This is a genomic window from Streptomyces sp. NPDC057623 (assembly GCF_042800355.1).
In the GTDB taxonomy this organism is placed as follows: domain Bacteria; phylum Actinomycetota; class Actinomycetes; order Streptomycetales; family Streptomycetaceae; genus Streptomyces.
This window is the reverse complement of the sequence record NZ_JBHVGZ010000085.1, coordinates 1-41,436: the sequence shown is the minus strand read 5'-3', so window position 1 is coordinate 41,436 and position 41,436 is coordinate 1. Positions and strand designations below refer to the sequence as shown.

Here is a 41,436-nt window from a genome sequence, read left to right as displayed (position 1 = left end):
CGCCAACGGCTCTCGCCGGACGTCGTGATGCAGCAGACTCATCTTCACGGCCTTCGTGCTGAATGTGTGTGTTCCTTGGTCGGAGCACATATTCAGCCGAAGGCCGCATTCGTGTACGGCAGTTACCGAACCGAGTGATCAAGTTCGACGGACCATTCGACGCCGGACGTTAAAGATCAAGTTAGGGCAGCTCGGAGTCGTCCTCCCCCGCCTCCAGCAGGCCCGCGGCCGCGCCGATGATCCGGGGGTCGGGGGCGCCGACGACCTCCTCGTCCTTGTCGGAGTAGTCGAAGCGGGCCAGCACACTGCGCATGGCCTCGACGCGGGCCCGCTTCTTGTCGTTGCTCTTCACCACCGTCCAGGGCGCGTGCTCGGTGTCCGTCTCGCGGAACATGGCGACCTTGGCGGCGGTGTAGTCCTCCCAGCGGTCCAGCGACGCCAGGTCCATGGGGCTGAGCTTCCACTGCCGTACGGGGTCGACCTGGCGGATGGTGAACCGGGTGCGCTGCTCGCCCTGGGACACCGAGAACCAGAACTTGACCAGGTCGACCCCGTCGTCCACCAGCATCCGTTCGAAGGCCGGGGCCTGCCGCATGAAACGCCGGTACTCGTCGTCCGTGCAGAAGCCCATCACGCGCTCCACGCCGGCCCGGTTGTACCAGGACCGGTCGAACATCACGATCTCCCCGGCGGTCGGCAGATGCTCGACGTACCGCTGGAAGTACCACTGCCCGCGCTCACGTTCGGTCGGCTTCTCCAGTGCCACCACCCGGGCGCCGCGCGGGTTGAGGTGCTCGGTGAAGCGCTTGATCGTGCCGCCTTTGCCGGCCGCGTCCCGCCCCTCGAAGACGACGACGAGACGGCGGCCGGTCTCCTTGATCCAGCTCTGGAGCTTCAGCAGTTCGATCTGCTGGAGCCGCTTGTGCCACTCGTACTCCGGGCGCTCCATGCGCTGCTCGTACGGGTAGTTCTCCCGCCAGGTGTCCACGGGGCTGCCGTCCGGCCGGATCAGTACGGGGTCGTCCTGGTCGGTGTAGTCGACGCGCAGCCCTGACAGCAGTTCGGTGTCCATACACACGCATGGAAGCGAGCGCTTTCGTACGCGCGGCGAACCCCAGGCAAAGATCACGTAATGCACGGCGTCAGGGGTAGGTGATGTCGGACACGCGGTAGCGGCAGTGCGTGCCGTCCGGCCCGCTGCCGGTCGCGCTCGGCTCGTCCCCGCTGTCGTCGCCCACGAAGCGGGCGCAGACGTCGATGCCCCGGCCGCTGTCGCCGGTGATCGTCACGCCCGAAAGCGTCGCGGTGTCGCCGTAGTTGGCGTTGACGCCGGCGATGGCCGTGCCCGGCCCGATCACCCGGAGGTCGCTGATGACGACGTAGCCCCTTTGCCGTCAGTCGCCGCGGAACCCTCCGAGGTTGCCGAACCCGGCCCGACCGTTTCCCCGACGGGGTCGGCGCGGCACCGGGGTCACCGTGCCGCGGCCTCGACGAGCCGGGCGAGGTTGGCCAGCGCCATGCGCGTGCCCGTCTCGTTGTCCGCGGCGGGCACGACGTCGGGGATCCCCTCGTGCACGACCAGCACGTCCGTGCCGCCGTCGGACTCGGTGAGCGTCGTGGTCATCGTCATCGTGCCGCGCAGGGCGGGATCGTCGGTCTCGAACTCGACCTCCTCCACGACCTGCTCGTCCGGCACGAGCTTCACGAAGTGACCGTGGTAGGTGTCGGTGTGCGCGTCCGACTTCCCGGTGCCGGTCGGCACGTCGTAGGTGAGCGAGACCCGGAACGCCCCGCCCTCCCGTCCCTCGAACTCGTGCACCCGCCCGGTCATGCCGTCCGGCACCCGCCACTTCCCGACGGCGTCCGCGTCCAGCAGGGCCCGGTAGACGGCCGCGCGTGAGGCGTTCACATGCCGGGAGACCCGCGTCGCGTACATGGCCCCACGATAGGGGCCGGGGCGCGGCACGGCCGCCGGCTCAGCGCACGAGGCAGGGCCGCTTCGGATCGAAGGTCCAGCCGTCGACCAGGTACCGCATGCCGAGGGCGTCGTCCCGGCCCGACAGCGCCTTGTCCCGGTACAGCTCGTGCGCGGCGAGGATTCGGTCCATGTCCGGGCGGACTCCCAGTCCGGGGGCCTGCGGTACGGCGACCTCGCCGCCCATGATCCTGGGCGGTTCGACGGTGAGCCGCTCCCGGCCCTCCTGCCAGATCCAGTGCGTGTCCAGGGCGTTGTACTCACCGGGGGCGGCCGCTCCGCAGTGGGCCATCATCGCCAGGGAGATGTCGAAGTGGTTGTTGGAGTGGCAGCCCCAGGTCAGCCCCATCGCGTGGCACAGCTGGGCTACGCGCACCGAGCCCCGCATGGTCCAGAAGTGCGGGTCGGCGAGCGGGATGGACACCGACTGCAGGGCCAGGGCGTGGGTCAGCTGGCGCCAGTCGGTGGCGATCATGTTGGTCGCCGTGGGCAGCCCGGTGGCCCGGCGGAACTCCGCGAGGATCTCCCGGCCCGAGTAGCCCCCTTCCGCCCCGCAGGGGTCCTCGGCGTAGGCGAGCGTGCCGACGAGGGGGCGGCACAGCTCCACGGCCTCGCGCAGGGACCAGGCGCCGTTGGGGTCGAGGGTGACGCGCGCCTCGGGGAAGCGGTCCTTGAGCGCCCGCACGGCCTCGACCTCCTCCGCGCCCGGCAGGACTCCGCCCTTGAGCTTGAAGTCGCGGAAGCCGTAGTGGTCGTAGGCGGCCTCGGCCTGTCGGACGATCGCCTCGGGGGTCAGTGCCTCCTCGTGCCGGATGCGGTACCACTCGACGGCGGGGTCGGGGTCGCGGACGTAGTCCAGGTCGGTGCGGTCCGGGTCGCCGACGTAGAACAGGTAGCCGAGCACCCGTACGGCGTCGCGCTGTTGGCCGTCGCCGAGCAGGGCGGCGACCGGGACTTCGAGGTGCTGACCGAGCAGGTCGAGGAGCGCGGACTCGACGGCGGTGATCGCGTGCACCGTCGTGCGCTGGTCGAAGGTCTGGGCGCCGCGACCGCCCGGGTCGCGGTCGGCGAAGGTCGCCTCGATCGTGCGCAGGACTCGGTTGTGGTCGCCGACGCGGGCGCCGACGACGAGGTGTTCGGCGTCGCGCAGGGTCTGGGTGATCTTCTCCCCGCCGGGCACCTCGCCCAGGCCGGTGCGGCCCTCGGAGTCCTCCAGGACGACGACGTTGCGGGTGAAGTACGGGGCGTGGGCTCCGGAGAGGTTGAGGAGCATCGAGTCGCGGCCGGCGACCGGATAGACGGAGAAGCGGGTGACGACGGGCTGGCTCATGTCTGGCGGGTGCCGTTTCTCGTGGAGGGGGCGGGTGGTCGAGCGGGGTCAGACGCCGAGGGCGTCCAGTACCTGTTCCAGGACGAGTACACCGCCCAGGCCCAGGATCGCGAGGACCGTCGTGTAGGTCGTACGGGCCTTGATGGCGTCCAGGACCGAGAGGTTGAAGTACTCCTTGAACATCCAGAAGCCCGGGTCGTTGACGTGGGAGAAGGCGATCGAGCCGCAGGAGACGGCGAGCACCATCACCTCGGGGTGGACGCCGCTGCCCGCGAGCAGGGGCAGCGCCACGCCGGAGGCGGTGACGACGGCGACGGTCGCGGATCCCAGGGCGACGCGGAGGATGACGGCGATCAGCCAGGCCAGGACGATCGGGGAGATCGACCAGCCGTCGGTGACGTCCTTGATGTAGTCGGATATGCCGCCCTCGACGAGGACGTTCTTGAAGGCACCGCCCGCGCCGATGACGAGCAGGATCATCGCCATCGCCTGGGCGGCCTCCTTGCACGAGGCGCCGACCTCGGCCAGGCTGCGGCCGACGCGCGGGCCGAACGCCCAGATCGCCACGAGCAGGGTGAGCAGCAGGGCGATCGGCGCGGAGCCGATGAAGGCGATGAAGTGCAGGGGGCCGTTGTCGCCGGAAGCGGCCAGATCCGTCACCGCGGCGCCGGCGATCAGCACCACGGGCAGCAGGGCGACGGACAGCGACCAGCCGAGGCCCGGCATCTCCTCGTCCTCGAAGACCCGTTCGCTCACCAGGCCCTTGGGGATGGCGGGGTTCATCGCCCGGACGAAGGGGAGGCGCGGCCACAGCAGGGCGATGAACGCGCCTACGGGGACGGCGATGAACAGGCCGTAGAACAGGGTGAGTCCGACGGACGCGTGGAAGGTGGCGGCCACCGCGGTGGGGCCGGGGTGCGGCGGCAGGAAGCTGTGCATGGTGGACAGGGCGATCGACATGGGCAGCCCCACCCACAGCAGGTTCGCCCGGGTGACCCGGACGAGGGTGAAGGCGATCGGCACGATGATGACGAAGGCCACCTCGTAGAACATCGTCACGCCGATGAGCATGGCCGTGAGCACCATGGCCACCTGCACCCAGCGCGGCCCGCACACATCGAGGAGGCGGCCGGCTATCCGCTGGGCGGCGCCGGAGTCCCCCATCACCCGGCCGACCATGGCGCCGAGCCCGATGGTGAGCATGGTGTCGCCGATCTGGTCGCCGATGCCCTCGGCGAGTACGTCCGGGATCTTCTCCAGCCCGATCCCCTGAACCAGGCCGACGCCCACCGCCACCAGGAGCAGGGCGGCGAAGCCGTTCAGCCGGAGCTTGGTCATCAGGACGAGCAGGACCAGAACACTGATCCCGACCACCACGAGCGGCATATGTCAGTTCTCCTTTGAACGCCGGCCGCTATGTTCACCCCGCTGAACGGAGTCCTCAGATGAAGACGTCATCTACATATGAGGACGGAGATTATGTTCATGGATGGTCAAGGTCAATGGGTGTGCGCGGCTCGTTCGACGGCCGCGGTGCGTCGTCCCCGGTCGCGGGTACCCGTGTCCGTGTAGCACCCTGCTGGAGAGACGACTCGGAAGCGGATCAGGTGGTGCCGATGGTCGGTGACACGGACGACGACATCCAGACCCGGCGGCGTGGCGGAAGCGGCCACCGGGCGGTGCCGCACACGGCCGACGTGCGGATCGAGGCGTGGGGCGTGAGCCGGGAACGCTGCCTGGTGGAGGCCGCGCTGGGCATGGTCGAGTGCTTCGCCGACGTCACGGCGGTGCGGCCCACCTCGATGGAGCGGATACGGCTCGCCGAGCACAGCGACGAGGACCTGCTGACCGCCCTCCTCGACGAGGTCGTCTTCCGCCTCGACGTGGACGGCCGGGTGCCGGTGGACCTGGAGGCCGACACCACGGACGGCGACCTCGACGTCCGGCTCGCGCTCGCCGAGCTGGGGGACGTGGAGGTCACCGGCGCCACACCGAAGGGCGTCTCCTGGCACGGGCTGCACATCGGGCCGGATCCGTACGGGTGGTCGTGCGCGGTGACGGTGGACGTGTGAGAAGGGGTGAGGTGAAGGGGTCGAGCCGGAGGGACCAGGCGAGACCCCTCAGCCCTTGACCACCCCCAACGGCACCAGCCGGGCCACCGTCCGGCACAGTCCCGCGCCCTCGCTCGCGGCCACCACCTCGCTCACGTCCTTGTACGCCTCGGGCATCTCCTCGGACAGACCGCGCAGCGAACGCGGGCGTACCGCGATGCCCGCCGCCTCCAGCCGGGCCCGTACCTCCCGGCCGCCCACCGCACGGGCGGCCCGGTGGCGGCTGAGGAGGCGGCCCGCGCCGTGGCAGGTGGAGAAGAACGCGCCCCCGCCCGCCACCCCGACCAGGACGTACGAGGCGGTGCCCATCGTCCCGGGGATCAGCACCGGCTGGCCGACCTCGCGCAGATCGTCGGGCAGCTCAGGATGGCCGGGCGGGAAGGCGCGGGTCGCGCCCTTGCGGTGGACGCACAGAGTGCGGCGGGCGCCGGCCACCGGGTGGGGCTCGATCTTGGCGAGGTTGTGGGAGACGTCGTACACCAGGGACAGCCGGGTTCCCGCGGCACGGCGGAAGACGCCGCGGGCCGCGTCGGAGAGCAACTGGCGGTTGGCGCGGCCGTAGTTGGCGGCGGCCGCCATCGCGCCGAGATACCGCTGTCCCTCGGGTGAGTCGACCGGCGTGCAGGCCAGTTGGCGGTCGGGGACCTTGATGCCGTAGCGGGCCATCGCACGGTCCATCAGCCGGACGTGATCGGTGCAGATCTGGTGGCCGAGCCCGCGGGAGCCGCAGTGGATCATCACGCACACCTGGCCGACGGTGAGCCCGAACGCGGCGGCGGCTCTCTCGTCGTACACCTCGTCGACGCGCTGCACCTCCAGGAAGTGGTTGGCCGACCCGAGGCTCCCGACCTGCCCGAGCCCACGCTCCCTCGCCCGGGCGCTCACCTGGTCCACGTCGGCGTCGGCGACCGCCCCGCCGTCCTCGCAGCGGATCAGGTCGCGCTCCTCGCCGTGGCCCTCCGCGACCGCGTACCGGGAGCCGCCCCGCAGGATCCGCTCCAGCTGCGCGGTGCCGGTCAGGTGCCACACCCCGCCAGGGCCGGCGCCGCGCGGGATCGCCCGGTCCAGGCCGTCCATCACGGCGGACAGCGCCGGCTCCAGCCCCTCGCGGTCGGTGTCGGCGGTGAGCAGCCGTACGCCGCAGGAGATGTCGAACCCGACCCCGCCGGGCGAGACGACCCCGCCGCCGGCCACGTCGGTCGCGGCGACCCCGCCGATGGGGAAGCCGTAGCCCCAGTGGATGTCGGGCATGGCGTACGAGGCGCCGACGATGCCCGGCAGCGTGGCCACGTTGACCACCTGCTCCAGCGACTTCTCGGCGTCCCGCAGGAGCCCCCGCGACGCGAACACCACGCCCGGCACCCGCATCGGCCCGTGCGGATCGATACGGAAGCGGTGGGGGGCTTCCTCGACCAGTTCCATGACGGCCTCCCGCACCTCGGCCGGGCACGGGTCCGGCGCCCGGCGTCGCAGATGCGGGGTACCCGCGCGGGGCGGGCCGTATCGCGGCAGCCATCCCCCCGCACAGCCCGTGACACCCCGTACCGTTGAGACATGAGCGGCGGCACGGTCACGCTGTTCGTCTGCGGTGACGTGATGCTCGGACGCGGCGTCGACCAGATCCTGGCCCGGCCCGGCGACCCGGTGCTGCGGGAGGGGTACGTCACGGACGCCCGCTCCTACGTGAGCATGGCGGAGTCGGTGAACGGTCCGATCCCGGCCCCCGTCGACCCGTCCTGGCCGTGGGGTGAGGCGCTGGCGGTGCTGGAGGCGCGTGCCCCGGACGTCCGGATCGTCAATCTGGAGACGTCCATCACGCGCAGTGCGGCGTTCGAGCCCGGCAAGGCGGTCCACTACCGCATGCATCCGGCCAATCTGCCCGCCCTCGGGGTGGCCCGGCCCGATGTCTGCGTCCTGGCCAACAACCATGTCCGGGACTTCGGCCGCGCCGGTTTGGAGGAGACGCTCGACGTCCTGCACGGCGCGGGTCTGCGGACGGCGGGCGCGGGGCACGGCGCCGCGGAGGCGTACGCCCCCGTGGCACTCCCGCTTCCCCACGGCGGTCGGGTGCTGGTCTTCGCCCTCGGCGCCCGTACCAGCGGCGTCCCCGCGGGCTGGGCGGCGACGGCGGACCTCTCCGGTGTCGCCTACGTGCCCGAACTGACGGCCGCCACGGCCGCCGCCGCGGTCCGGCGCATACGGCGGGTGAAGCGGTCCGGCGACCTCGTGGTCGTGTCCGTGCACTGGGGATCCAACTGGGGCTACCTCGTCCCCCGGGACCAACGCCGCTTCGCGCACGCCCTGGTGGACGGCGGCGCCGACGTCGTCCACGGCCACTCCTCGCACCATCCCCGCCCCGTCGAGGTCCACCGCGGCCGGCTGGTCCTGCACGGCTGCGGCGACTTCATCGACGACTACGAGGGCATTCCCGGCTACGAGCAGTACCGCGACGACCTCCGCATCGCCTACTTCGTGACACTGGCGGCCGACACCGGCGAGCTCACCGACCTGCGCATGGTGCCCCTCATCGCCCGCCGCATGCGCCTGGAGAGCGCCCCGCCCGAGGACCGCGCCTGGCTGCACACGACCCTCGACCGCATCAGCCACGGCGCCCACCTCACCCTGGGCACGGACGGGGCGCTCGCCCTGCGCGGGCCCGCCGCGGCGACCCCTTGAACCACCGGCCGCCCGGCTCCCTCAGCGTGACTCTCCCCCACCGCTCAACGCCGCCAGCACATCGGCGTCGGTCAGCTGGCCGAAGTCCTCGTACCACTCCCCGACCGAGCTGAACAGCCGCGGCTGGTGCAGACAGACGAAATCGTCGACCAGCCGCCGCAGTTCCTCGGCCGTCTCCGGTGCGCACACCGGCACGGCCAGGACCAGACGCCCGGGGTCCTGGCCGCGTACGGCACGCAGGGCGACGCGTGCGGTCGAGCCGGTGGCGACGCCGTCGTCGACGACGACGGCCGTACGGTCGCGCAGGCGTGGCGGCGGCCGCCCCTGTCGGTAGCGCTCCTCGCGGCGCCGCAGCTCCTTGCGCTCCCGCTCCACCACCGCCGCCAGGTCGGCCTCGCTCAACCCCAGCCGGAACAACGTCTGTTCGTCGAACAGCGGAGGGGCGTCGCCCGCGAGCGCACCCACCCCGAACTCCTCGTGGAACGGGGCCCCGATCTTGCGCACGACGAGCACGTCCAGCGGGGCCCGCAACGTCGCGGCGATCTCCCGGGCCACCGCCACGCCGCCCCGGGGCAGCGCGAGGACCACGGGATGCGGAAGGGTGCCCTTGTCCCGCCGGATGCGCAGCTGCTCCGCCAGCTCCCGCCCGGCCTCCTCACGGTCACGGAACCGCATGGGCTTCCCCTTCCGTCGATCGCCGCGTACCCCACCCACCGGTACCGGACACACCACGGGACTCGTCTGCCCGACACGTCGCAGGGGTCTGGCCTTCTCGGCCGGGCCTGGCCTAGGGTGCCCGATGGCAAGCGCTTTCTAGCCTGCCCATGCCAATGATGGCCCGCACGCCACGCTCAGGTAGTCCCGTCGCCCCACCCCCGTCGGTCATGCACTCCCGTCATGCGCGGAAAGGAAGCGTCACGTGCCGCACCAGGACACCCCCCGCCCCCGCCCCCTCCCGTCCCAGCCGTGGAGCCGCAAGTCCTTCCTGCGCGGCATGGCCGCCGTCGGAGCCGCCCCGCTGCTGCCCGCCGTCCTGCCCGCACGCGCGCGGGCCGCGTCGGACCGGCCCGACTTCCCGCTGGCCCGGGGCGGCACCGCCGTCGAGCTGTACGTCGACGCGGCGGACGACGCCGCCGTGATCCGCGCGGCCGGTGACCTCCAGGCGGACGTCGAACGGGTCAGCGGGGTCCGGCCGGTGCTGCGGCACACACTGCCGGAGACGGCGGCGGGCCTGGTCCTCGTGGGCACGCTGGGCGCCAGCCCGGTCGTCGACCGGCTGGTCGCCCAGGGGCGCCTGGACGTCTCGCGTGTCGAGGGGCGCTGGGAGGCGTCCGTGACGCAGGTCGTGGAGCGGCCGCTGCCCGGGGTCGAGCGGGCTCTGGTGATCGCGGGCAGCGACCGGCGCGGCACGGTCTACGGCATCTACGACACCTCGGAGCGCATCGGCGTCTCCCCCTGGTACTGGTGGGCCGACGTCCCCGTGCCCCGACGGGACACCGTGACGGTGCCCGCGGGCCCGCTCAAGCGGTACGAGCCGTCGGTGCGTTACCGGGGCGTCTTCATCAACGACGAGCAGAACCTGACCACCTGGTCGCACCGTACCCAGGAGCCGGACAAGAACATCGGCCCCGAGACCTACAAGCGCGTCTTCGAGCTGCTGCTCCGCCTCAAGGCCAACTACCTCTGGCCGGCCATGCATCCGTACTCCGACTTCTTCAACAAGCACCGCGAGAACCCCGAACTGGCCGAGCGCTACGGCATCGTCGTCGGCTCCAGCCACCCCGAAGCCCTGCTGCGCAACGGCGTGCACGAGTGGGAGCCGTGGGCCAAGGAGCACCCCGGCCCCGACGGCACCCTGCCCGTGTACGACTACACCGTGAACCCGGCCGTCATCTCCGACTACTGGAGGGCCCGGGCGAAGCAGAACGCGTCGTACGAGAGCAGCTGGACGATCGGGATGCGCGGGCTGCACGACAGCGCGCTGGAGACGAAGTACGCCACCACCGTCCCGGAGAAGGTCGTGGTGATGAACGACATCATCGCCGACCAGCGCCGGATCCTGGCCGAGGAGGTCGGTACGGCCGCCGAGCCGCAGATCTTCATCCCGTACAAGGAGGTCCTGGAGCTGTACAACGCGGGCGTCCGGGTCCCCGACGACGTCACGCTGATCTGGCCGGACGACAACCACGGCAACATGCGCCAGCTGCCGAACGACGCCGAGCGGGGCCGGGCCGGCGGCAACGGCATCTACTACCACCTGTCCTACTGGGGCCGCCCGAAGAGCTATCTGTGGCTGGACACCACACAACTCGCCAAGGTCTGGCAGGAGTTGCGGCGGGTGTACGAGCACGGTGCCGACCGGATGTGGATCTTCAACGTCGGCGACGTCAAGTCGATCGAGACCGGTCTGTCCTTCTCCCTCGACATGGCCTGGGACGTGGACCGGTGGGACGCCGACGACGTGGGCGACTTCCTGGCCGAGTGGTCGGGGCGGCAGTTCGGCCGGCGGTACGGCCGGGAGATCGCCGCCATCCGCACCGAGTACTACCGGCTCGCGGCGGAGCGGCGCCCGGAGTTCATCGACCCCGGGGTGTTCTCCGTGATCCACCACGGCGACGAGGCGGGCCGCCGGATGGACGCGTACGAGCGGCTCCTGGCGCGGGCGCGCGCGGTGGGCGCCAAGGTGCCCGAGCAGTACCGGGACGCCTTCTTCGAACTGGTCGAATACCCGGTGCACGGCGCGTACCTGATGAACCTGAAGTACTACTGGGCCGACCGTAACGCGCTCGCGGTCCGGCAGGGACGCGGGGCCGGGACCAACCGCTTCGCCGACCTGGCCGAGGCGGCCCACGCCGAGGAGGCGGCGCTCACCAAGCGGTACAACACCGAGGTGGCGGGCGGGAAATGGGACGGGATCGTCAACCCGTACCCCTCCCAGATCCCGAAGGCCCCGGGCCGCCCGGCCGTCACCCGGATCGCCCGGCAGGAGACCTCGGGACTGGGCGTGGCGGCCGAGGGGAACGCCACCGGGACGGACCGCCCGCTTTCCTTCTCCTCCTACACCCGGGACAGACGCTTCCTCGACGTCTTCAACACCGGCTTCCTGCCGCTCGACTGGACGGCCGAGGCGAGCCGCCCATGGGTGCTGCTGAGCTCGGCGGAAGGCTCGCTCACCGACCAGACGCGGCTGTGGGTGGAGATCGACTGGGCACGGCTGCCCGAGGGGACGTACGACGACGCCACGGTCGCCGTCAGCGGGGCCGGTCAGCGGATCGAGGTGCCGTTGCGGGTGGTCCACGAGGGTGCGCGGGCGCGGCGCCGGGCACGCGGGTTCGTGCCGGCCCACGGGTACGTCTCGATCGACGCCGTGCACACCGAGCGCCGGGTGGCCCGCGGCGGGGCGCACTGGCGTGAGGTGCGCGGACTGGGCCGCCGTACGGGAGCCCTGGAGGCGGTGCCGTCGACGGCCGCACCGGTCACCGCCGACTTCGCCCGCCTGGCGCCGGAGCTGAGGTACCGGGTGCGCTTCGACAGCGCCGGCACCTTCCCGGTCACCGTCTTCCGGTTGCCGTCCCTCGACGAGCGCGGCCACCGCCGGCTGGCGGTCGCACTCGACGAACAGCCGGCCACGGTCCTCGCGGGCCAGGCCGTCGCCACCGGCAACCGGGGCGACGCCTGGGCCCGCAACGTCGAGGACGGCGTCGAGAAGCTGACCGCCCGGGTGACGGTGGACGAGCCGGGTGAGCATGTTCTGCGGATCTTCATGGTCGACCCGGGCATCGCCGTGGACCAGATCGTCATCGACACCGGCGGGCTGCCCGTCAGCTATCTGGCGCCGCCGGAGAGCTACCACGCGGAGTTCAACCCCGACCCGGAGCGGGCGGCGGGTCCGCGGCCGTACTGAGCCCCGGCGTGACGGGTCCCCGGCCCTGCTGGACGGTCCAGCGCCGCCGACGCCCGAGCTGCGGACCGGGCGGACACCGGAGGACTGGCTCGTGAGGTCGGTGGCGCCCGGATGGTTCACCCGTTCGGCGTATCCGGCGGTTCCGGGGCGGTCCAGTCGTACGGTCCGCCGCCGCGCCACTCGATCAGCTCGGGGTCGTCGACGGCCCGGTCCTCGCCGGGCAGGCCCGCGCGGTGCACCAGGTCCAGCACGTCGAACAGGCTGTACGCGGTGCCGGTCGGCTCGCCGCCGATCGTCACCTGACGCCCGCCGTCCGACGCCGGCGGGAGCACCACCACGGGGGGACGCGTGCTCATGACACCACCATGCGCTCTGCGCGGCCGGTACGCAGCCCGGCGTACCGGCCGGATCGGCCCGACCGGCCAAGGAGCGCGCTCAGCGTCGGTACAGCCCGACTAGGGTTCCGCTGGCCAGTTGCCGTTCGTCCAGCACGCGGTGGGCCTCTACCGCCGTGGGCGCTTCCGGGATGGAGACGGGGCCCGCAAGGGCGTACAGCCGGAAGTAGTACCGGTGCGCGTCGTCGCCGACCGGCGGGAGCGGGCCGCCCCACCCCGACTCCCCGTAGCCGTTGGTGTGCGGGTGGCTGCCCGGGGTCGTCCGCCCGGCCGGGAGCCCCTCCGCGTGCGGATCGATGCCGGTGACCAGCCAGTGCACGAAGGTGCCCGACGGCGCGTCCGGGTCCTCGCACAGCAGGGCCAGCTCCGCCGCCCCGTCCGGCACTCCGGACCAGGCCAGCGGCGGGGAGAGGTTCTCGCCCTCCAGGGCGTGGCGACGCGGGATCATCTCATGATCGTGGAACGCGGAGCTCCTGAGTTCGATGTCGCTCATGGGCGCCGCAGTACCCACCCGGGGGCGGGCCACACGCGGTGCCGGACACGGGGTGCGGGAGCCGGGCCGGTGGCGGCCGAGCCCCGTTTCGCCCCGCGCCCGCCGGGAACTCGGCGCCTGCGTCGATCTTCACGGAAGGGACGCGGGAGGGAGGAGCGCCATGGCATTCCGCGACCGCACCCACGCCGGACAAGAACTCGCCCCGCGGCTGGTCGAGTGGGCCGACTCCGTTGACGTGACCGATCTGCTGGTGCTGGCCCTGCCGCCCGGTGGCGTGCCCGTCGCCGCGGAGGCGGCCCGCGCCCTGCACGCCCCGCTGGACGTGCTGCTGGCCCGTGAGATCAGCACTCCGATCCGGCCTGAGACGCCGATCGGAGCGATCGTCGCCGACGATCCGCCGCTGTACGACCGGCAGAGCCTCGCCATGATGCACCTGTCCGAGGACCGGCTCGGCGACGTCGTCGCCCGCGAACGCAACGAGCTGCACCGCCACGAGTACGTCTACCGCGGCCGCCGCCCCCTGCCGTCCCTCCACGGCCGCACGATCGTGGTCGTCGACGACGGCCTGACCACGGGCCTGACCGCCACCGCGGCCCTGCGCTTCCTGCGCCGCCACGGCCCGGCGCGACTGGTCCTGGCCGTACCCGTCGGCAGCCCGCGCACGACGGCCGCGATCCGCCCCGAGTGCGACGACCTCCTGTGCCTGGCACAGCCGCCGTCCCTCCACACGGTCGGTGAGTGGTACGAGGACTTCGGCCGGCTCTCCGAGACGCGGGCCGCCGAGACACTGCACGCGTTCTACGCCACGGCGTGACCGGCCCGGGGAACCGGCCTTTCGCGTAGTCACTCCGGAGCGCGTCGTCACTCCGGATCGATCAGCGCGAGACCGAGGTCGGGGCGGTGGATCTTCGCCAGGACCGCGGGGCTGTCCCGCACGATCACCTCCAGCGTCGGCCACACCCGCCCCTCCAGCAGATGCCCTCCGCGCGTCGTCCCGTCCGACAGTCCCAGCACGGCGTGCAGGTGCGCGGTCGGTCCGTCCCCGCCGATGGCGATGTCCCCGAGGAGGGACAGGACCTCGCACTGCTCGTCGACGCCGATGCGGCGATAGTCCTTGGCCTCGCGGTCGAACCACCCCACCACAGCCCGGGAGAAGGCGCCCACGGCGGTCACCTGGGACGCGCCCAGGGCCTGTTCCCGTGCGAAGCCGGTGATCTCGGCGAGGGCGTCCTCACCGGGCGCGAGCACCAGGACGTACACCGACTCCGGGGAATCCTGCACCTGTTGCCACTTCATGCCCGCCCGGGTACCCGCACCGCCTCCGGCGACACGACCAGGGCCGTCGTCGCGGCGACGCCCGGCGCCCGTCCGTACGCCATGACATGGTGGTGCCATGGCCATAGAAGTCCGTCCCGCCTCGGTCTTCGAGGACGTCCGTGCGCTGGTCGGCCCGAAGTCACCCGGGGCGAACGTCTGTTGGTGCCTGAGCCATCGGATCCCGTCCAAGCTGAACAACGAACTGCGGGGGCCGGCCCGCGGCGAGTACGTCGCCGGACTGTGCCGCGCCGATCCTCCTCCGGGAGTGATCGCCTACGACAGTGACGAGCCGGTCGGCTGGGCGGCCGTGGCACCGCGCTCGGCCACGTCCTTCGCGCGCAACCGCAAGATCCCGCACGTCGACGACCTGCCGGTGTGGTCCCTGTGGTGCATCCGCGTCCGCCCCGGCCATCGCAAGCAGGGGATCACGCACGCCCTCATCGCCGGAGCGGTCGAGTTCGCGCGGGAGAGCGGTGCACCGGTGATCGAGGCCTACCCCCTCGACAACGGTGACGCCCGGGTCGACCAGACGATGGCGTACGCCGGGCTGCGGAAGAACTTCGAACGGGCCGGCTTCGTCCACGCCGCCGACACGACCTCCGTACTGGCCGGTCATCCCCGGATCCTGATGCGGCTCGATCTGCGCTGACCTGTGCGCCCGCGCCGGGCTCAGTGCACCGAGAAGCCGCCGTCCACGAAGATCGACTGCCCGGTGACGTACGCGGAGGCGCGGCTCGCGAGGAAGACCGCCGCGCCGGCGAAGTCCTCGGCCAGGCCGTTGCGCCCGACCATCGTGCGGGCGGCGAGTGCCGCCACCTTCTCGGGGTCTGACGACAGACGGGAGTTGAGAGGCGTCATGACGAAGCCCGGCACGAGCGTGTTGCAGGTGACGCCGTACGGCGAGAATGCCTCGGCCTGTGAGCGGGCCAGCGACTCCAGTGCGCCCTTGGAGACGCCGTAGGCGCCGCTCTGGACGAACGCCCGGTGCGCCTGCTGGGAGGTGATGTGGATGATCCGTCCGAAGCCTCGCTCGGCCATGCCGGGCCCGAACCGCTGCCCCAGCAGATGGGGCGCTTCGAGGTTCACGGCCATCGTGGTGTCCCAGACGTCCTCGCCCAGCTCGCCGAGCGGCGGGCGCAGATTGATCCCGGCGCAGTTGACGAGGATGTCGGGCTCGCCGAATGCCTCGACCGCGCCCTCGGCCGCCGCCCGCACGCCGTCGCGCGTGCCGAGGTCGGCGCTGACCCAGGCCGCCCGGCAGCCCCGCGCCTGAAGGTCGCCGGCCGTCGCGGCCAGCTCCGCCTCCCCGCGGGCCACGACCACGACGCCCGCACCCGCGCGGGCGAGCGCCTCGGCGATGGCGCGACCGATGCCGGAACTGCCACCGGTCACCACGGCGACCCGGCCTTCCAGCGAGAACAGTTCGGAGAGGTATGCCTGCGAGACCATGCCGGCAGCCTAGGCGGCACGCCCCCGGCGAGAGCGCTCGGGTCGCGTCGCCTCGGACCGGTACGGGCGCTCACTGCCCGCCCGTCCTGTCCGCCGCCCTTCGTGTGAGCCCGTCACGCGCGGGCACTCGGAGCCCGCGGTGGGTCCGTCCGGGCCGCCGCCCGTTCTGGAGGTGGAGACCATGGGCCATGGTGGGAACGTCATCGACGAGCTGGTGACCGATCACCGCGAGGTGGAGGAGATGTTCGGCCGGATCGAGGCGCTTCCGCACGGCGACAAGGATCGCAAGCTGGTCGCCGACCAGGTCACGATGGAGCTGGTGCGGCACTCGGTCGCCGAGGAGATGTACCTGTACCCGGCCGTGCGGGAGCATGTGGCGGGCGGGGACGCCATCGCCGACAGGGAGATCGACGATCATTCCAAGGCCGAGCGCATCATGAAGGACCTGGAGGGGTGCGACGCCGGCGATCCCGAGTTCGACCGGCTCATCGGGATGCTGATGACGGAGGTCCGCTCGCACATCGCCGACGAGGAGCAGAACCTCTTCCCGAATCTGCGCGCGGGCTGTCCCCCGGAGGCGCTCGACACCCTGGGCGACAAGGTGCGTCAGGCCAAGAAGCTGGCTCCGACCCGCCCCCACCCGTACGCCCCGGACAAGCCACCGGCCAACAAGCTGCTGGCACCGGGCGCCGGCCTGGTCGACCGCCTGCGCGACGCGCTGACGGGACGCGGCAAGAAGGACTGACCGGCGTACGTCCTTCGGGGGCCGGGGCTTGGTGCCCGGCCGGCGCTGGGGCTGAGTGCGAGGGCCGGGTGCCAGGAGTGAGCGCTTGGGCTGGGTGCCGCCGCTCCGGTGATGCCTGCCCGGCTCCGGGGCCCCGGTCGGTGAGTGCGGCCCCGGAGCCTCAGGCGATGAGTGCCCGGCCCGGGTCCAGGCGCTCGTGGAGGGTGGGGCGGTGCAGGGCGGCCACCGGGGCGAGCAGGTCCGGGTGGCGCAGGAGGGCCGCTGCCTGGCGGTCCCGGGTGTCGGGGGACACCAGCCGGCGGAACTCGACCGGCAGGCCGGTGCCGTGGCCGCCCTCGGCGATCGCCCCGACCGCCAGCCGGGCCAGTTCGTCGTCGGTGAGCAGACAGGCGGCCCAGCTCGCCACGACCTCGTCCACCCAGGTGCGCCAGGCGGAGTCGTCCGTCTCGTCGGACGCGGTCGTGTCCGCGCCGGTGACCCAGTCCAGTGCGACCGAGCCGCCGGGGCCGGCCATACCGACCAGGGCCGCGTCGGTCGGTGTCGGGTAGCGCAGCCACGCGGCGACCGTGACGGCCTGCCGGGCCTGCACCTCGCCCAGGGCAGCGGCGAGCGCGCCGCCGCATGCGGGGTAGGAGCGGGTCAGCCACTGGGTGGTCGCCGCGATGAGCGGGGAGAGGTCTGCGAGCACTGCCGGGCCGTCCGAGGTACTGGCGGGAAACGGGAATCAAGGTGAATCCCTCAAACGGTAGCCCGCCGCCCCGGGCGGCCGACATGCCTGCGGCCTCGTGAACGGCGTGGCCTCGCCCACACCTCACCCCGGACGGCACCGAAGCAGCGCGGTCAGCTACCCAGGTGGTAGATGTGGAACGCCCGGCCGATCACCGGCTGGGCGACGTTGCGGACCTTCACGCCCCCACTGGTCATGCCGTGCTCCGTGCCGAGGTGCGCGTGACCGTGCACCGCGAGGTCGGCTCCCGCCGTGTCGATCGCCTCGGCCAGCAGATAGCTGCCGAGGAAGGGGTAGATCTCGGGAGGTTCGCCGGCCAGGGTGTCCGGCACCGGGGAGAAGTGGGTGAGGGCGACGCGTACGTCGCAGTCCTGCTCCTGAAGTTCCGCCAGCGCCGCCCGCAGGGTGTCGGCCCGGTGCCGCGAGTACCGGACGAACTCCCTCATGATCGGCTCCCCGAACTCGCCGGCGCACCGGCCCACGAACCCGCCGCCGAAGCCCTTCGTACCGGCCACGCCGATGCGCGCCCGGCCGTTGTCCACCACGGTGGCCTGTCCTTCCAGGACCCGCGCGCCCGCGTCCTGGAGCACGGCGGTGACCTCCTCCGCGCAGTCGGAGTGATGGTCGTGGTTGCCCAGGACCGCGACCACGGGGACCGCGAGGTCCTTGATCTCCCGCGCGACGACCTGGGCCTCCTCGAGGGTGCCGTGACGGGTGAGGTCCCCGGCGAGCAGCAGGACGTCGGCGCTCTCGTGCAGCGTCTCGAACGAGGGACGGAGCACGCCCTGGCTCTCGGGGCCCATGTGGATGTCCCCGACGGCCGCGATCCGGATCATTCGACCTCCTCGGCGTGGTCGGGCGCGGCGTTGTCCGCGACCACGATGTCGCAGTGGACCGGGTGTCCCGGCAGCTGGGCGCGAGCGGTGCGCAGGACGTCGTCGCGGCACTGGGCGGACGGGACGGTGCCGGTCAGCAGGACGGCCTCGCCGCGCATCTCGATGCGCACCCCCAGCTCGCCGAGGGGCCCGGCGGCCAGGTGGTCGGTGAGATGGGCCACGAGGTAGTCCAGGTTCGGCGCGCCGCCCACGCCCGGGGCGGGCCGGGGGCCGGGGCCGCTCATCGGTACTCCTCCCGTGCGGCGATCACGCGCAGGCGCTCCAGGAGGAAGAAGAACGCGGCGGGCATCGGCTCGTCCCCGCAGGAGCCGCGTACGTCCTCCCAGTCGACCTTCTCACGCAGGGCGCGGGCCGCGGCGAGGGCCGGCCCGAAGTCGCAGTAGTGCTCCGAGAACGCCTGGATCAGCCCTCGCACCAGATCGGTCGGCGCGAGCACCGGCATGAGCACCGAGTCGACCGGGATCTCCTGCGCCCGGGCCAGGAGGTCCGTCGTGACCGGGCGGTGGGCCATCTCGAAGAGGAGGTCGACCTCCTGGCCGAGGCATGTCGTCTTCATCAGCCAGTCCTCCGGCGGCGTACGGACCGTGAGGCCCGCTTCGGTCAGGGTGTCCGCCACCGCCTCGGCGTCGGAGCGGCGCACGCAGAAGTCGGCGTCGTGCTGGAGGTGACCGCTCCCGCCGTGGGCGTACACGGCCACGCTTCCGGCCAGCGCGAACGTGTGCCCCTGGCGTTTCAGCAGCGCGCCGACCTGCTTGGCGGCCTCAAGGATCGCCTGACTGCGGTCCCGGGGCAGTTCCTGGCTGTTCAGCGGGCGCGGTTCCCGCGAGGCGGGCCCGACCGGGCGCAGCTCGGGGAACCCGGGTCGCCCGGCGGGCGTCGCGCTCTCCCGGTTCTGGGTCATCACGACTCCGTTCGCCGCACGGAGATCCGGTGCGAGCCCGGGGCGGGCTCGGCAGAGGCACCGAGTACCCAGCGCTCCGGTTTCGATACGGCGGGCTCACGCCGCGGTGTAGCCGAGCTGGCGCCTCATGTAGGGGGTCATGAGCGTCTTGGCCTTGGCCAGGGTGGTGGTGCGGCCGCCGAGGACCGCCGTCTCGCCGCCCGGTACCGGCAGCATCGTCACGCCGTCGGCCGGGCCGAAGGGAACGATGAGCGGGGTGCGGTGGATCGGCCGGTAGAAGCGGGGCTCCTTGCGGTGCTTGCCGGCGCTGTTCAGGTAGGCGCGGATGTTGTGGACGGCCAGGTCGGCCTGGGCGAGCGCGGCCGGGGTGATCTTGACCTCGGTGGCGTCGTTGACGTCGCCGACCGCGAACACGTCCAGCCATCCCTGGACCCGCAGGGCCTGGTCGACCTTCACGTGTCCGGTCGGGTTCAGCCAGTCCCCGTGCCCGGCCAGCCGAAGCCAGAGCGTGTTGGGCGTGGTGCCGGTCGCCCAGAAGGAGCGGTCGGCCTCGATGAGGTTGCCGTGGGCGTCGCGAAAGGTGCCGAAGTCGTTGCCGGGGGACATGAAGGCGTCCAGCCACACGTCCACGCCGTGCGACTCCAGCCAGATCCGCGCTTTGCGCCCGGCCCGCGCGCTGCCCGTGGCGTGCAGCAGTTCGGGCCCGGAGTGGGCGAGGGTGACCTTGGCTTCCGGCCGGGCGAGGCGGATCTCGGCGCTGAGCTCGACGCCGGAGGGGCCGCCGCCGACGACGAGGACGTGCTCGGCGGCGGCGATCTGCTGCTGGTGCGCGGCGAAGGACTTCGCCGCCTCCTCGACGGTGGTGCCGGCGAAGCGGGCCGGTTCCGGGTAGTCGGCACCGGTGGCGATCACCAGGACGTCGTAGGGGAGCCGTTCTCCCGTCGCGAGCGTCACCTGCCGCTCGGTGGTGTCGATGCGGACGGCCTTGCCGACGGCCACCCGCCCGTTGGTCAGCAGCCGGTCGTAGGGGATGAACGGGCTGTGCGACCACTCCGGACGTACGCCGGCGCGCAGGGCGGCGATGCGGTGGAAGAAGACCTCCTTGCGGTCCACCAGCGTGACCCGTGCCGTCGCGTCCAGCCGCTTCGCCAGACGAACGCCGGCGTAGCCGCCGCCGATCACCACTACGTCGCCGTCAAACACGCCGAGTCTCCTGTGCTGGTGGGGGGAAGGAGGAGCGAGTGGCGCGACGGGTGGGCCGCCGTTGGCCACTCCCCTGTCGGCGAGCCTATCGATTGAAACTTAAAGAATTGACGGGACTCGGTGTGCGTTCTGTGAAGGGTGCGCCGTCCGGGGCACCGCCATGCAGACGAAAACGTCCAGGCCGACCCGTGCGGGCCGGCCTGGACGTCTGGCTGGGTACGGATCAGACGAGGTCGAACCGGTCCAGGTCCATGACCTTGGCCCACGCCGCGACGAAGTCGTTCACGAACTTCGCCTTGGCGTCGTCGGACGCGTAGACCTCCGCGAGGGCGCGCAGCTCGGAGTTCGAGCCGAAGACCAGGTCGGCACGGGTGCCGGTCCACTTGACCTCGCCCGAGGCGTCACGGCCCTCGAACGTGGTCTGGTCCGCGGACGTCGACTTCCACGTCGTGCCCAGGTCGAGCAGGTTGACGAAGAAGTCGTTGGTCAGCTTGCCCGGGGTCTCGGTGAGGACACCGTGCGACGAGCCGCCCTGGTTGGCGCCGAGGACGCGCAGACCGCCGACGAGGACGGTCAGCTCGGGGGCGCTCAGGGTGAGCAGGTTGGCGCGGTCGAGCAGCAGGTACTCGGCCGGCAGCCGGTTGCCCTTGCCGAGGTAGTTGCGGAAGCCGTCCGAGGTCGGCTCCAGCGCGGCGAAGGACTCCGGGTCGGTGTGCTCCTCGGTCGCGTCCACACGGCCCGGCGTGAAGGGAACCGCCACGTCGAAGCCGGCGTCCTTGGCGGCCTTCTCGACCGCGGCGGCACCGCCGAGGACGATCAGGTCGGCCAGGGAGACCTTCTTGGCACCGGAGTTGAACTCGGCCTGGACGCCCTCCAGGACACGCAGGACCTGGGCGAGCTCGTCGGGGTTGTTGACCTCCCAGCCGCGCTGCGGCTCCAGGCGGATACGGGCGCCGTTGGCGCCGCCGCGCTTGTCGCTGCCGCGGAACGTCGAGGCCGACGCCCAGGCGGTGGAGACCAGCTGCGAGACCGTGAGGCCCGAGTCGAGGAGCTTGGCCTTGAGGGCCGTCGCGTCGGCGGCGTCGATGGCCGCGCCCTCGGCCTGCGGCAGCGGGTCCTGCCACAGCAGCGTCTCCGCCGGGACCTCCGCGCCGAGGTACAGGGACTTCGGGCCCAGGTCACGGTGCGTCAGCTTGTACCAGGCGCGGGCGAAGGCGTCCGCGAACTCGGCCGGGTTCTCGTGGAAGCGCTTGGAGATCGGCCCGTAGATCGGGTCGAAGCGCAGCGAGAGGTCGGTGGTGAGCATCGTGGGCAGCTTCTTGGAGTCGCTGTGGGCGTCGGGGATGATCGCCTCGGCGTCCTTGGCCACCCACTGGTTGGCACCGGCGGGGCTCTGGGTGAGCTCCCACTCGTAGCCGAAGAGGATGTCGAAGAAGTCGTTGCTCCACTGGGTGGGCTTGGTGGTCCAGGTGACCTCGAGCCCGGAGGTGATGGCGTCGCCGGCCTTGCCGGAGCCGTAGGTGGACTTCCAGCCCAGGCCCTGCTCCTCCATGGTGGCGGCCTCGGGGTCGTTGCCGACCGCGTCGGCCGGGCCGGCGCCGTGGGTCTTGCCGAAGGTGTGACCACCGGCGATGAGGGCGACGGTCTCCTCGTCGTTCATCGCCATGCGGCGGAAGGTCTCGCGGATGTCGCGGGCCGCGGCGATCGGGTCCGGGTTGCCGTTCGGGCCCTCCGGGTTGACGTAGATCAGGCCCATCTGGACGGCGCCGAGCGGGTTCTCCAGCTCACGGTCGCCGGTGTAGCGCTGGTCGTCGAGCCAGGTGGTCTCGGGACCCCAGTACACGTCCTCGTCGGCCTCCCAGACGTCGGCGCGGCCGCCGCCGAAGCCGAAGGTCTCGAAGCCCATCGACTCCAGCGCGACGTTGCCCGTGAGGATCATGAGGTCGGCCCAGGAGATGGCCTGGCCGTACTTCTTCTTGACCGGCCACAGCAGTCGGCGGGCCTTGTCGAGGTTGCCGTTGTCCGGCCAGCTGTTCAGCGGCGCGAAGCGCTGCTGACCGCGGCCGCCACCGCCGCGGCCGTCGCTGATGCGGTAGGTGCCGGCGCTGTGCCAGGCCATCCGGACCATCAGCGGGCCGTAGTTGCCGAAGTCGGCGGGCCACCAGTCCTGCGAGGTGGTCAGCACCTCGGCGATGTCCCGTTTGACGGCTGCCAGGTCGAGACCCTGGAACGCCTCGGCGTAGTCGAAGTCCGCACCGAGCGGGTTGGCGACCACGGGGTCCTTGGCGAGGATCTTCAGGTTGAGGCGCTCCGGCCACCACTGACGGTTGCCACCGCCCTGCGTGGGGTGCGCGGCGCGACCGTGCGCGACGGGGCAGCCACCGGTGCCCTCCGTCTTCGCGTCGGTGACGATCGCATCGGGGTTCTCAGCCATGGGAAACCTTCCGAACTAGGTGGATCACAGTGCTCGGGGGGCACTGTTGGCGGTGGAACAGTCGGGGCACAGGCCCCAGTAGATGACCTCGGCCTCGTCGATGGAGAAGCCGTGGTCGTCGGACGCGGTCAGACAGGGCGCCTCGCCGACCTCGCAGTCGACGTCGGCTACCACCCCGCACGAGCGGCACACGACGTGGTGGTGGTTGTCGCCGACCCGTCCCTCGAACCGGGCCGGACTGCCGGCCGGCTCGATGCGACGTATGAGTCCCGCAGCGGTGAGTGCGTGGAGGCCCTCGTACACGGCTTGCAGGGAGACATGACCCACGCGATCACGGACCCCGGAGGCGATGGCCTCGACACCGAGGTGGTCACCGGCCCGGACAGCGTCCAGCAGCGCGACACGCGCGGCCGTCACCCGCAGGCCGGCACCGCGGAGCTCCTCGGCGGGGGTCGGAGTCTGGGATGCGGTCATGGGAGACAACCTACCTCGCTAAACACGAATGATTCAAGAAAACGAATGATGAAACTTTGGTGTCCGGCGCACATGGCACCCTCGGCACCTCCCAAAGCGCGAAAAATCATCTTTTCTGACATTGAGTCATTCCTTTTTGTCAAGGCCTGGATTGGTCGCAATCCCACCTGTACTCGTTGGAGGTACATCGCATGCTCGGCAGACATACGGCGGCTGGCCGCCGCACCGCCCTGACCGTCTTCGGCGCCCTGGTCCTCAGCGGCGTCACCTCGGCCGCGGCGGCCGGGCCGCCCCCCGCGCCGGTGCCCGCGTCCACCGCCGCGCAGACACTCGGTGCCGACCGACCGTCCGCGGCGGTGTTGCGGGCTCTGGAGCGTGACCTCGAGCTGAAGCCGGGCCAGGCGGCCGACCGGCTGGTCAACGAGGCGGAGGCGGGCGTCCGCGCCGGCCGGCTCCGCAACTCCCTGGGCGAGCGGTTCGCGGGGGCCTGGCTGCGGGGGACGACCGCCGCCGACCTCACCGTCGCGACCACGCGCGCCGCCGACGTGTCCGCCATCAAGGCCCAGGGCGCGAAGGCGGCGGTCGTCAAGCGGCCGCTGTCCGAGCTCCGGGCCGTCAAGGAGAAGCTGGACAGCGCGGCCAAGCGCGTCAAGACACGCGACACACCCGTCTGGTACGTCGACGTACCGACCAACCGGGTGGTCGTCCAGGCGACCAAGAGGTCCGCCGCCAACGCCTTCATCAAGGCCGCCGGCGTCCAGGGCAAGGGCGTCGGCGTCAGTGTCTCGGCGCAGCGGCCACGGCTCCTGGCGGACCTCGTCGGCGGCGAGGCCTACTACATCGAGAGCACCGCGCGCTGCTCCATCGGCTTCTCCGTCACCAAGGGCGAGCAGCAGGGCTTCGCCTCGGCGGGACACTGCGGCAGCGAGGGCGACTCGACCGCCGGCTCCAACATGGCCGCCCAGGGCACGTTCGAGGCGTCCACCTTCCCCGGCAAGGACATGTCCTGGGTCGGCGTCAACAGCAGCTGGACCGCCACGGCCGACGTGGAGGGCGAGGAAGGCGAGCGCACGCAGGTCACCGGCTCGGTCCAGGCGCTCGTCGGGGCGTCGATCTGCCGTTCCGGCTCCACCACCGGATGGCACTGCGGCACCATCGAGCAGCACGACACGAGTGTCAGCTACTCCGAGGGCACCGTGGACGGCGTGACCGAGACGACGGTGTGCGCCGAGCCGGGTGACTCCGGCGGCCCGTACCTCTCGGGATCCCAGGCACAGGGTGTGACCTCGGGCGGCTCGGGTGACTGCACGGACGGCGGCACCACGTTCTACCAGCCGATCAACCCGATCCTCAGCGACTTCGGCCTCGTCCTGAAGACCGCGGCCGCCCAGAAGGGCACTCCCGCCCCGCAGGACAACGGGGCCGTCACCTGGGCCGCGGGCCGTGTCTACGAGGCCGGCGCCACGGTGACCCACGCGGGCGTGCGCTACCAGTGCCTCCAGACCCACCAGGCGCAGGGCAGGTGGTCGCCGTTGGCCACTCCGGCCCTGTGGCAGAAGGTGTAAGCAGAAGGTGTAATGGGCCGCAGGAGTCGTACGGCTCGCGGTGCGGGGCACTTCCCCGCACCGCCCCGCCCCCTCTCCCCCGCTACTCCTCCGCTAGTCCCCCGCTACTCCTCCGCTACTCCTCCGCCAGGAAGGCGTACGCGGTGGCGACGAACGGGTCGTGGGCGCGGAAGCGCCGGGTGCAGAGCGCGACCAGGGCCGTTCCCGTGTCGGGCCGGAAGCCCAGGAAGGCCTGCTGGCCGAGGGTCGCACCGCTGTGGAAGTACATCGGGCCGCCGTCCGTGGGGTGCCGGAACCACGCCGTCGTGTGCACGTGCCGGTGCCCCAGGCCGCGCCGGAGGACCGGCGTGCGCACCGCCCGCAGCGCGTCGGGCCACGGAGCGCCGGCCGGGTCGAGATGGGCTTCGAGGAACGTGAGCAGGTCGTGCGGGGTGGCACGGACGGCGCCGGCCGCCGCGAAGCCGCCGGCGTCGAAGGCGAGGGTGGGCGTGCGCCCGTCCTTGCCGTGCCCGACGGCGTCGGTCTTCGGGTCCTCCGCCCGCAGGGCCGTGCCGCTCAGACCGAGCGGACGCAGCACCTGGGCGGCGAGGAGCTCCTCCCACGCCGTGCCTGCCGCCGTCGCGAGTGCGTGGCCGAGAACGGCGACGCCGAGGTTGGAGTAGTGCCACCGGGTGCCGGGCCGGTGCCGTGGGCGGTACCGCAGGAAGGCGTCGGTCACCCGCTCGGCCGGATAGCGGCCGTAGGGGTTGGTACGCCAGGCAGGCAGCGCCCGTACGTAGAAGTCGGCCGGCAGCGCGGGCAGTCCGGCGGTGTGGGTGATGAGGTGGGCGAGCGTCACCGGGTCCGTGCCGGTGCGCCGGTGCGGTTCCAGAAGGGCGGCGGCCGGCTCTCCCCCGGTCAGCAGGCCGCCCTGGACGAGCCGGGCCAGCAGCAGTCCGGTGAACGTCTTCGTGGCCGAACCGATCTCGTAGCGCAGGTCCTGTCGGGCCACGGGCGAGGGCGGGGCGGTGCCGCCGCAGTGCAGCGTGCGGCGGCCGTACCGGGAGACCGCGAAGACGGCGTCGGGTGCGTCGACGGCGTCGACGGCGCTCCGCAGACGCTCCCTCAGGGTGTCGTCACCGTCGGGCGGGCCGCCCGCCCGGCCCTGCTCCGCGTCGTCGGCGAGGCCCGGCCAGGGCAGGGAGCGGCCGCTCATGAGGCGGCGTGGGTCAGCTCGGAGAGGGCGCGGGAGGTCGCCAGCACGGAGGCGAAGGCGGCCACCAGCGTCGGGTGGTAGATCATGTCGAACAGCTCGTCCGGTTCGCCCTGCGGCATGGTGCGTACGGCGGGCATGGCGCCGTCGGCCTGCTGCGCCGCGGCGAAGCCCTGCCAGGCCCGTTCGTCCAGGGTGGGACGGGGCAGACAGGCGTCGACGACGAGGAGTTCGCCGAGCAGGTCCCAGCGCTCCAGGTCCAGCCAGTCGTCGATCCAGACCGGCAGCCAGGTGGCGAGGTAGTCGGCGATGTCCGGCGGCAGGCCGTCGGGGTGCTCTCCCCAGTCGGTGAGGTGGAACACCGTGTGGGTGACGTCGTAGGCGATGTGCCCGCTGACCGTCCAGGGCTCGGGTGTGCGGCCCAGCCAGGTGGAGCCGACGATGTCCGCCTCGGGCATACGGGGCGTGAGGCCGAACCGGCGCTGGAACGCGGACAGTCCCAGACGCCGGGTCGGGTCCAGCTCCAGGGCCGCCCAGCTGTTCAGCCGGTGGTAGAGGACGGTGGCGCGCTCCACCTCGGGCTCGCTGTACCCCAGCTCCTTGTACGGCAGGTACACCTCGAAGGGGATCGGCGAGAGCGGTTCGATGCGCTGGCCGCGCACCAGCATGCGACCGCCGTCCAGGGTGTGCCGCCAGGTGTGGTCGAGGAGCTTGCGCGCCAGTTCGGCCTGGCGCGATCCGGCCACGCCCTCGCGGAACAGCACCCGACAGATCAGGGCCAGTTCGCCGACCGGTTTGAAGCGCTCCAGGAAGCCCACTTCCGGATCGACGTCGGGCTCCAGGCGGAATCCGTCGCGATGGGCCCACAGCCACTCCAGGGCGCGCGCGCCGACGGTGTGCATCAGACGGGTGTCGGTCATCCGGGCACTCCTTCGGCCTCACGGCTCAGGCAGGTGACGGTCTGTGCCGCCGCGAAGGCGGCCATGAGTGTGGAGTGGTAGCAGTGCAGGAAGCCCGGCTCGGCGTCCGCTCCGGCCTCGCCCGGCGGGTACGCCTGCTGCGGCAGCGCACCGCAGTCGCGCTGCGCCCGTGCGATCCGGGTCCAGGCGTCCCGCAGGGTCGCGGGATCGGGCGGCGCCGGAAGGCTCGCGGCCACCACCAGCAGTTCGCAGCTCAGGTCCCACATCCCCGCGTCCAGGCAGGTGTCGAGCCAGGGCGGCAGCCAGTGCGCGAGGTAGGTGGCCAGGTCCGCGGGGACGCCCTCGGGGGCGCGGCCCCAGTCGGTGATGTGGAAGACGACGTGGGTGAGCGCGTACCCCGAGGAGCGCTCGAACGTCCATGGTTCGGGCAGTCCGCCCAGCCAGGTGCGCCGCAGCGTCGGCCCGTCCTGCTCCGGCCGGTGGATGCCGCTGCGCCGCTCGGCCTTCAGCACGCCCAGCCGGCGGGTCGGGTCCTGCTCGGTGAGCCGCCAGCCCCGGGTGCGGGCCGTCGTCGCGGCGGCGGCCTCGTACCCCGGATGTCGCAGTCCGGCCGAGGCGAAGACGGAGTAGACCTCCAGCGGGTACGTCGCGAAGGGCTCCAACCGCTGGAGGCGGAGGAACAGTTCGCCCCGGCCCGTCTGCTGCCAGGCGTACCGCAACAGGTCCGCGGCACACGCGTGCAGCGGGTCCCACGGCGGGCTGTGCGCGCGCACGCTCGCGCAGGTCTGGGCCAGTTCCCCGAGGGGTTTCCAGGTGGCGTCCACCTGGCCGTCCGCGGTGAGCGCGTCCTCGCCGAGCGCGAAGTCGTCGCGGTGCGCGGACAGCCAGGCGAACGCGGCGAGGCCGACGTCCCGGATCCCGTCGACGTCCATGGCCGTCATACGAGTGCTCCGGCCGCCCGCATGACCCGTGCCGCCTGTACCTGGAGGGCCACCCGGGGGTCGTTGCCGCCCATGAGCTCGACGAAGTCCAGCCCCGCTTCGAGGCCGAGTGCGTCCGGCACCCCCTCCGTCAGGGTCAGCCAGCGTCCCGCTCCGGCTGCCTGCTGCCAGTCCCTGCGACGCACCGCCCGTACGAAGCCCCGGGCCACGTCGACCGGCCGGCGCCGGACCGCACGGGCGACCGCGCAGTCGTCGCCGGGCACCGCGAGGGGGGCGAGGACCGCGAGTTGGTGGGTCAGAACCTGCCAGGTCGCCTCGTCGAGCCACGCGGCGTCGGGTTCCACTTCCCCGTCACCGGCAAGTGGGCCGGTCACAGGTGTGTCGAACCGGGACAGAGTGCGCCTCATGGCCCAGTGGCTCCACCTGACGGTGGGTGCCGCGTCGGCACGCGGCGGAAAGGCTTCCACCGTGTTCCGGAACACGGTAAGTGCTTCTGGGGCGGGCGGAGATGGGAAGAGTACGTGCGGCAGCAGAAGGTCTGCTCCCAGCACGCGTACGGCCGCGAGGACGAAGTGTCCCTCGGGGTCGTCCGCCGCGCCGGTGCCGGACATGCGCACATGGTCTCCGCCCCGAAGGGCGGAGACCACGTCGGACGCAATGTCCTGCACCGCGCCCTGCAAGAGGGTCGAAGTGCCTGACTGCTCCATTCACTGCTCCAGTCGGTCCGCTCAGCCCTTCTTGGGGCGAGGGGTCGGCGGGGACAGCAGCAGCTTGGTGTCTGCGGAGAGCAGCGCCAGGGCGGCGCACTCTCGGCTGTCGCGGTAGACGCCGTCCGGTTCGGCGGGGTCGAGCGCCGCCTCCAGGTCGCTCCGGACGCCGGTGATCTGTTCGATCGCCTTGTCAATGGAAGGCATATCACCATCTCCTCTGTGGTCAGCCATAGCCTCCACGACTCAGATCACCACACCGCCACAAAGCGCGCATCTTTTCCCACAAGGCCACATACGCCACTTCTTCAACGCCCCCGGGCTCCGCGCCCGCCGGCACGGACAGCGGCCGCCGCACCCGGGCGGCACGGACCCCGGGCTCATCGGGCACCGCGAACTCCCGTATTCGGGCGGGCAGTTGTGCTCAGCGAACGCGGACCGTGAGCGCGCGTTACCGCGCCCCGATCCTGGACAGGTAATGTCCGTAATATGCGAATGTCGAAAGGCGTCGAATGGGCGCTGCACACGCTGCTGAACCTGGACATGATCGGCGGCGGCCCGGTGGGCAGTGCGCAGCTCGCCGAGGCCCACGGCCTCTCCGCGTCCTATCTCAACAAGCAGCTCCAGCAGCTCGCCCGCGCCGGCCTCGTGGTCTCGGTGCCCGGGCCGCGCGGAGGCTTTCGCCTGGAACGGCCTCTGGAGGCCATCACCCTTCTGGACGTCGTGGAGGCCATCGAAGGGGACGCGCGGCTCTTCCACTGCACCGAGATCCGCTGCTGCGGCAGGATCGGCGAGCTGTCACCGCCGCCGACGGGCGCCTGTGCCGTCAACTCGGCGATGCGCCGGGCGGAAGAAGCGTGGCACCAGGCCCTGGCCGCCCAGAATCTCGCCGAGATCAGGGCGGAGTTGGACGGCACTCCGATCGTGCGACAGATCGTGCGTTCCGCGCTGCGGTGAGTACACACCCGGGCCCTGACCGGCCGCTTCGAGCCGACCGGTCCGGCGGATCAGGCCCTGGGTGAGACCCAGTTCACACACGACCTCCTGTCACACATCGCGTGGCTCCCCGGTCAGTGGGGTGTATCCCACCACAGGGCAAGGAGATCACCGTGGAACCTCGTCTCGACTACTTCGGCAACCCCCTCGCAGGCAAGGTGCTGAGGCACATCAACACCGCGAGCAAGCTGGTCTCGGACTCGACGCTGCCGGCCACGGTCCAGGAGCTGGTGAAGATCCGCGCGAGCCAGATCAACGGCTGCGGCTTCTGCACCGACATGCACACCAAGGACGCCGCTCACGCCGGGGAGAGCGCGCAGCGCCTGCACCTGGTCGCCGCCTGGCGGGAGGCCACGGTCTTCACGGAGGCCGAGCGCGCCGCCCTGGAGGTGGCGGAGCAGGGCACCCGGATCGCCGATGCCGCGGGCGGGGTCACCGACGAGGCCTGGGCCGACGCCGCCAAGCACTTCGACGAGGACCAGCTCGTGGCGCTGATCTCCCTCCTCGCCGTCATCAACGCCTACAACCGCGTCAACGTCATCAACCAGCAGCCCGCCGGGGACTACCAGCCCGGTCAGTTCGGCTGACGCGGCAGACGGGTCATGACGGCGGCCGGCACCGGATACGCGCCGGACACGAACGGCCCCGAGCGGGTCACCCGAACTCAACTGCCGTAGCGGGTAGCGGAGTTGGCGGCCCCGTTCACCGCGGTGGCCGCGGACTCCGACGTCGGCACGGCCGGGCATGACCCGCGTGGCGTGCTCCAGCACGTCCCGGGCCGTCGTGCTCGTCCCCACCGGCGGCGAAGCCCGGCCCGCCCCGTGCGACTTCGGCCGTTTCCAGCGGCTGATCGACAGCCCATCCGCGGCGTCCGCCGGTCCGGGCGGTGCAGCGACTTCTTCTTCCGTAGTGGAGGCCGGCCTGTGAGTACCCTCGCGTTCCTCAACATCGGCATGCACGGGCACATCAACCCGACGCTGCCGGTCGTGGCCGAGCTCGTCCGGCGCGGCCACACCGTCATCTACCACACGTCGCCCGCGTTCCGTGCGGAGATCGAGGCCACCGGCGCGACCGTCCGCCTCTACCCCGGGGACGAGCAGCCGCTTCCCGATCCGCCGACGCCGGTCACGCTGCTGGAGTCGCTGGCGAGCACCGCCGTCCGGCTGCTGCCCGCCGTCCTCGACGACCTGCGCCGTGACCGGCCCGACCTGGTCGTCCACGACAGTTCCTGTCTGTGGGGCGCGGTCGCCGCCCGTGAACTCGGCGTGCCGGCGGCCTCGTCGTTCACCACGTTCGCCTTCGACCGCCATGTCCCCAGCCCCACGCGCGGCTCCTGGGACCTGTTGGCCGCGGCACGCGGACAACCCCGCAGCGTCAAGGGCTATCTGCGGGCCCGCCGGGAGCTGCACCGCCGCTTCGACGCGCGGGGGCTGCCCCTGGTCGACCTGCTGAACATCCGCCAGCCGCTCAACCTGGTCTACACCTCAAGGGCGTTCCAGCCCGCCGTCGAGCGCTTCGGGCCGTCCTACCGATTCGTCGGCCCCAGCATCGGCGCCCGCCCGGCCGACCCGTCGTTCGAGGCCGACCGGCTCCGGGACCCGGTGCTGTACGCCTCGCTCGGCACGGTGTTCGGTGCCGGCCCGAAGCTGCTGCGCACGTTCGCCACGGCGCTCGCCCCGCTGGCGGGCACCGTGATCGTCTCGACCGGGCGGACCGACCCCGGCACGCTGGGTCCGTTGCCGGCCAACGTGCTGGTCCGCCGGTTCGTGCCGCAGCCGGAGGTGCTCGCCCGCGCGGCGCTGTTCGTCACCCACGGCGGCATGAACAGCGTCAACGAGGCGATGTACGCGGGGGTCCCGATGCTGGTGGTCCCGCAGGGCGCCGACCAGCCGATGACCGCCGCCCGCGTCGTGGAACTCGGCGCGGGCCTGTCGATCCGTACCCAGGACGTCACGAAGGGCTCCGTACGTGCCCTTGCCCGGCGTCTGCTGCACGAGCCCGGGTTCCGGACGGCCGCGACGGCCCTGAAGGCCGCCCAGCACGACGCCGGGGGCTGTCGGCGAGCCGTCGACGAACTCGAACGGTACGTGCTCGCGCCCGGCCGGGACCGCCGGTCGGCCGTCACCGTCGATCCGTCGCGGCGAGGCTGAGCGATGTCACTCGTCGTCCTGCTGTTCCTCGCCGGGCTGTCCGAGGCCGCCGGGCGCATTCTGCCGCTGCTGGCGCGCCGGCCCGGCATGTCGCGGACTCTCGTGGCCGGGTCGCTGCTGGCGGCCGGCCTGGTCGAGGCCGCTGTGCTGGCGCTGTGGCCGCTGACCGCGTGGACCCTGGCGGAGCTGGTGCTGTCCTCGCCGCCGTCGGGTGCCGGGCTGGAGTGGACACCGGGGCTGGCCGCTCCGCTGGTGCTCTCCGCCGTGCTCGCCTTCCCGCTGCTCGGGCCGTTGCTCCACCTGCTGCTCTTCGTGGGGGTCGGGGCCGGGCTGGCCGAGCCGCTCGCGGCGGCGACCGGGCTCGGCTGGTGGGACGCCGCCGGCTGCGTGGCCGTGGCCGGCGCCGGACTCGGCCTCGCCGTGGCAGCCGTTCGGCGTCTGGTCGTGAGGATCGGCGCACCCCGGACACCGGAGCCGATCGCGTGAACGACTTCCTGTTCTGGACCTGCGTGCTCGGGCCCGTCCTGCTCGCCGAAGGTCTGCTGGCCCGCTACGAGGTGCTGGTCTACGGCGCCGGCCTGCGGGCCCCTCTCACCGAGCTCCCCGCGGGCATGCCCTACGCCCGGGGTGCGGCCGCCGACGCCCCTCCGGGCGCCTACCTGGTCTATCTCGACGGCATCGGGAAACGCCGGGTCCGTGACACACGGGACGGCGGCCAACTGGTCAAGGCCGTGATCGCCGGTGCGCCGGAGCTGCGGGTGCTGGGGCAGGTGCAGCCCTACTCGCCGCTGGCCGACCCGCTCGCCGACCGGCCGGTGTGGGCGTGGCTGCGCCGCCGCATCGGGCTGCTGCTGTTCCTGCACAACGTCATGCAGATCTTCGTCGCCGCCGACCACCGCTACCGCCCCCTGTACAACCGGGCCGTCGGCTCCCAGATCGCCACGCAGCTCCGCCTCGCCGGCTACCGGCCCGACAGCGGTGTCCCCGTGGTGCTGCTCAGCTACAGCGGTGGCGCCCAGGTCGCGACGGGGGCGGTCGAAGCGCTGCACAGCCGGTTGCGCTGCCCGGTCACGGTGATCACGCTCGGCGGGTTCCACAACGGCGCCAACGACCTCACCTACGCCGAGCGGGTGCATCAACTCACCAGCGCCCACGACCGGATCGAGCGGGTCGGCACCTGGATCTTCCCGCAGCGCCGGCGCCTGTTCCGGCGCAGCGGATGGAACCGTGCCCGCCGCGCAGGCAAGGTCACCGTGCACCGGCTCGACCCGGCCACCCATCTCGGTCCGCGCGGCTACCTCAGCCCGGACGGGCACCTGCCCGACGGCCGCAGCTGTCTCGACCGCACGGCGGACACCGTGATCGCGCTCATCCGCGCCCGGTACGGCGCTCCCGCGGCCACCGACGACCCGGCGCTATGAGGCCGCGGCCCGGTCGTCGTCGAGGCCCGCGACCAGACCCCGCAGGAGGGGGCCGTACTCCGGGTGGGCGAGGGCGAACGCCATCTGGGCGACGAGGTAGTCGGCCGGGTTGCCGGTGTCGTACCAGCGGCCCTTGATGACCTGCCCGTACACGGCGCGGGTGGCGGCGTAGGCGTTGATGGCGTCGGTCAGGTAGACCTCGCCGGTCCGGTGCTCGTACCAGCGGCGGGTCTGCTCGCGCAGTTCGTCGACGATGCCCGGGGTGATGACATAGCCGCCGATGGCCGCGTACGACGACGGGGCGGCGGAGGGCTCGGGCTTCTCGACCAGACCGGTGATGCGCAGCTGGCCGTCGCCGAGGTCCTCCTTGACGATGGGGACGCCGTAGCGCTGGGACTCGGTGGGGTCCATCGGCAGCAGGGCCAGCACCGGGCAGCCGGTCTGCTCGTACGCGCGGATCAGCTGCTGGGCGCGCGGCACCTCGGCCACGAAGACGTCGTCGGGCCACAGCACCAGCACGGGCTCGTCGCCGAAGGCGCGGGCGGCGTTCAGCACCGGGGTGCCGTTGCCGTACGGGCCGTGCTGGTCGAGGTAGGTGATGTGGCCCTTGCGGGCCAGTTCGGCGACCTCCTCCACGGCGTCCGCGTAGGCCGTCTTGCCGTCGGCGCGGAGCTGGTCGACGAGGGCCGGGTTGGGGCGGAAGTGGTCCTGGATGAGGCTCTTGCCGCCGGAGACCACGATGGTGATGTCGGTGATGCCGGAGTCCACCAGCTCGCGCACGGTGTGCTCGATGACCGGCTTGTCGCCGACCGGGAGCATCTCCTTCGGCGTCGCCTTCGTCAGCGGCAGCAGCCGGGAGCCGAGTCCGGCTGCGGGAATCACGGCCCTGCGAATGGTCGGGGACATCACGTCTCTCTCGGTCGAACGGCACACCGCGCCGACGGGTACGGCACAGGCCCGACGCTACCAACGCCCGCCCCGGCCTTCAGCAGACCGGTTCGGGGGACGGGAGCAGCGGGCCGTCCCGGCGGCGCGCTCGGCCGGAACCGCTTGTAGCCTGGCCGTCCAGGACGGGAGGACAGTCATGCGCGCCGAGGACGACGCGGGTTCCCTCGACGAGGCGGCGCAGCAGTTCATGGCGGCTCGCCCCCAGCTCTTCGGCATCGCGTACCGCGTCCTCGGAAGTGCCGTGGAGGCCGAGGACATCGTCCAGGAGGCGTGGGTGCGGTGGCAGAACACCGACCGCGCCGACATCCGGGAACCGGCGGCGTTCCTGGCGACCGTCACGGCCCGGCTGGCGATCAACCTCGCCCAGTCGGCCCGGATGCGGCGTGAGTCGTACATCGGCCCCTGGCTTCCGGAGCCGGTCGACACCCGTACGGATCCGCAGCTGGGCGCGGAACGGGCCGAGGCGCTCGACCTGGCGGTGCTCCTCCTCCTGGAGAAGCTCAACCCGGTCGAACGGGCCGCGTACGTGCTGCGGGAGGCGTTCGACTACCCGTACCGGCAGATCGCGGACATCCTGGAGACGAGCGAGGCCAACACCCGCCAGTTGGTGACCCGCGCCAGGAAACACCTGGCGGCGGAACGCAGGAAGCCGGTCAGCTCCGATGTCCACCGGCGTCTGCTGGAGGTGTTCCTCGACGCGGCCCGGACCGGCAGCCTGTCGGTGCTGGAGGAGGTCCTCACGGACGACGTGGTCAGCTACACCGACGGCGGAGGGATGCGCGGGGCGTCCAGGATCCCGGTCGTCGGGCTCCCGCGCGTCTCCCGGTACCTTGCCGCCTTCGCGCCACGGTTCTGGCCTGCGACGGCCGTTCGCTGGGTCGAGGCCAACGGCAGGCCGGCCGTCCTCGTCACGGCCGGGGGGAGCCCGGTGGCCCTGCTGTCGGTCGACGTGTCGGACCGGGGTATCGAACGCGTCATGTGGGTCATGAACCCGGACAAGCTGGCTCCGTACGTGGCCTCGCTGACCGCCTGAGCCACAGGGCAGAGCAGGGCGGGGAACGCCGGCGACCGTGGCGCCGGCGGAGGTGTCACAGATCGGGCGGCCGTCCGGTCGTAAGGGGTGACAACCCCGCGATCGGAGAACACCGTGGCTCTCACCGAACGACGTCTTTCCACCATGGTGCTGGTGATCGGCACCGGAGGTGCCGGTCTGCGCGCGGCGATCGAACTGGCCGAGGCCGGTGTCGACGTCCTCGCGGTCGGCAAGCGCCCCAAGCAGGACGCGCATACGGCGCTGGCCGCCGGAGGGATCAACGCGGCTCTGGCCACCATGGATCCCGAGGACAGCTGGCAGCAGCACGCGGCGGACACCATCAAGGAGAGCTATCTGCTCGCCGACCCCCGCACCGTGGAGATCGTCACCCGGGGCGCCGCCCGGGGCATCGACGACCTGGAGCGCTACGGCATGGCCTTCGCCCGGGAGGAGGACGGCCGTATCTCCCAGCGGTTCTTCGGGGCGCACAGGTTCCGGCGGACCGCCTTCGCCGGCGACTACACCGGCCTGGAGATCCAGCGCACGCTGATCAGGCGGGCCGAACAGCTCGCCATCCCCGTGCTCGACGGCGTCTACATCACCCGGCTGCTGGTGCACGACGGGGCCGTCTTCGGGGCCTACGGCTTCGATCTCGCGAGCGGAAGGCGCTACCTGATCCACGCGGACGCGGTGATCCTCGCCGCGGGCGGCCACACGCGTATCTGGCGGCGCACGTCCTCACGGCGCGACGAGAACACCGGCGACTCCTTCCGGCTGGCCGTGGAGGCCGGGGCCCGGCTGCGCGACGCCGAGCTGGTCCAGTTCCACCCGTCCGGCATCATCGAGCCGGAGAACGCGGCCGGCACGCTGGTCAGCGAGGCGGCCCGCGGTGAGGGCGGGATCCTGCGCAACGCCCTCGGGGAGCGGTTCATGGCCCGCTACGACCCCGACCGGATGGAGCTCTCCACGCGCGACCGCGTGGCCCTGGCCTCCTACACGGAGATCAAGGAAGGACGCGGCACGCCCAAGGGCGGCGTATGGCTCGACGTCTCCCATCTGCCCCGGCAGACGATCATGACGCGCCTGCCCCGCGTCTATCAGACGATGCTCGACCTCCAGATGCTGGACATCACCCGCGAACCCGTCGAGATCGCGCCCACCGCGCACTACTCGATGGGCGGGGTGTGGGTGCGACCGGAGGACCACAGCACCGACGTGGCGGGGCTGTACGCCATCGGTGAGGCGTCGAGCGGGCTGCACGGAGCGAACCGGCTCGGCGGGAACAGCCTCATCGAGCTGCTGGTGTTCGGCCGCATCACAGGTCGGGCGGCGGCCGCCTACTCGCAGTCCCTGACCGCGCAGCGGCGTTCGGCGGCGGCCGTCGCCGAGGCCCGCGCGGAGCTCGACGACCTGCTCGCGGCGGACGGGCCGGAGAACGTGCGCGCCCTGCAACGCGCCATCCGCGACACCATGACGGAGCACGCGGGTGTCGTACGCGACGAGGAGGGCCTGCGCGCGGGGCTCGCTGAGCTCTCCGTGATCGAGAAGCGGATGGCGGACGTCGGCGTGCATCCGGACATCGCCGGCTATCAGGATCTCGCGCACGCCTTCGACCTGAAGTCGGCGGCCATGGCCGCGCGGGCCACCCTCGAATCGGCGCTGGAGCGTCGCGAGAGCCGTGGCTGCCACAACCGCAGCGACCACCCGGACCAGGATCCCGCCCTGCGCGTCAATCTCGTGTGGTCCGCGGCGACCGGTGTGACCCGCGAGAGCATCCCGGATGTTCCGGACGAGATTTCCGCCCTGATGCAGGACGTCCCGACCGAGGGAAAGCTTGTCGAATGACCTGAGAACGCCCCGTCTCTCCTGGTGCAGACCGAATCTTTCTCCGAGAGGAATCCGTCATGAAGGTCGTAGTGATCGGTGGAACCGGACTCATCGGCTCGAAGCTGGTCGGCCGGCTCAACGAGCAGGGGCACGAGGCGGTCGCGGCCGCGCCCAACACCGGCGTCAACACGCTGACGGGCGAGGGTCTCGCCGAGGTCCTGAAGGACGCGTCCGTCGTGGTCGACGTGTCCAACTCCCCCTCGTGGGAGGACGACGCCGTCATGGACTTCTTCCGCACCTCCACGGCCAACCTCCTCGAGGCGGCGGCCGAGGCCGGGGTGACGCACCATGTCGCACTGTCCGTGGTCGGCACCGACCGCCTCCAGGAGAGCGGGTACTTCCGGGCCAAGCAGGCGCAGGAAGACCTGATCAAGGGGTCCGGCATGCCCTACTCCATCGTCCACGCGACCCAGTTCTTCGAGTTCGTCAAGGCGATCGCGGACATCTCGACCGACGGCGACACCGTGCGCCTGGCGCCCGCCAGGTTCCAGCCGATGTACTCCGACGACGTGGCCGCGGCCGTCGGTCGCGTCGCGGTCGGCGCGCCCGTCAACGGCGTGGTGGAGGTAGCGGGCCCCGACGTGTTCCAGCTCGACGAGCTCGTCCGCGAGACCCTCGCCGCCCAGAACGACCCCCGCACCGTCGTCACGGATCCGCTCGCGCCGTACTCCGGTGCCGTGCTCGCGGAGACCACGCTGCTGCCGGGACCGGACGCGCGGATCGCGCAGACGAAGCTGTCCGACTGGCTCGCACGGCAGCGGTGAACGATGTCACAGGGTCCGCGTCTGTCCCGTCTCCCTTGTGTGGGAGGGATGATGCCGTATGGCGAGTGCGGACGACGCGGTGCCGATCGCTCAGTTGGTCGACGAACGACGGTATCTGCTGGATGTCGCGTACGTGATGCTGGGCAGCAGACGTGAGGCCGAGCGGGTCGTCGACGCGGCCTACCGGCGGTGGTTCGGGTTGCCCGATCCGGCGCGGGCACGGATCAGCGAGCCGCGGGCCTGGCTGGCGGGGGTCACCGGGAGCATCTGTCTGTCGCGGCTGACCCTGCCGGGCCGGGACCCCGGCCCCGGCGAGAAGGGGACGCGCGGGTCCGTCCGGCAGGGCGGGCCGGTGGAGGAGGCCAACCGGGTTCTGCTGGACGCGCTGGACTCCCTGTCCCCGGCCGAACGGGCGGCGTTCCTCCTCGCCGACGTCGCCCGGCCGGCCGAGCCGCAGTGCGCCGAGTCGGCGGAGCGGGCCCGTCGCGGCCCACGGGCGCGGCCCACGCCGACCGGGCAGCACGACGAGGCGGCCCGTGCGGTGCGCCGGGCCTGTGCGGAGCAGGACAAGGGGTTCCTGGTGTCCCTCCTCTCGGCCGACGCCACCGCCTGGTTCGACGCAGGCGGCAAGGTACGGGCGCCGGCCGGACCGGTGCACGGCGACGTCCGCGTGGCCCGGAGCCTGCTGGTCCTGCTGGCCCCGCATCCGCGGACCACTGTGGACACCCGTGCCGTCAACGGGCGGACCGGCCTCGTGGTGCGCTACGGCCGTCAGGTGGCCGCGGTCATCAGCCTCGACCTCGCCGGCCCGCACGTCGTCCAGGTCTTTGTCACCCTCAACCCCGACAAACTCCGCACCTGGAACCGGCCCCGGCCTCCCGGTTCCGGATGAGGCCGGTGGGCGGCAAGGTGGCCCGCGCCTTGTAGTGCGCCAGATAGGTCAGCAGGGTCGCGGTCTCCGGCACCGCGGGGCCGCCGTCGCAGGCGAGCGCGATGCACTTGCCCTTCTCGCCGTCGGTGTCGTCGTCGCCGGAGGCGGTGTGCGTGGGACGGCCGGCTCAGGAACGTTCGCCGCGCCCAGGTCGAACGCACCACTGGGCGCGACGGCCTGCTCCACCGAGCACGGGCCCACGAGACGGCCCGTGGAGGGTGGCACGAACCTCAGGCGGGTTCGGCCGTGGTGCCGCGCACCACGAGGTGTGGAGCGAGGACCACCTCGCGCCGTTCGACTCGGTCCTCGTCCAGGCGTTCGACGGCCGCGGTCACCGCGTGCCGAGCCTGCTCCTCGGCTTCCTGGCTGACGGTGGTCAGGTTGAAGCAGCTGAGGCGGGAGAGCATGTCGTCGTCGTAGCCGGCCACGGACACCTCGCCCGGTACGTCGACACCGGCGCGGGCAAGACCGGCCAGGACACCGATGGCGGACGGGTCGTTGTAGGTGAGGACAGCGGTGGGCAGGCTGTCGCCCTCCAGGAGCTTGCGGACGGCGCGTTCACCTGCCGCTTCGGTGTGGTCGCCGTGCAGGATCCGGATGTGATCGTCCAGCCCGTGGCGCCGCATGGCGGTGCGATATCCACGGCGCCGGTCGGTGGCGATGACACCTTTGCCGCCGTCCACGTAGACGATCTCGCGGTGCCCGAGGCCGACCAGGTGATCGACGATCTGGCCGACGCCGTCGTCGTCCGCGGTGCGTACGACGTCGAGGGTCGCCTCGGCGATGCGGCGGCCGACGGCGATGACAGGCGCCTTGTTGTCGAGGGCGGCGAGCGTGGCAGCCGGTGCGGTCGGACCGAGGAGGATCAGCGCCTCGCTGCGGAAGGCCAGCAGCGTCTCCACGGCACTCTGCTCGTCGCGCGTGCGAGTCTGGGTACTGAGGACGAGGTCGTATCCGACCTCCTCGGCAGCGGTGTGCAGGTACTCGACCAGTTCGGCGTGGAAAGGGCGATGGATGTCGACCATGACACCGAGCAGTCGGCTGCGCCTGCTGGCCAGCGTGCTGGCGGTGCGGTCCACCCGGTAGCCGAGTTCGGCGGCGGCCTTCAGGACACGCTGCCGGGTCCGCTCACTCGGACCGGGCACGCCGCGCAGCACCAGCGACACCGAGGCTGTCGACACGCCTACCCGTGCGGCCACGTCCTCCAGCTTGGGACGCTTGTGCGCGCCGTTGTTCACTGCTCCATCGCTGCCCAAGTGTTCCTCCCCGCGGCAGATCTCCTTGCGCCACACCCTTGACACGCTCGCGAAACAAGGTTGATAGTACCAGAACTTAAAACGCTTTAAATTGTCCTGTTGTTCCAACGAACGACAGCACGGAAAGCGCGGCGCCCTACGACGGCCTCGCGCACTCGGACACCGGCCTCTCCGCTCCACCCAGCTGCTTCCGAGGCGTAGTCACCAGTCCCGGCCCACCCGAAGTCCGCGGATCCCCTCTCTCATCCGTCGCACAGTGAGGTGCACGCTCCATGAACCGCACACCCCTCCCCCGGTCCCGCAGAATCGCTTCCGCCGTGGCCGTGGCGGCCGCGGCCGCGCTCGTCGTCGCCGGCTGCTCCAGCGGCTCCGGCGGGAAGCAGGCCGAGGAGAACGCCGAGGGCGCCGCCGCAGGCAAGGCCAACACTCCCCGCATGACGATCGCGATGGTCGCCCACGCGCCCGCCGGCGACACCTTCTGGGACACCATCCGCAAGGGCGCCGAGGCCGCGGCCGCCAAGGACAACGTCAAGCTGATCTACTCCAGCGACGATGCCGCCGCCGATCAGGCGGCCCTGGTGCAGAACGCGATCGACCAGAAGGTCGACGGCATCGCCGTCACCCTCGCCAAGCCGGACGCCATGAAGGACGTCGTCGCCAAGGCCATCAAGGCCGGCATCCCGGTCGTCGGCTTCAACGCCGGCATGCCCGACTGGCAGAAGCAGGGCCTGCTGTCCTTCTTCGGCCAGGACGAGGCCGTCTCGGGCGAGGCCCTCGGCACCAAGCTCAACGACACCGGCGCCAAGCACGCCCTGTGTGTCGTCCAGGTCCAGGGCGCGGTCAACCTGGAGCAGCGCTGCGCCGGCGTGGAGAAGGGCTTCAAGGGCAAGACCGACAAGCTGTACGTCAACGGCGCGGACATGCCGTCCGTGAAGTCGACGATCACCGCCAAGCTCAAGCAGGACTCCTCCATCGACCAGGTGGTCACGCTGGCCGCCCCGATCGCACTGACCGCCGCGCAGTCGGTCGACGAGACAGGCAGCAAGGCGAAGATCGCCACCTTCGACCTCAACAAGGAGCTCATCTCGGCGATCAAGGACGACTCCATCGAGTTCGCCGTCGACCAGCAGCCCTACCTCCAGGGCTACCTCGCGGTCGACTCGCTGTGGCTCTACAAGAACAACGGCAACTACATGGGCGGCGGCGAGGCGCCGATCCTGACCGGTCCGGCCTTCGTCGACAAGGCCAACGTCGACACCATCGGCGCGTTCGCCGCGAAGGGCACTCGGTGATGGGCATGACCCAACAGGCTGAGCCGGCGGTGACCACACCGCCGGCCCCCGGCCCCGGCCCCGGCCCCGGCCCCGGCAAGGAGACCGACGGGCGGACCCAGCAGCGCCCCCTGGCGCTGCGGCTGCTCGCCCGTCCCGAGATCGGCGTCTTCCTGGGTGCCGTCGCGGTGTTCATCTGCTTCCTCGTCGCGGCGCCCCCGGTCCGCGACGGCAGCTCGATGGCGAACGTCCTGTACCAGTCGTCGACCATCGGGATCATGGCCCTGCCGGTCGCGCTGCTGATGATCGGCGGCGAGTTCGACCTGTCCGCCGGTGTCGCCGTCATCACCTCGGCCCTGACCGCGAGCATGGTCGCCTACCAGCTGAGCATGAACGTCTGGGTCGGCGTGATCGTCGCCCTGGT

42 protein-coding genes and 1 pseudogene are annotated in these 41,436 nt (G+C 71.8%); 18 read left to right on the top strand and 25 right to left on the bottom strand.

The features are described from left to right. Window positions 1-181 precede the first annotated feature (181 nt). From ppk2 to ACFU95_RS44460, 5 genes are all read right to left on the bottom strand, one after another. Window positions 182-1,072 (bottom strand): polyphosphate kinase 2, encoded by an 891-nt coding sequence (ppk2, locus tag ACFU95_RS44480; protein ID WP_383841336.1) that lies wholly within the window; start codon window positions 1,070-1,072, stop codon window positions 182-184. Window positions 1,073-1,142: 70 nt separating this feature from the next. Continuing rightward, window positions 1,143-1,358: a hypothetical protein gene (locus tag ACFU95_RS44475; RefSeq protein ID WP_383841333.1), complete on the bottom strand. Its 216-nt coding sequence runs from the start codon at window positions 1,356-1,358 to the stop codon at window positions 1,143-1,145. Between the two features lie 113 nt (window positions 1,359-1,471). Then, a complete protein-coding gene (locus ACFU95_RS44470; RefSeq protein WP_383841330.1) occupies window positions 1,472-1,936 on the bottom strand; it encodes an SRPBCC domain-containing protein in 465 nt (154 codons plus the stop codon). A gap of 40 nt (window positions 1,937-1,976) precedes the next feature. Beyond that, window positions 1,977-3,305 (bottom strand): enolase C-terminal domain-like protein, encoded by a 1,329-nt coding sequence (locus ACFU95_RS44465; RefSeq protein WP_383841328.1) that lies wholly within the window; start codon window positions 3,303-3,305, stop codon window positions 1,977-1,979. A gap of 48 nt (window positions 3,306-3,353) precedes the next feature. Further along, the gene (locus ACFU95_RS44460; RefSeq protein ID WP_383841325.1) at window positions 3,354-4,691 is read right to left on the bottom strand and encodes a gluconate:H+ symporter; all 1,338 of its coding nucleotides are present in this window, start codon (window positions 4,689-4,691) and stop codon (window positions 3,354-3,356) included. 230 nt (window positions 4,692-4,921) lie between these two features. On the opposite strand from ACFU95_RS44460, the gene ACFU95_RS44455 reads away from it, so the two are divergent. Further along, a complete protein-coding gene (locus ACFU95_RS44455; protein WP_383841322.1) occupies window positions 4,922-5,377 on the top strand; it encodes an archease in 456 nt (151 codons plus the stop codon). A gap of 48 nt (window positions 5,378-5,425) precedes the next feature. On the opposite strand, the gene ACFU95_RS44450 is transcribed toward ACFU95_RS44455, so the two are convergent. Then, window positions 5,426-6,838: an RtcB family protein gene (locus tag ACFU95_RS44450; RefSeq protein WP_383841319.1), complete on the bottom strand. Its 1,413-nt coding sequence runs from the start codon at window positions 6,836-6,838 to the stop codon at window positions 5,426-5,428. 132 nt (window positions 6,839-6,970) lie between these two features. Here ACFU95_RS44450 and ACFU95_RS44445 point away from each other — a divergent pair, with 132 nt between their 5' ends. Then, window positions 6,971-8,092, top strand: coding sequence for a CapA family protein (locus ACFU95_RS44445; RefSeq protein WP_383841316.1), 1,122 nt, complete (start codon window positions 6,971-6,973; stop codon window positions 8,090-8,092). 21 nt (window positions 8,093-8,113) lie between these two features. Here the strand turns inward: ACFU95_RS44445 and ACFU95_RS44440 are convergent, their stop codons facing one another. Beyond that, on the bottom strand, window positions 8,114-8,767 hold the full coding sequence (locus tag ACFU95_RS44440; protein ID WP_383841313.1) for a phosphoribosyltransferase: 654 nt from the start codon (window positions 8,765-8,767) through the stop codon (window positions 8,114-8,116). Between the two features lie 319 nt (window positions 8,768-9,086). Between ACFU95_RS44440 and ACFU95_RS44435 the strand changes: the two genes are divergently transcribed. After that, on the top strand, window positions 9,087-11,996 hold the full coding sequence (locus ACFU95_RS44435; RefSeq protein ID WP_383841341.1) for a glycosyl hydrolase 115 family protein: 2,910 nt from the start codon (window positions 9,087-9,089) through the stop codon (window positions 11,994-11,996). A gap of 116 nt (window positions 11,997-12,112) precedes the next feature. Here ACFU95_RS44435 and ACFU95_RS44430 read toward each other — a convergent pair whose 3' ends face one another. Beyond that, window positions 12,113-12,352: a hypothetical protein gene (locus ACFU95_RS44430; RefSeq protein WP_383841310.1), complete on the bottom strand. Its 240-nt coding sequence runs from the start codon at window positions 12,350-12,352 to the stop codon at window positions 12,113-12,115. Between the two features lie 79 nt (window positions 12,353-12,431). Beyond that, window positions 12,432-12,884, bottom strand: coding sequence for a YbhB/YbcL family Raf kinase inhibitor-like protein (locus ACFU95_RS44425; protein ID WP_383841307.1), 453 nt, complete (start codon window positions 12,882-12,884; stop codon window positions 12,432-12,434). 160 nt (window positions 12,885-13,044) lie between these two features. Here ACFU95_RS44425 and ACFU95_RS44420 point away from each other — a divergent pair, with 160 nt between their 5' ends. Beyond that, the gene (locus ACFU95_RS44420; RefSeq protein WP_383841304.1) at window positions 13,045-13,698 is read left to right on the top strand and encodes a phosphoribosyltransferase; all 654 of its coding nucleotides are present in this window, start codon (window positions 13,045-13,047) and stop codon (window positions 13,696-13,698) included. A 47-nt stretch (window positions 13,699-13,745) separates the two neighbouring features. On the opposite strand, the gene ACFU95_RS44415 is transcribed toward ACFU95_RS44420, so the two are convergent. Next, window positions 13,746-14,180 carry a PPC domain-containing DNA-binding protein gene (locus ACFU95_RS44415; protein ID WP_383841301.1) on the bottom strand — a complete coding sequence of 145 codons (435 nt, stop codon included), beginning with the start codon at window positions 14,178-14,180 and terminating at the stop codon, window positions 13,746-13,748. A 97-nt stretch (window positions 14,181-14,277) separates the two neighbouring features. Here ACFU95_RS44415 and ACFU95_RS44410 point away from each other — a divergent pair, with 97 nt between their 5' ends. Continuing rightward, window positions 14,278-14,850 carry a GNAT family N-acetyltransferase gene (locus ACFU95_RS44410; protein ID WP_383841298.1) on the top strand — a complete coding sequence of 191 codons (573 nt, stop codon included), beginning with the start codon at window positions 14,278-14,280 and terminating at the stop codon, window positions 14,848-14,850. Between the two features lie 20 nt (window positions 14,851-14,870). Here the strand turns inward: ACFU95_RS44410 and ACFU95_RS44405 are convergent, their stop codons facing one another. Continuing rightward, entirely contained in the window at window positions 14,871-15,650 is a 780-nt protein-coding gene (locus ACFU95_RS44405; RefSeq protein ID WP_383841295.1) for an SDR family NAD(P)-dependent oxidoreductase, read from the bottom strand. Window positions 15,651-15,831: 181 nt separating this feature from the next. Between ACFU95_RS44405 and ACFU95_RS44400 the strand changes: the two genes are divergently transcribed. Beyond that, window positions 15,832-16,395 (top strand): hemerythrin domain-containing protein, encoded by a 564-nt coding sequence (locus ACFU95_RS44400; RefSeq protein WP_383841292.1) that lies wholly within the window; start codon window positions 15,832-15,834, stop codon window positions 16,393-16,395. A gap of 160 nt (window positions 16,396-16,555) precedes the next feature. Here the strand turns inward: ACFU95_RS44400 and ACFU95_RS44395 are convergent, their stop codons facing one another. From ACFU95_RS44395 to ACFU95_RS44365, 7 genes are all read right to left on the bottom strand, one after another. Then, window positions 16,556-17,083 carry a hypothetical protein gene (locus ACFU95_RS44395; RefSeq protein ID WP_383841289.1) on the bottom strand — a complete coding sequence of 176 codons (528 nt, stop codon included), beginning with the start codon at window positions 17,081-17,083 and terminating at the stop codon, window positions 16,556-16,558. A 152-nt stretch (window positions 17,084-17,235) separates the two neighbouring features. Next, window positions 17,236-17,958, bottom strand: a complete 723-nt coding sequence (locus ACFU95_RS44390; protein ID WP_383841286.1) for a metallophosphoesterase — start codon at window positions 17,956-17,958, stop codon at window positions 17,236-17,238. Then, complete coding sequence (locus ACFU95_RS44385) at window positions 17,955-18,242, bottom strand: BON domain-containing protein (protein WP_383841283.1); 288 nt, start codon at window positions 18,240-18,242, stop codon at window positions 17,955-17,957. The genes ACFU95_RS44390 and ACFU95_RS44385 overlap by 4 nt, the downstream gene beginning before the upstream one ends. Beyond that, window positions 18,239-18,919 (bottom strand): hypothetical protein, encoded by a 681-nt coding sequence (locus ACFU95_RS44380; RefSeq protein WP_383841280.1) that lies wholly within the window; start codon window positions 18,917-18,919, stop codon window positions 18,239-18,241. The genes ACFU95_RS44385 and ACFU95_RS44380 overlap by 4 nt, the downstream gene beginning before the upstream one ends. Window positions 18,920-19,015: 96 nt before the next feature. Further along, the gene (locus tag ACFU95_RS44375) at window positions 19,016-20,122 is read right to left on the bottom strand and encodes an NAD(P)/FAD-dependent oxidoreductase (protein ID WP_383841279.1); all 1,107 of its coding nucleotides are present in this window, start codon (window positions 20,120-20,122) and stop codon (window positions 19,016-19,018) included. Between the two features lie 223 nt (window positions 20,123-20,345). Next, window positions 20,346-22,556 carry a catalase/peroxidase HPI gene (gene katG, locus ACFU95_RS44370; protein WP_383841276.1) on the bottom strand — a complete coding sequence of 737 codons (2,211 nt, stop codon included), beginning with the start codon at window positions 22,554-22,556 and terminating at the stop codon, window positions 20,346-20,348. A 24-nt stretch (window positions 22,557-22,580) separates the two neighbouring features. Continuing rightward, complete coding sequence (locus ACFU95_RS44365; protein WP_383841273.1) at window positions 22,581-23,030, bottom strand: Fur family transcriptional regulator; 450 nt, start codon at window positions 23,028-23,030, stop codon at window positions 22,581-22,583. A 191-nt stretch (window positions 23,031-23,221) separates the two neighbouring features. On the opposite strand from ACFU95_RS44365, the gene ACFU95_RS44360 reads away from it, so the two are divergent. Next, a complete protein-coding gene (locus ACFU95_RS44360) occupies window positions 23,222-24,595 on the top strand; it encodes an alpha-lytic protease prodomain-containing protein (RefSeq protein WP_383841270.1) in 1,374 nt (457 codons plus the stop codon). Between the two features lie 115 nt (window positions 24,596-24,710). On the opposite strand, the gene ACFU95_RS44355 is transcribed toward ACFU95_RS44360, so the two are convergent. From ACFU95_RS44355 to ACFU95_RS44335, 5 genes are read right to left on the bottom strand one after another with little or no spacing between them, the layout of a single operon-like run. Continuing rightward, window positions 24,711-25,790, bottom strand: coding sequence for a serine hydrolase domain-containing protein (locus tag ACFU95_RS44355; protein ID WP_383841267.1), 1,080 nt, complete (start codon window positions 25,788-25,790; stop codon window positions 24,711-24,713). Further along, a complete protein-coding gene (locus tag ACFU95_RS44350; RefSeq protein ID WP_383841264.1) occupies window positions 25,787-26,707 on the bottom strand; it encodes a DUF6895 family protein in 921 nt (306 codons plus the stop codon). Before ACFU95_RS44350 ends, ACFU95_RS44355 begins: the two co-directional genes overlap by 4 nt. After that, window positions 26,704-27,648 (bottom strand): DUF6895 family protein, encoded by a 945-nt coding sequence (locus ACFU95_RS44345; RefSeq protein ID WP_383841261.1) that lies wholly within the window; start codon window positions 27,646-27,648, stop codon window positions 26,704-26,706. The genes ACFU95_RS44350 and ACFU95_RS44345 overlap by 4 nt, the downstream gene beginning before the upstream one ends. Beyond that, entirely contained in the window at window positions 27,645-28,355 is a 711-nt protein-coding gene (locus tag ACFU95_RS44340) for a hypothetical protein (RefSeq protein WP_383841258.1), read from the bottom strand. Before ACFU95_RS44340 ends, ACFU95_RS44345 begins: the two co-directional genes overlap by 4 nt. Before the next feature lie 21 nt (window positions 28,356-28,376). After that, window positions 28,377-28,562, bottom strand: a complete 186-nt coding sequence (locus ACFU95_RS44335; protein ID WP_383841256.1) for a hypothetical protein — start codon at window positions 28,560-28,562, stop codon at window positions 28,377-28,379. Between the two features lie 282 nt (window positions 28,563-28,844). Between ACFU95_RS44335 and ACFU95_RS44330 the strand changes: the two genes are divergently transcribed. The 5 genes from ACFU95_RS44330 (at window position 28,845) to ACFU95_RS44310 (ending at window position 32,922) form a co-directional block, all read left to right on the top strand. After that, on the top strand, window positions 28,845-29,312 hold the full coding sequence (locus ACFU95_RS44330; RefSeq protein ID WP_383841253.1) for an RrF2 family transcriptional regulator: 468 nt from the start codon (window positions 28,845-28,847) through the stop codon (window positions 29,310-29,312). Window positions 29,313-29,464: 152 nt separating this feature from the next. Further along, a complete protein-coding gene (locus tag ACFU95_RS44325) occupies window positions 29,465-29,938 on the top strand; it encodes a carboxymuconolactone decarboxylase family protein (protein WP_383841250.1) in 474 nt (157 codons plus the stop codon). A gap of 336 nt (window positions 29,939-30,274) precedes the next feature. After that, window positions 30,275-31,501, top strand: coding sequence for a macrolide family glycosyltransferase (locus ACFU95_RS44320; RefSeq protein WP_383841247.1), 1,227 nt, complete (start codon window positions 30,275-30,277; stop codon window positions 31,499-31,501). Window positions 31,502-31,504: 3 nt separating this feature from the next. Next, window positions 31,505-31,987, top strand: coding sequence for a hypothetical protein (locus tag ACFU95_RS44315; protein WP_383841244.1), 483 nt, complete (start codon window positions 31,505-31,507; stop codon window positions 31,985-31,987). Continuing rightward, window positions 31,984-32,922, top strand: a complete 939-nt coding sequence (locus ACFU95_RS44310; protein ID WP_383841242.1) for a hypothetical protein — start codon at window positions 31,984-31,986, stop codon at window positions 32,920-32,922. Before ACFU95_RS44315 ends, ACFU95_RS44310 begins: the two co-directional genes overlap by 4 nt. On the opposite strand, the gene ACFU95_RS44305 is transcribed toward ACFU95_RS44310, so the two are convergent. Further along, window positions 32,917-33,828 carry a UTP--glucose-1-phosphate uridylyltransferase gene (locus ACFU95_RS44305; protein WP_383841239.1) on the bottom strand — a complete coding sequence of 304 codons (912 nt, stop codon included), beginning with the start codon at window positions 33,826-33,828 and terminating at the stop codon, window positions 32,917-32,919. The genes ACFU95_RS44310 and ACFU95_RS44305 overlap by 6 nt on opposite strands. Window positions 33,829-34,006: 178 nt before the next feature. Here ACFU95_RS44305 and ACFU95_RS44300 point away from each other — a divergent pair, with 178 nt between their 5' ends. The 4 genes from ACFU95_RS44300 (at window position 34,007) to ACFU95_RS44285 (ending at window position 38,446) form a co-directional block, all read left to right on the top strand. Then, the gene (locus ACFU95_RS44300; RefSeq protein ID WP_383841236.1) at window positions 34,007-34,903 is read left to right on the top strand and encodes an RNA polymerase sigma-70 factor; all 897 of its coding nucleotides are present in this window, start codon (window positions 34,007-34,009) and stop codon (window positions 34,901-34,903) included. Between the two features lie 144 nt (window positions 34,904-35,047). Next, window positions 35,048-36,748, top strand: coding sequence for an FAD-binding protein (locus tag ACFU95_RS44295; RefSeq protein WP_383841339.1), 1,701 nt, complete (start codon window positions 35,048-35,050; stop codon window positions 36,746-36,748). A 59-nt stretch (window positions 36,749-36,807) separates the two neighbouring features. After that, a complete protein-coding gene (locus ACFU95_RS44290) occupies window positions 36,808-37,554 on the top strand; it encodes an SDR family oxidoreductase (protein ID WP_383841233.1) in 747 nt (248 codons plus the stop codon). A gap of 58 nt (window positions 37,555-37,612) precedes the next feature. Then, window positions 37,613-38,446: an RNA polymerase subunit sigma gene (locus ACFU95_RS44285; RefSeq protein WP_383841230.1), complete on the top strand. Its 834-nt coding sequence runs from the start codon at window positions 37,613-37,615 to the stop codon at window positions 38,444-38,446. A gap of 269 nt (window positions 38,447-38,715) precedes the next feature. On the opposite strand, the gene ACFU95_RS44280 is transcribed toward ACFU95_RS44285, so the two are convergent. After that, complete coding sequence (locus ACFU95_RS44280) at window positions 38,716-39,741, bottom strand: LacI family DNA-binding transcriptional regulator (RefSeq protein ID WP_383841227.1); 1,026 nt, start codon at window positions 39,739-39,741, stop codon at window positions 38,716-38,718. Between the two features lie 272 nt (window positions 39,742-40,013). Here ACFU95_RS44280 and ACFU95_RS44275 point away from each other — a divergent pair, with 272 nt between their 5' ends. Then, window positions 40,014-41,033: a sugar ABC transporter substrate-binding protein gene (locus tag ACFU95_RS44275; protein WP_383841225.1), complete on the top strand. Its 1,020-nt coding sequence runs from the start codon at window positions 40,014-40,016 to the stop codon at window positions 41,031-41,033. Then, window positions 41,033-41,436: pseudogene (locus ACFU95_RS44270) on the top strand (ABC transporter permease); the annotation flags it as partial. The gene ACFU95_RS44275 and the pseudogene ACFU95_RS44270, both read left to right, overlap by 1 nt.

Excerpts from the sequence above, each read along its gene's own strand:
- ppk2 (WP_383841336.1), bottom strand. The coding sequence starts at position 1,072 with ATGGACACCGAACTGCTGTCAGGGCTGCGCGTCGACTACACCGACCAG.
- ACFU95_RS44470 (WP_383841330.1), bottom strand. The coding sequence starts at position 1,936 with ATGTACGCGACGCGGGTCTCCCGGCATGTGAACGCCTCACGCGCGGCC.
- ACFU95_RS44465 (WP_383841328.1), bottom strand. The coding sequence starts at position 3,305 with ATGAGCCAGCCCGTCGTCACCCGCTTCTCCGTCTATCCGGTCGCCGGC.
- ACFU95_RS44460 (WP_383841325.1), bottom strand. The coding sequence starts at position 4,691 with ATGCCGCTCGTGGTGGTCGGGATCAGTGTTCTGGTCCTGCTCGTCCTG.
- ACFU95_RS44455 (WP_383841322.1), top strand. The coding sequence starts at position 4,922 with ATGGTCGGTGACACGGACGACGACATCCAGACCCGGCGGCGTGGCGGA.
- ACFU95_RS44450 (WP_383841319.1), bottom strand. The coding sequence starts at position 6,838 with ATGGAACTGGTCGAGGAAGCCCCCCACCGCTTCCGTATCGATCCGCAC.
- ACFU95_RS44445 (WP_383841316.1), top strand. The coding sequence starts at position 6,971 with ATGAGCGGCGGCACGGTCACGCTGTTCGTCTGCGGTGACGTGATGCTC.
- ACFU95_RS44440 (WP_383841313.1), bottom strand. The coding sequence starts at position 8,767 with ATGCGGTTCCGTGACCGTGAGGAGGCCGGGCGGGAGCTGGCGGAGCAG.
- ACFU95_RS44435 (WP_383841341.1), top strand. The coding sequence starts at position 9,087 with ATGGCCGCCGTCGGAGCCGCCCCGCTGCTGCCCGCCGTCCTGCCCGCA.
- ACFU95_RS44430 (WP_383841310.1), bottom strand. The coding sequence starts at position 12,352 with ATGAGCACGCGTCCCCCCGTGGTGGTGCTCCCGCCGGCGTCGGACGGC.
- ACFU95_RS44425 (WP_383841307.1), bottom strand. The coding sequence starts at position 12,884 with ATGAGCGACATCGAACTCAGGAGCTCCGCGTTCCACGATCATGAGATG.
- ACFU95_RS44420 (WP_383841304.1), top strand. The coding sequence starts at position 13,045 with ATGGCATTCCGCGACCGCACCCACGCCGGACAAGAACTCGCCCCGCGG.
- ACFU95_RS44415 (WP_383841301.1), bottom strand. The coding sequence starts at position 14,180 with ATGAAGTGGCAACAGGTGCAGGATTCCCCGGAGTCGGTGTACGTCCTG.
- ACFU95_RS44410 (WP_383841298.1), top strand. The coding sequence starts at position 14,278 with ATGGCCATAGAAGTCCGTCCCGCCTCGGTCTTCGAGGACGTCCGTGCG.
- ACFU95_RS44405 (WP_383841295.1), bottom strand. The coding sequence starts at position 15,650 with ATGGTCTCGCAGGCATACCTCTCCGAACTGTTCTCGCTGGAAGGCCGG.
- ACFU95_RS44400 (WP_383841292.1), top strand. The coding sequence starts at position 15,832 with ATGGGCCATGGTGGGAACGTCATCGACGAGCTGGTGACCGATCACCGC.
- ACFU95_RS44390 (WP_383841286.1), bottom strand. The coding sequence starts at position 17,958 with ATGATCCGGATCGCGGCCGTCGGGGACATCCACATGGGCCCCGAGAGC.
- ACFU95_RS44385 (WP_383841283.1), bottom strand. The coding sequence starts at position 18,242 with ATGAGCGGCCCCGGCCCCCGGCCCGCCCCGGGCGTGGGCGGCGCGCCG.
- ACFU95_RS44380 (WP_383841280.1), bottom strand. The coding sequence starts at position 18,919 with ATGACCCAGAACCGGGAGAGCGCGACGCCCGCCGGGCGACCCGGGTTC.
- katG (WP_383841276.1), bottom strand. The coding sequence starts at position 22,556 with ATGGCTGAGAACCCCGATGCGATCGTCACCGACGCGAAGACGGAGGGC.
- ACFU95_RS44365 (WP_383841273.1), bottom strand. The coding sequence starts at position 23,030 with ATGACCGCATCCCAGACTCCGACCCCCGCCGAGGAGCTCCGCGGTGCC.
- ACFU95_RS44360 (WP_383841270.1), top strand. The coding sequence starts at position 23,222 with ATGCTCGGCAGACATACGGCGGCTGGCCGCCGCACCGCCCTGACCGTC.
- ACFU95_RS44355 (WP_383841267.1), bottom strand. The coding sequence starts at position 25,790 with ATGAGCGGCCGCTCCCTGCCCTGGCCGGGCCTCGCCGACGACGCGGAG.
- ACFU95_RS44350 (WP_383841264.1), bottom strand. The coding sequence starts at position 26,707 with ATGACCGACACCCGTCTGATGCACACCGTCGGCGCGCGCGCCCTGGAG.
- ACFU95_RS44345 (WP_383841261.1), bottom strand. The coding sequence starts at position 27,648 with ATGACGGCCATGGACGTCGACGGGATCCGGGACGTCGGCCTCGCCGCG.
- ACFU95_RS44340 (WP_383841258.1), bottom strand. The coding sequence starts at position 28,355 with ATGGAGCAGTCAGGCACTTCGACCCTCTTGCAGGGCGCGGTGCAGGAC.
- ACFU95_RS44335 (WP_383841256.1), bottom strand. The coding sequence starts at position 28,562 with ATGCCTTCCATTGACAAGGCGATCGAACAGATCACCGGCGTCCGGAGC.
- ACFU95_RS44330 (WP_383841253.1), top strand. The coding sequence starts at position 28,845 with ATGCGAATGTCGAAAGGCGTCGAATGGGCGCTGCACACGCTGCTGAAC.
- ACFU95_RS44315 (WP_383841244.1), top strand. The coding sequence starts at position 31,505 with ATGTCACTCGTCGTCCTGCTGTTCCTCGCCGGGCTGTCCGAGGCCGCC.
- ACFU95_RS44305 (WP_383841239.1), bottom strand. The coding sequence starts at position 33,828 with ATGTCCCCGACCATTCGCAGGGCCGTGATTCCCGCAGCCGGACTCGGC.
- ACFU95_RS44300 (WP_383841236.1), top strand. The coding sequence starts at position 34,007 with ATGCGCGCCGAGGACGACGCGGGTTCCCTCGACGAGGCGGCGCAGCAG.
- ACFU95_RS44295 (WP_383841339.1), top strand. The coding sequence starts at position 35,048 with ATGGTGCTGGTGATCGGCACCGGAGGTGCCGGTCTGCGCGCGGCGATC.
- ACFU95_RS44290 (WP_383841233.1), top strand. The coding sequence starts at position 36,808 with ATGAAGGTCGTAGTGATCGGTGGAACCGGACTCATCGGCTCGAAGCTG.
- ACFU95_RS44285 (WP_383841230.1), top strand. The coding sequence starts at position 37,613 with ATGGCGAGTGCGGACGACGCGGTGCCGATCGCTCAGTTGGTCGACGAA.
- ACFU95_RS44275 (WP_383841225.1), top strand. The coding sequence starts at position 40,014 with ATGAACCGCACACCCCTCCCCCGGTCCCGCAGAATCGCTTCCGCCGTG.